At 59.1% G+C, this 57,671-nt stretch carries 51 protein-coding genes (1 of these 51 running past the window's edge); 38 read left to right on the top strand and 13 right to left on the bottom strand.

The genetic code is table 11. From position 1 onward, the window contains the following. Positions 1 to 492: 492 nt before the first annotated feature. On the bottom strand, positions 493 to 1,818 hold the full coding sequence (locus ACR0CG_RS18880; RefSeq protein ID WP_480526814.1) for a GH1 family beta-glucosidase: 1,326 nt from the start codon (positions 1,816 to 1,818) through the stop codon (positions 493 to 495). Between the two features lie 2 nt (positions 1,819 to 1,820). Beyond that, the gene (locus tag ACR0CG_RS18885; protein ID WP_480526816.1) at positions 1,821 to 2,852 is read right to left on the bottom strand and encodes a LacI family DNA-binding transcriptional regulator; all 1,032 of its coding nucleotides are present in this window, start codon (positions 2,850 to 2,852) and stop codon (positions 1,821 to 1,823) included. A 209-nt stretch (positions 2,853 to 3,061) separates the two neighbouring features. Here ACR0CG_RS18885 and ACR0CG_RS18890 point away from each other — a divergent pair, with 209 nt between their 5' ends. From ACR0CG_RS18890 to ACR0CG_RS18910, 5 genes are read left to right on the top strand one after another with little or no spacing between them, the layout of a single operon-like run. Continuing rightward, positions 3,062 to 4,420, top strand: coding sequence for an ABC transporter substrate-binding protein (locus tag ACR0CG_RS18890; protein ID WP_480526818.1), 1,359 nt, complete (start codon positions 3,062 to 3,064; stop codon positions 4,418 to 4,420). Positions 4,421 to 4,475: 55 nt separating this feature from the next. Further along, positions 4,476 to 5,483 carry a carbohydrate ABC transporter permease gene (locus ACR0CG_RS18895; protein WP_170613680.1) on the top strand — a complete coding sequence of 336 codons (1,008 nt, stop codon included), beginning with the start codon at positions 4,476 to 4,478 and terminating at the stop codon, positions 5,481 to 5,483. A gap of 3 nt (positions 5,484 to 5,486) precedes the next feature. Continuing rightward, a complete protein-coding gene (locus tag ACR0CG_RS18900; protein WP_480526820.1) occupies positions 5,487 to 6,635 on the top strand; it encodes a carbohydrate ABC transporter permease in 1,149 nt (382 codons plus the stop codon). Between the two features lie 9 nt (positions 6,636 to 6,644). Continuing rightward, positions 6,645 to 8,300: an alpha-amylase family glycosyl hydrolase gene (locus ACR0CG_RS18905; protein WP_480526822.1), complete on the top strand. Its 1,656-nt coding sequence runs from the start codon at positions 6,645 to 6,647 to the stop codon at positions 8,298 to 8,300. Between the two features lie 3 nt (positions 8,301 to 8,303). Beyond that, positions 8,304 to 9,386 (top strand): ABC transporter ATP-binding protein, encoded by a 1,083-nt coding sequence (locus tag ACR0CG_RS18910; RefSeq protein ID WP_480526824.1) that lies wholly within the window; start codon positions 8,304 to 8,306, stop codon positions 9,384 to 9,386. Positions 9,387 to 9,505: 119 nt separating this feature from the next. Here ACR0CG_RS18910 and ACR0CG_RS18915 read toward each other — a convergent pair whose 3' ends face one another. Beyond that, positions 9,506 to 10,084: a TetR/AcrR family transcriptional regulator gene (locus ACR0CG_RS18915; RefSeq protein WP_480526826.1), complete on the bottom strand. Its 579-nt coding sequence runs from the start codon at positions 10,082 to 10,084 to the stop codon at positions 9,506 to 9,508. A gap of 86 nt (positions 10,085 to 10,170) precedes the next feature. Here ACR0CG_RS18915 and ACR0CG_RS18920 point away from each other — a divergent pair, with 86 nt between their 5' ends. Then, positions 10,171 to 10,644, top strand: a complete 474-nt coding sequence (locus ACR0CG_RS18920) for a cupin domain-containing protein (protein WP_480526828.1) — start codon at positions 10,171 to 10,173, stop codon at positions 10,642 to 10,644. Between the two features lie 282 nt (positions 10,645 to 10,926). Here ACR0CG_RS18920 and ACR0CG_RS18925 read toward each other — a convergent pair whose 3' ends face one another. Next, entirely contained in the window at positions 10,927 to 11,568 is a 642-nt protein-coding gene (locus tag ACR0CG_RS18925) for a TetR family transcriptional regulator C-terminal domain-containing protein (protein ID WP_480526830.1), read from the bottom strand. A gap of 190 nt (positions 11,569 to 11,758) precedes the next feature. On the opposite strand from ACR0CG_RS18925, the gene ACR0CG_RS18930 reads away from it, so the two are divergent. From ACR0CG_RS18930 to ACR0CG_RS18970, 9 genes are all read left to right on the top strand, one after another. Beyond that, on the top strand, positions 11,759 to 12,622 hold the full coding sequence (locus ACR0CG_RS18930) for an ABC transporter permease (protein WP_480526831.1): 864 nt from the start codon (positions 11,759 to 11,761) through the stop codon (positions 12,620 to 12,622). Further along, positions 12,619 to 13,413: an ABC transporter permease gene (locus ACR0CG_RS18935; RefSeq protein ID WP_170613663.1), complete on the top strand. Its 795-nt coding sequence runs from the start codon at positions 12,619 to 12,621 to the stop codon at positions 13,411 to 13,413. The genes ACR0CG_RS18930 and ACR0CG_RS18935 overlap by 4 nt, the downstream gene beginning before the upstream one ends. Before the next feature lie 19 nt (positions 13,414 to 13,432). Beyond that, positions 13,433 to 14,533, top strand: a complete 1,101-nt coding sequence (locus ACR0CG_RS18940; RefSeq protein ID WP_480526833.1) for an ABC transporter ATP-binding protein — start codon at positions 13,433 to 13,435, stop codon at positions 14,531 to 14,533. Between the two features lie 17 nt (positions 14,534 to 14,550). After that, positions 14,551 to 15,606 carry an extracellular solute-binding protein gene (locus ACR0CG_RS18945; RefSeq protein WP_170613660.1) on the top strand — a complete coding sequence of 352 codons (1,056 nt, stop codon included), beginning with the start codon at positions 14,551 to 14,553 and terminating at the stop codon, positions 15,604 to 15,606. 91 nt (positions 15,607 to 15,697) lie between these two features. Then, complete coding sequence (locus ACR0CG_RS18950) at positions 15,698 to 17,764, top strand: oxidoreductase (RefSeq protein WP_480526835.1); 2,067 nt, start codon at positions 15,698 to 15,700, stop codon at positions 17,762 to 17,764. Positions 17,765 to 17,772: 8 nt separating this feature from the next. Beyond that, positions 17,773 to 18,972: an aromatic ring-hydroxylating oxygenase subunit alpha gene (locus ACR0CG_RS18955; RefSeq protein ID WP_480526836.1), complete on the top strand. Its 1,200-nt coding sequence runs from the start codon at positions 17,773 to 17,775 to the stop codon at positions 18,970 to 18,972. A gap of 25 nt (positions 18,973 to 18,997) precedes the next feature. Next, positions 18,998 to 20,566: a trimethylamine methyltransferase family protein gene (locus ACR0CG_RS18960; RefSeq protein WP_480526837.1), complete on the top strand. Its 1,569-nt coding sequence runs from the start codon at positions 18,998 to 19,000 to the stop codon at positions 20,564 to 20,566. Between the two features lie 527 nt (positions 20,567 to 21,093). Then, positions 21,094 to 22,230, top strand: a complete 1,137-nt coding sequence (locus tag ACR0CG_RS18965) for a WD40 repeat domain-containing protein (RefSeq protein ID WP_480526839.1) — start codon at positions 21,094 to 21,096, stop codon at positions 22,228 to 22,230. A 77-nt stretch (positions 22,231 to 22,307) separates the two neighbouring features. Beyond that, positions 22,308 to 23,954, top strand: a complete 1,647-nt coding sequence (locus tag ACR0CG_RS18970; protein ID WP_480526841.1) for a hypothetical protein — start codon at positions 22,308 to 22,310, stop codon at positions 23,952 to 23,954. A gap of 52 nt (positions 23,955 to 24,006) precedes the next feature. On the opposite strand, the gene ACR0CG_RS18975 is transcribed toward ACR0CG_RS18970, so the two are convergent. The 5 genes from ACR0CG_RS18975 to ACR0CG_RS18995 form a co-directional block, all read right to left on the bottom strand. Next, the gene (locus tag ACR0CG_RS18975; RefSeq protein ID WP_170613638.1) at positions 24,007 to 24,390 is read right to left on the bottom strand and encodes a carboxymuconolactone decarboxylase family protein; all 384 of its coding nucleotides are present in this window, start codon (positions 24,388 to 24,390) and stop codon (positions 24,007 to 24,009) included. 34 nt (positions 24,391 to 24,424) lie between these two features. After that, positions 24,425 to 25,159 carry a sulfotransferase-like domain-containing protein gene (locus ACR0CG_RS18980; protein WP_480526843.1) on the bottom strand — a complete coding sequence of 245 codons (735 nt, stop codon included), beginning with the start codon at positions 25,157 to 25,159 and terminating at the stop codon, positions 24,425 to 24,427. Positions 25,160 to 25,211: 52 nt separating this feature from the next. Further along, positions 25,212 to 26,030: a hypothetical protein gene (locus ACR0CG_RS18985; protein WP_480526845.1), complete on the bottom strand. Its 819-nt coding sequence runs from the start codon at positions 26,028 to 26,030 to the stop codon at positions 25,212 to 25,214. Positions 26,031 to 26,094: 64 nt separating this feature from the next. Beyond that, entirely contained in the window at positions 26,095 to 27,183 is a 1,089-nt protein-coding gene (locus ACR0CG_RS18990) for an aromatic ring-hydroxylating oxygenase subunit alpha (protein ID WP_480526847.1), read from the bottom strand. Continuing rightward, complete coding sequence (locus ACR0CG_RS18995; protein WP_480526848.1) at positions 27,180 to 28,067, bottom strand: MurR/RpiR family transcriptional regulator; 888 nt, start codon at positions 28,065 to 28,067, stop codon at positions 27,180 to 27,182. The genes ACR0CG_RS18990 and ACR0CG_RS18995 overlap by 4 nt, the downstream gene beginning before the upstream one ends. A 68-nt stretch (positions 28,068 to 28,135) precedes the next feature. Between ACR0CG_RS18995 and ACR0CG_RS19000 the strand changes: the two genes are divergently transcribed. From ACR0CG_RS19000 to ACR0CG_RS19040, 9 genes are all read left to right on the top strand, one after another. After that, positions 28,136 to 30,589 (top strand): FAD-dependent oxidoreductase, encoded by a 2,454-nt coding sequence (locus ACR0CG_RS19000; protein WP_480526850.1) that lies wholly within the window; start codon positions 28,136 to 28,138, stop codon positions 30,587 to 30,589. Further along, entirely contained in the window at positions 30,589 to 31,671 is a 1,083-nt protein-coding gene (locus ACR0CG_RS19005) for an alcohol dehydrogenase family protein (RefSeq protein ID WP_480526851.1), read from the top strand. Before ACR0CG_RS19000 ends, ACR0CG_RS19005 begins: the two co-directional genes overlap by 1 nt. After that, the gene (locus ACR0CG_RS19010; protein ID WP_480526852.1) at positions 31,668 to 32,246 is read left to right on the top strand and encodes a dimethylsulfonioproprionate lyase family protein; all 579 of its coding nucleotides are present in this window, start codon (positions 31,668 to 31,670) and stop codon (positions 32,244 to 32,246) included. Before ACR0CG_RS19005 ends, ACR0CG_RS19010 begins: the two co-directional genes overlap by 4 nt. Next, on the top strand, positions 32,243 to 33,349 hold the full coding sequence (locus tag ACR0CG_RS19015; RefSeq protein WP_480526854.1) for a mandelate racemase/muconate lactonizing enzyme family protein: 1,107 nt from the start codon (positions 32,243 to 32,245) through the stop codon (positions 33,347 to 33,349). The genes ACR0CG_RS19010 and ACR0CG_RS19015 overlap by 4 nt, the downstream gene beginning before the upstream one ends. After that, on the top strand, positions 33,346 to 33,630 hold the full coding sequence (locus tag ACR0CG_RS19020) for a cupin domain-containing protein (protein WP_170806027.1): 285 nt from the start codon (positions 33,346 to 33,348) through the stop codon (positions 33,628 to 33,630). The genes ACR0CG_RS19015 and ACR0CG_RS19020 overlap by 4 nt, the downstream gene beginning before the upstream one ends. Further along, entirely contained in the window at positions 33,627 to 34,733 is a 1,107-nt protein-coding gene (locus ACR0CG_RS19025; RefSeq protein ID WP_480526857.1) for a mandelate racemase/muconate lactonizing enzyme family protein, read from the top strand. The genes ACR0CG_RS19020 and ACR0CG_RS19025 overlap by 4 nt, the downstream gene beginning before the upstream one ends. Beyond that, positions 34,730 to 35,833, top strand: a complete 1,104-nt coding sequence (locus ACR0CG_RS19030; protein WP_480526859.1) for a mandelate racemase/muconate lactonizing enzyme family protein — start codon at positions 34,730 to 34,732, stop codon at positions 35,831 to 35,833. Before ACR0CG_RS19025 ends, ACR0CG_RS19030 begins: the two co-directional genes overlap by 4 nt. A 1-nt stretch (position 35,834) precedes the next feature. Then, positions 35,835 to 37,106 (top strand): aspartate aminotransferase family protein, encoded by a 1,272-nt coding sequence (locus ACR0CG_RS19035; protein WP_480526861.1) that lies wholly within the window; start codon positions 35,835 to 35,837, stop codon positions 37,104 to 37,106. 147 nt (positions 37,107 to 37,253) lie between these two features. After that, entirely contained in the window at positions 37,254 to 37,604 is a 351-nt protein-coding gene (locus ACR0CG_RS19040) for a phosphotransferase-like protein (RefSeq protein ID WP_480526887.1), read from the top strand. Here ACR0CG_RS19040 and ACR0CG_RS19045 read toward each other — a convergent pair. After that, positions 37,549 to 38,382 carry a prephenate dehydratase gene (locus ACR0CG_RS19045; RefSeq protein ID WP_170613612.1) on the bottom strand — a complete coding sequence of 278 codons (834 nt, stop codon included), beginning with the start codon at positions 38,380 to 38,382 and terminating at the stop codon, positions 37,549 to 37,551. The two genes, ACR0CG_RS19040 and ACR0CG_RS19045, sit on opposite strands and share 56 nt — an antisense overlap. 119 nt (positions 38,383 to 38,501) lie before the next feature. Between ACR0CG_RS19045 and ACR0CG_RS19050 the strand changes: the two genes are divergently transcribed. From ACR0CG_RS19050 to ACR0CG_RS19070, 5 genes are all read left to right on the top strand, one after another. Further along, the gene (locus ACR0CG_RS19050; RefSeq protein WP_170613798.1) at positions 38,502 to 39,011 is read left to right on the top strand and encodes a c-type cytochrome; all 510 of its coding nucleotides are present in this window, start codon (positions 38,502 to 38,504) and stop codon (positions 39,009 to 39,011) included. A gap of 174 nt (positions 39,012 to 39,185) precedes the next feature. After that, positions 39,186 to 41,096, top strand: coding sequence for an extracellular solute-binding protein (locus ACR0CG_RS19055; RefSeq protein WP_480526863.1), 1,911 nt, complete (start codon positions 39,186 to 39,188; stop codon positions 41,094 to 41,096). 1 nt (position 41,097) lies between these two features. Then, positions 41,098 to 42,192 carry a microcin C ABC transporter permease YejB gene (locus ACR0CG_RS19060; RefSeq protein ID WP_480526865.1) on the top strand — a complete coding sequence of 365 codons (1,095 nt, stop codon included), beginning with the start codon at positions 41,098 to 41,100 and terminating at the stop codon, positions 42,190 to 42,192. Next, positions 42,193 to 43,299, top strand: coding sequence for an ABC transporter permease (locus ACR0CG_RS19065; protein WP_170613606.1), 1,107 nt, complete (start codon positions 42,193 to 42,195; stop codon positions 43,297 to 43,299). Next, positions 43,296 to 44,873, top strand: coding sequence for an ABC transporter ATP-binding protein (locus tag ACR0CG_RS19070; RefSeq protein WP_321251197.1), 1,578 nt, complete (start codon positions 43,296 to 43,298; stop codon positions 44,871 to 44,873). The genes ACR0CG_RS19065 and ACR0CG_RS19070 overlap by 4 nt, the downstream gene beginning before the upstream one ends. Before the next feature lie 20 nt (positions 44,874 to 44,893). Here ACR0CG_RS19070 and ACR0CG_RS19075 read toward each other — a convergent pair whose 3' ends face one another. Then, positions 44,894 to 46,822 carry an elongation factor G gene (locus ACR0CG_RS19075; RefSeq protein WP_480526866.1) on the bottom strand — a complete coding sequence of 643 codons (1,929 nt, stop codon included), beginning with the start codon at positions 46,820 to 46,822 and terminating at the stop codon, positions 44,894 to 44,896. Positions 46,823 to 47,003: 181 nt separating this feature from the next. Then, positions 47,004 to 48,359 (bottom strand): oxygen-independent coproporphyrinogen III oxidase, encoded by a 1,356-nt coding sequence (gene hemN, locus ACR0CG_RS19080; RefSeq protein ID WP_480526867.1) that lies wholly within the window; start codon positions 48,357 to 48,359, stop codon positions 47,004 to 47,006. A gap of 61 nt (positions 48,360 to 48,420) precedes the next feature. Here hemN and fnrL point away from each other — a divergent pair, with 61 nt between their 5' ends. Then, positions 48,421 to 49,164 carry a transcriptional regulator FnrL gene (gene fnrL, locus ACR0CG_RS19085; protein ID WP_170613598.1) on the top strand — a complete coding sequence of 248 codons (744 nt, stop codon included), beginning with the start codon at positions 48,421 to 48,423 and terminating at the stop codon, positions 49,162 to 49,164. Between the two features lie 26 nt (positions 49,165 to 49,190). Beyond that, on the top strand, positions 49,191 to 49,445 hold the full coding sequence (locus ACR0CG_RS19090; RefSeq protein WP_170613596.1) for a GlsB/YeaQ/YmgE family stress response membrane protein: 255 nt from the start codon (positions 49,191 to 49,193) through the stop codon (positions 49,443 to 49,445). Positions 49,446 to 49,502: 57 nt separating this feature from the next. Here ACR0CG_RS19090 and ACR0CG_RS19095 read toward each other — a convergent pair whose 3' ends face one another. Next, on the bottom strand, positions 49,503 to 50,342 hold the full coding sequence (locus ACR0CG_RS19095) for a universal stress protein (protein ID WP_170613594.1): 840 nt from the start codon (positions 50,340 to 50,342) through the stop codon (positions 49,503 to 49,505). Positions 50,343 to 50,539: 197 nt separating this feature from the next. Here ACR0CG_RS19095 and ccoN point away from each other — a divergent pair, with 197 nt between their 5' ends. From ccoN to ACR0CG_RS19130, 7 genes are all read left to right on the top strand, one after another. Further along, entirely contained in the window at positions 50,540 to 52,147 is a 1,608-nt protein-coding gene (gene ccoN / locus ACR0CG_RS19100; protein ID WP_170619174.1) for a cytochrome-c oxidase, cbb3-type subunit I, read from the top strand. A gap of 14 nt (positions 52,148 to 52,161) precedes the next feature. After that, complete coding sequence (gene ccoO, locus ACR0CG_RS19105) at positions 52,162 to 52,890, top strand: cytochrome-c oxidase, cbb3-type subunit II (RefSeq protein ID WP_170613590.1); 729 nt, start codon at positions 52,162 to 52,164, stop codon at positions 52,888 to 52,890. 12 nt (positions 52,891 to 52,902) lie between these two features. Next, a complete protein-coding gene (locus ACR0CG_RS19110) occupies positions 52,903 to 53,088 on the top strand; it encodes a cbb3-type cytochrome c oxidase subunit 3 (protein ID WP_170613588.1) in 186 nt (61 codons plus the stop codon). Continuing rightward, positions 53,085 to 53,948: a cytochrome-c oxidase, cbb3-type subunit III gene (ccoP, locus tag ACR0CG_RS19115; RefSeq protein WP_321251211.1), complete on the top strand. Its 864-nt coding sequence runs from the start codon at positions 53,085 to 53,087 to the stop codon at positions 53,946 to 53,948. The genes ACR0CG_RS19110 and ccoP overlap by 4 nt, the downstream gene beginning before the upstream one ends. Before the next feature lie 339 nt (positions 53,949 to 54,287). Beyond that, entirely contained in the window at positions 54,288 to 55,715 is a 1,428-nt protein-coding gene (ccoG, locus tag ACR0CG_RS19120) for a cytochrome c oxidase accessory protein CcoG (protein WP_170678426.1), read from the top strand. Between the two features lie 2 nt (positions 55,716 to 55,717). Further along, positions 55,718 to 56,176 carry a FixH family protein gene (locus ACR0CG_RS19125; RefSeq protein ID WP_480526870.1) on the top strand — a complete coding sequence of 153 codons (459 nt, stop codon included), beginning with the start codon at positions 55,718 to 55,720 and terminating at the stop codon, positions 56,174 to 56,176. A gap of 4 nt (positions 56,177 to 56,180) precedes the next feature. Then, positions 56,181 to 57,671, top strand: the 5' portion of a protein-coding gene (locus tag ACR0CG_RS19130) for a heavy metal translocating P-type ATPase (RefSeq protein WP_480526872.1). The gene runs 687 nt beyond the window's last position; 1,491 of the gene's 2,178 nt are visible here — the first part of the coding sequence; its start codon is at positions 56,181 to 56,183; its stop codon lies off the right edge, out of view.

Here is a 57,671-nt window from a genome sequence, read left to right on the forward strand (position 1 = left end):
GCAACCCGCTACGACAGGTGCCCGAAGGTCTTCCTGTCAGCAATCGCCCTTGCAGCACTCGTTATCTATTGGCTATGAGTCCTGACCCTAGTTCTCATACACGGTGTGGTGTATTTATTGGTGTACACTATAGTAAAAAATTTTGGTTAATTAATATGTGGTTACAGAAAATATAGAGTTGCTCCTCGGTCCGCCACTTGGTATTCTGTCAGGCGCACAAAGTTCGGGCGCCAGCGACAAAGCCTTGCCGTTTTCACCTCACTTCCTTCGTCCAGCGTCCAAACCGTTTCCATTGATTCTAACTTCCTATTAGCAAAATCAGGACCGACACGCAGATCAGGCTGGCACCGATTCATCCTAAAAAAGAAATCCAGAACTTGGCTCGTCAGAAGTGCTCGGCGGCAATCAGTGCACGGCAAGTTGACCTGTGCGACCGTCGCATTTGGTGGAGAGCTACCATCAACAAACTAGCCCCAAAGCACCAGAACACAGTCATCTGGCAGCGGTATTGTAAGTGGACAGAATCTTCTTCAAGGCGAAGTATGAGGCTTTCGGAGTACGTTTCATCGTATCGAAATCCACATCAACCAGACCGAAGCGTTTTTCGTACCCCAAGGCCCATTCGTAATTGTCCAGCAGAGACCAAACAAAGTACCCCTTGACCGGAACATCCTGATTTAGGGCCTCCTGAACGGCGGCAAAGTGCTGATCCAGATAGCTGATACGATCATCGTCTTGTTGGCGCTCGGGGCTGGCCATGCCGTTTTCGGTCACATAGATCGGAAGGTCGCCAGTGTATTCTTGCGCTGTTCGGATCAGGAACCGGCTCAGCGCGGCTGGGTCGATTTCCCATCCCATTTGGGTCTTGGGCAAGGGCCCGGGGATTTCGGTCAGACCGGGCCAGGCGGTGTCCGCAGGGGCGATCAGTTTGCGGGTGTAGTAGTTCAATCCACACCAGTCGACAGGAGCGCCGATGATGTCGAAATCATCCTGCCAGCCGGGCGGAAGGTGGGGTTCCAACCCTTCCAGCACATTCTGAGGATAGGCCTTGTTGAACACGCCCCCCAGGAAGAAATGGTTATAGATCCCATCATAGAGATCAGCGGCCTGTCGCGCTTGCGGGCTGTCATCGGCGGGTTCGGCCCATTCAAGATTGAACACACCGCCCAGATTGGACATGCCCAGACTGCGCATTGCCTGAATGGCGTGGCCATGGGCCAGCAGGACGTGATGCATGGCTCGAGCTGTGGCCCGAATGTCCCGCAATCCCGGGGCGTGATGTCCTTCGAAATGACTCAGCCAGCTAACGCACCAAGGTTCATTGATGGGGGCAACGCTGTACATTCGGTCGCCGATCCGGCCCATGATGACCTCGGTGAAATCGGCAAACCAACTGGCGATATCTCGGTTGCGCCAACCGCCTAGGTCAGCCAGAGCCGACGGCAGTTCCCAGTGATAAAGCGTCGCGCACGGGCGGATGCCACGCTCCAGCAGCGCATCAGCCAGCCGGTCGTAATAGTCCAAACCTTCCTGATTGATCGGTCCGCGCCCCTCGGGCATCACGCGTGCCCAGCTGGTCGAGAAGCGATAGCAATCAAAACCTGCGTTGCGCACAAGATCGAAATCCTGTTCAAACCGGTTCAGGTGATCGCAGGCCCGATCCCCATTTTCCCCCCGCACGACGTTGCCGGGCGTCGCTGCAAAGGTATCCCAATGGGTGGACCCTGCTCCGCCTTGGGCGTGACCTTCGATTTGATAGGCCGACGTGGCGACCCCAAACAGGAAATCAGACGGAAAATCGTTTCGCGAAAAATTCATCGTCAGAACCTGTCGGGTGCAGGGCCGGTTGACTTGCCGACAACCAACTCGGCCTCAAGCAATCTGGTTTTGACCGGGTCCTCAGGCGATTTGATCCGCTCGATAAGCATCTCGGCGGCCAGTTCTCCTGCGTGTCGCACTGAAGAGCGCGTGGCTGTGAAAATGGGGACGTCCTGCCCGTTCTTTAGGTAAGAAAGGTCATCGTCATGAGCGATGACCGAGACATCCCGACCGATCCGGAGGCCCGCCTCGTCCAGCGCCCGCCGTACTCCGATCGCTGAAATCATCGAGGACGCCAGAATGGCAGTAGGCGGTTCATCCAATTGAAGCATGTCGTGGGTTTCGCGGTGGCCGTAGACTTCGGTCATCTCGGCGCTTCGCATCAGTTGCGGGTCCGAGGTCAAGCCTGCCTGTTCCAAGGCCTGCTGGTACCCTGTACGGCGTCGTTGCGCGAAATCCATGTCTTCAAGCCCGTTGATCAGGGCGATCCGGCGATGCCCTAAATCGATCAGGAACTGTGTGGCGCGCAGGAACGAGCTTTTGTTGTTTACGTCAATCCAGTCATATTCCACATCCGCCCCCGTCGAACGCCCATGCACGATGAACGGCACCGCCATCCGCGACAGCAGATCAATTCGGTGTTCGTTGACTTTGGGGCCCTGCAAAACGACGCCATCCACCGCGCCGCGCTGAAACAAACTGCGATAGGCCCCTTCGATCGACGTATCATCGGCGGTGGTAAACATCATGTCATAGCCATGCGCCGCGTATGTCCGAGCGGCACCAGCAACAAAGTCACCGAAGATCGGGTTCACCATCTCGTGCTGGGACGAACTGGGGATGACATGCCCGATCACCATGGATTTGCCGGTCGCCAGCCCCTTGGCGCGGATGTTCGGGCGATAGCCATGTTTGGCAGCAGCAGCCTGAACGCGCATCCGGGTTTCCTCGCTCACTTCGGGGTAGCCGTTCAGCGCGCGGCTGACCGTCGTTTGCGAAAGGGCAAGAATTTCCGAGAGCTGCTTCAGGTTCATGATTGCTTCAAAGCGCCTTCAAGTTTTGGCTGTTACCTGTTGTGTGGTCAAATGCTCGTTCCGTCAACCCGTTTCAATCAGCCTTTTGATTATTGGCGTTTTGCAACGCGAATATTGACAGGCGGGAAATGTTAGCGGATAAACTGCATATCCAAAGCGCTTTGGATGCTGAGTCTCTGTGGCGCAAGGAACTGTTGGGAGGAAAATTCATGAGAAACGCGCTTTATACAGGTGTGGCCACATTTGCTTTGCTGTCCGGAGGCGTCCAGGCGCAGGGCGAGATGATCCACGCCGTGGGCGAGGGCGGCTTTGACTGGGACGGCTTTCAGGCCTTTGCGGACGCCCATGACCTGGCCGGCCAGGACCTTACCATTTTCGGGCCGTGGCTTGCGGGCGAAGGGAAGTCATTCGAAAATCTGGTCGCCTATTTTGATGAGGCCACCGGCGCGAATTCCAGCTATGTCGGATCGGACTCGCTGGAGCAGCAGATCCTGATTGATGCGGCCGCTGGCTCCGCTCCGAACTTGACGGTTTTCCCGCAGCCGGGTCTCGCCGCGAACATGGCCAAGAACGGATACCTGACGCCGCTTGCCGAAGGGTCGGCGGACTGGATCAAGGACAATTTCGCTGCCGGCCAGTCCTGGGTCGATTTGGGAACCTTTGAAAACCCCGATGGCGCCAAAGATTTCTACGGCTTTTTCTTCAACGTCAACGTAAAGTCGCTGGTCTGGTACATCCCGGAAAACTTCGAAGACTTCGGTTACGACGTCCCGCAGACCATGGAAGAGTTCAAGGCGCTGATGGATCAGATGGTCGAGGATGGCGAGACGCCGCTTTGCGTGGGGCTTGCATCCGGCGGTGCGACCGGGTGGCCCGCGACCGACTGGGTCGAGGACCTGATGTTGCGTACACAACCGCCCGAAGTCTACGACCAGTGGGTCTCGAATGAGATGAAGTTCGATGATCCGCGCGTGATCGCGGCGATTGAGGAATACGGCAGCTTTACCCGCAACGACGACTATGTCGTGGGCAACGCCGACGACACCGCCGCGATTGACTTCCGCGACAGCCCTAAGGGTCTGTTCGACAGCCCGCCTGCCTGCATGATGCACCGTCAGGCGTCGTTCATTCCCGCCTATTTCCCGGAAGGGACCGAATTGGGTGTAGATGCCGATTTCTTCTACTTCCCGGCCTATGCCGAGAAAGATCTGGGAACTCCGGTTCTGGGTGCGGGCACGTTGTTCACGATCACGAACCCGAACCCGGCGGCCGAGGTGTTCATGGAGTTCCTCAAAACGCCCTTCGCGCATGAAATCATGATGTCTCAGGACGGATTCCTGACGCCGCATCTGGGGGCAAATCCCGAGAATTACGCCAATGACACCCAGCGGGGACAGGGTGAAATCCTGATCAACGCAACCACGTTCCGCTTTGACGGGTCGGACCTGATGCCGGGCGCGGTCGGCGCGGGTACGTTCTGGACGGGTATGGTCGACTATTCCTCGGGTGCGAAGGACGCAGCCACAATTGCCGGAGAAATCCAGTCTTCGTGGGATGCTGCGAAGTAAGTGACGGCTGGGGCGGCCCTGACGCCGCCCCAATTTCCAAACCGACGAGGGCATCATGACACCGGCACTTCAGGGCCTGCTGACCATCGCCATCGGTGTGTCGGGTTGCGTGGGCTACTTCTACCTCTCGAACCAGTTTCTGGACAAAGTCCTGTTCCCGCCGCGCGGGCCCAACGCAGGGCGCAACATCAACCGGGCGAACATGATCCGGCCCTGGTTGTTCCTGTTCCCGGCACTTGCTGCTCTGGGCTTGTACCTGGCATACCCGGTGGTCGAGACGCTGCGCCTGTCGCTCACTGAACGCGTGCCCGGCGGTGGGTACAGATGGGTAGGCCTTGATAATTACACCCAGATGGCCAAAGAGCCGAAATTCTGGGAGGCCATGCGCAACAACATGTTCTGGTTGATCGTTGTGCCGGCCATGTCCACCGCTTTCGGCCTGCTGGTTGCACAACTGACCGACCGCATCCGATGGGGTAATTTTGCCAAATCGCTGATCTTTATGCCAATGGCGATTTCATTCGTGGGCGCTTCGGTGATCTGGAAACTCGTCTATGACGCGCGCCCGGCGGAACAGGACCAGATCGGCATCCTGAACGCGCTTTATATCTTCTTTGGCGGCACCGAACCGCAGACATGGCTGACGGTTCCGTTCTGGAACAGTTTCTTCCTGATGATTGTTCTGGTTTGGATTCAGACCGGTTTTGCCATGGTGATCCTGTCGGCCGCCCTTCGCGGCATCCCCGAAGAAACTGTCGAGGCCGCCATCCTGGATGGCGCGAACCCGTTTCAGATTTTTTTCAAGATCAAGGTGCCGCAGATCAAAACCACGATTCTGGTCGTCTGGACGACGATCACCATTACCGTGCTGAAAGTCTTCGACATCGTCTTTGCCATGACCAACGGCCAGTGGGAGACACAGGTTCTGGCCAACTACATGTATGACAAGCTGTTTCGCGCCAACGACTGGGGGGTGGGCTCAGCCTCGGCCATGGTGATCATGTTGCTGGTCACACCGATCCTGATCTGGAACGTGCGCAATGCGCGCAAGGAGATGGAGTAGGCCATGAACGATATTGCGGGAACCAGACCGGCGCTGCGCTGGGTCGTTCATGCCTCGGTCGTCTTTCTGGTGGTCCTGTGGATCATTCCGACGCTTGGTCTGCTGATCTCATCCTTCCGGACGGCGGACCAGATTTCCAGCAGCGGCTGGTGGCGATCTCTCTTTCCGTCCGAGCAGAATCTGACCCTGCGCAGCGCGGCACCCGAAACGCAGGTGTTTGAGAATGAGCTTTACGTAATCCAAGGGCAGCTGTTTGGCGATGAAGAGCAAATCAGGATTTCCAGTTGGGGCATCAGCGCACGCGAAATTGACGCTTTTGTCCCCAGTGAAACCGCCAAGCTGCGCGGAGGCGGCACAATCACAGTCGATGCAGACGGCAACTATCGGATGGAAAATGCCGAAGAATTCAGCGGCAAGCGCGGCGCGCGTGTATTTGTGACGGCTGAATTGCCGCCTGAGTTTACATTGGACAACTACAAAAAAGTTCTGTTGGACCAAAGCAGTACGGACAGTATGGCAAAGGCGTTCTTCAACACGCTGACAGTCACAATTCCCGCGACGATCATTCCAATCCTTGTTGCAGCCTTTGCAGCTTATGCCCTGGCGTGGATGGAGTTTCCGGGCCGGGCCTTGCTGATCGCCGCGGTGGTTGGCCTGTTGGTGGTTCCGTTGCAACTGGCGTTGATTCCGCTGTTGAAATTCCACCTGAGTATCGGGGTTGGGAAAGGTTATCTGGGCGTTTGGTTGGCGCATACGGGCTTTGGCATGCCGCTGGCGATCTACCTTCTGCGCAACTACATGGCTGGATTGCCACGTGATCTGATCGAGAATGCGCGGGTCGACGGGGCGACCGAGTTCCAGATCTTCACCAAGCTGATCCTGCCGCTCAGCTTCCCGGCGCTCGCGTCCTTCGCAATCTTCCAGTTCCTGTGGACGTGGAACGATCTTCTGGTGGCCAAGGTCTTCCTGATCGACGCAACCGGCCAGACCACGGTGATGACCAACCGCATTGTCGAGCTTTTGGGCACCCGTGGCGGCAACTGGGAAATTCTGGCGACCGCAGCCTTTGTGTCGATCTTTGTGCCATTGGTCGTTTTCTTCGCAATGCAAAAATACCTGGTCCGGGGCCTGCTGGCCGGGTCCGTTAAATAGAGGCGTCTGATGAACGTGCAGAACACTGTGGAACTTTCCAAATCAACAAAGGCCTCGTCAGACTGGTGGCGCGGCGGGGTGATCTATCAGATCTATCCGCGCAGTTTTCAGGACAGCAATGGCGACGGCATCGGAGACCTGAAAGGTATCACCCGGCGTCTGGATTACATCGCTTCGCTAGGTGTTGACGCGATCTGGATTTCGCCCTTCTTCAAATCTCCGATGAAGGATTTCGGCTATGACGTCAGCGATTATCGCGACGTTGATCCGATGTTCGGATCATTGCAGGATTTTCGCGAACTGCTCGATCAGGCCCATGCCAAGGGGCTGAAAGTGATGATCGATCTGGTTCTTTCTCACACATCAGACCAGCACCCGTGGTTCATCGAAAGCCGTGCCAGCCGGGAAAACCCGAAATCCGACTGGTATGTTTGGGCCGATCCGAGGCCGGATGGCACACCGCCCAACAACTGGCTGTCGATCTTTGGCGGATCAGCGTGGCAGTGGGACCCGCGCCGCCTGCAATACTATTTGCACAATTTCCTCACGTCGCAGCCGGACCTGAACTTCCACAATGCACACGTTCAGGACGCCTTGCTGGATGTTGCCCGGTTCTGGCTTGAGATGGGCGTGGACGGGTTTCGTCTGGACACGATCAATTTCTACTTCCACGACAAACAGTTGCGCGACAACCCGGCGCTTCCGATCGAAGAGCGCAACGCGTCAATCGCGCCAGCGGTGAACCCCTATAACCACCAAAACCACCTGTATTCCAAAAGTCGGCCTGAAAACATTGCCTTCCTTGAACGCTTGCGGGCGCTGACAGACGAATATGATGGTCGCGCCTGCCTGGGCGAGGTCGGCGACGCGCAGCGTGGGTTGGAAATCATGGGTGAGTACACGTCCGGCGACAAGCGGATGCACATGTGTTACGCCTTTGAGTTTCTCGAAAAACGCGCACTGTCGGCTGATTATGCGAAACAGGTTTTTGATCAGCTACAGGCCAAAGCCGGGGATGCGTGGCCGTGCTGGGCGTTCTCGAACCACGACGTGCCACGCCACGCCTCGCGCTGGGGCCTGGACGATGCGGCCATTCGACAGCACGCAGTCTTGATGATGTGCCTGCGCGGTTCCGCCTGTCTATATCAGGGTGAGGAACTGGGCCTGCACGAGGCCGATGTTCCGTTTGAAAAACTGCAAGACCCTTACGGCATCGAGTTCTGGCCCGAATTCAAGGGCCGGGATGGCTGCCGTACGCCGATGGTCTGGACGGCGCAAGACGAACAGTCGGGCTTTAGTACGGGTGAGCCGTGGCTACCGGTCAGTACCATGCAATCCGAACGGGCCGTGGACCGGCTGGAGGTGGACGACCAATCGATGCTCCACCATTATCGCCGCGCAATTGCGTTGCGCCATGCTCATCCTGCGCTCGCCTCGGGTACGCAATCCGATATGAAACAGGTCGGTCCGGCCCTGACGTTCTACCGCGAAGACGCTTCTGAAACGGTGTATTGCGCATTCAACCTTGGAACAGAAGCAAGACAGATCGACCTGCCTGAAGGTAACTGGCGGGTCATCGGGCAAGACCTGGGCGGTGTTGATGGCGAACGCGTCGTGACGCTGCAACCTTCGCAATTCTGCCTGATGGTTAAGGACAAGGGGTAAACCATGTCGGAACTCAAGCTTACAGATGTGGCGAAGTCCTATGGTCCCGTCGATGTACTGAAGCATATCGATCTGGACATCGAGAAAGGCGAGTTGATCGTCTTCGTCGGCCCTTCGGGGTGCGGCAAATCTACCTTGTTGCGGATGATTGCCGGGTTGGAAAAGATTACTGGAGGAACGCTGGAAATCGAAGGGCGGGTCATGAACGATGTGCCGCCCGCCCAGCGAGGTATCGCGATGGTGTTTCAGTCCTACGCGCTCTATCCACATTTGACCGTGCGCGAGAACATGGCGTTTGCGCTCAAGATCGCCAAGATGCCCGCCGCCGAGATCGATGCCGCCGTCGAACGCGCCGCACAGACCCTTCAGCTGGACCCGCTTCTGGATCGACTGCCCAAGGCCCTGTCGGGAGGTCAGCGCCAGCGTGTCGCCATCGGGCGGGCCATCGTGCGGGACCCCAAGGTCTATCTGTTCGACGAGCCGCTCTCAAACCTTGACGCTGCGTTGCGCGTCGCAACCCGAATCGAGATCGCGCGGCTGAAAGAGGCAATGCCCGACAGCACCATGATCTACGTGACACATGATCAGGTCGAAGCGATGACCCTGGCCAGTCGGATCGTGGTTCTGGCCAACAAGGGCATTGCGCAAGTGGGCACACCGCTGGAACTGTACGAAACACCGGACAACGAATTCGTGGCGCAGTTTATCGGCTCGCCTTCCATGAACTTGATGCCCGGCAAAATATCCGGCACCGGAGAACAGACATCGGTCAAACTTGACGCGGGCGGCACGGCAGTTTCATCCATTCCAACCAATCCCGATCAAATGGGTCTGCCGGTAAACGTTGGCGTGCGCCCCGAGGACTTTTTCGCCGACGAAGCCTCTGGTTTTCTGGAGGGCAATGTCGATTTCATCGAAGCCTTGGGAGAAGTCACCCTGCTGTATTTCGCCAGCAGAGCAGGGGCCGATGGCATCGTCGCCAAGTTTCCCGGTGTCGAACGAAATCTGCGTGGACAAAATGTCAAACTGAACGCTGATCCGGGCAAGGTGCATCTATTTCACAATGGCCTGTCTTTGCGGAAATAATGATCGGCCACCCAATCAATGTTGTGAGAATGGGAGCGCAATTTTTCTGGGCCTGACGTTACCCACTTGGCTTGGCCAACGCATCCATCATCAAAGCACACAGAAAAGTCGAGAATTTTCTAGTCTGGCAAATATCGTTCAAGCAGAGCATCTACCAGCCCTTCTTGAAGGCGGTAGCCTGTCGCCTGGTCAACACGCAGAATGTCTTCAATGATTATGAATTGCTCCATGCCAGTCGTCATGGACAACCGCATCGCCAAGTCTTTAATTTCTTTGGATTTCATAGAATGTTGCACTGGTTCAAGTGCCTCAGCAAAAGCAGCAACCCGTCTCGCGCCCCGCATTTTGGTCGTACCCTGCTCAAGCGATGCTTTCAGAAACTCTGCAAGAAACTGCCGGAAATAAGCTTCATGTTCGCGTGAGAAATCCAGATAGTAACGCGCGACTGCGTGTACTCGAACCCGGACATCATGAACCCCCTGAAGCAGCTCAGACGTTGGTTTGACTTCAATGTCCAGAGTCGCATCCAAAGCCAATACGCCCGGATCGGAAAAGTATCGGTAGACCGTCGCACGACTGATTTTGGCATGCTCAGCCACTTTTGCCAGCGTCACTTCCTGTCCCTCCGACATCAGTTCACGGGCGGCCGAAAGAAGCGCATCACGAGTTCGTTTGATTTGGTTTGTTCGGCGCGCCAAGTTTGCCCCCTTTATAATGCACTTGTCTCATAAGTAGATTTATGTATCATAGTGGTATTGAATTTCGAGTAAAGGGAGTAGCTGCAATGACTGAACCTCGCCCTCGGGTTTATCATCTTCTTGGAAATCTTCTGACATTCCATGCTTTTCCCAGCGAAACAGGAAATCGATGTACAATTGTCGAGATCAAAACGGCGCCGGGGGCCGGCGCACCGCCCAACCATCATGCCGGTGAAGATGAGAGCTTCTATGTGCTTGATGGGGAATTCGAGTTTCTTGTGAACGGCGAAACCCACAGTGTAGAGAGTGGTGATTTTGTAAAAGTGCCGGACGGTGCCGTTCACGCCTTTACATGTACTGGAGCGAGGCCCGGTCGATTGCTCTGCATTAATGCCCCTGGCTCTATGCATGACACGTTCTTCACTGAAGCTGGTGAAGCCATGCCCGACGGAACAACAGACATTCCTGTCCCGGATGGACCACCGGATATTCCCGCAATCATGGCCGTAGCCGACAGGGTTGGAATGACGATTCTGGTGCCCACCGAAGTCCCCAGCTAACAGAATTTCAGTTTGGACCTGGAAGCAGCTTATCAGATGCTTCCGGGTCCAAACTCGCGCATGCATTGGTCTCTAGTTGCTCGCTCGCCTCACCGTGCGTGAGCTTCTGCTGGGCGTTGCCTTGCGGAGGATCTTTTCTCAAAGGGAAAGGTCGTCGTTAGATGAGCCAAAATTGAATCCAATTTTGCTTAGATTGACCTTCTGCACCCGGTTCACGCTCTGACTTGCCAGTCGGGGACTATTCCTATCGACTGCAAGCTGACACACATTTGGTCGCAACAGTCATTTTGGCGACAATGCGCCGCCAAGGTCGAAGTGGTTTGGAAACATTGAGCTCAAGAAGCGGAAGATGATCCTTATTGCCTCGGTTCGGTCAAAAGAATCCGGGTGCAGCAGGTAGTCGGTCCACATCCCTTCCAGCATTGCAAGCGTGCCATGAGTTGCGTCACGTGCAACCTGATTAGGATGTTCGATTTCAGCTTCCTTTGCAATCCGGGCGAACGCGTTGAAAACAAGGTTCCTTAGCTTCGCGTCCCGCGTGTCGGAGAAGGCGGCTATCGCCGCTCGGTTTCTGGCTTCACCGCGAAACGCGTACCAAATTGAAACGCTTTTCTTGTTGAGGATGGTTTCACCCAAATCACCCCGAACAATCATCTCGATATGCTCCTGGCCAGTTTGCCCGGTCGTTTCCAGCAAGGTATATATGCCATTGTAGTATTGCTCGGACGAATAGCGGGCGGCTTCGTTAACCAGGTTGTCCTTGCCGCCGAAATGAAGGTGAATCATGCCGCGGGACAGCTCGGCGCGCTGGATGATTTCGCTTACGGATGTCTCTGAAATACCCTTCTCTGCGACCGAGTCGAGCACCGCTTCGATCAGGGACAGGCGATTTCGTTCGCGTATTTCTTGTCGTCTTCCGGTCATTTGGTCAGGCGGTTCTGTTTGTTTTCAGCCTATTGCGGTGCCTTCTAGCGGCCATTGTGAATTTGGCTAGCCCTAGTTGTGAAATTATCTGTTGACACAGCTGGCCTGAAAATTCCAGATTTAAATGGACGATTGTCCATTTTGTGATGTATGTCGTCGCACCACCGCAAGCAAAACTCAGCAGGGAAGCATGGCTGGAGTCATAAGAAGCGAAACGGGCAAGGGCCTGGCACTGAGCGCGCCTGCGACGCTCTATGTCGGCCTGCTTGTTGCTGTGCCTCTTTGCATTCTGGTGGCCTACAGCTTTTGGACCCAGACCTATGTCGAGATTGACCGCACCCTGACCTGGGCGAACTACCAAGAGGCGTTAACCGACCCCCTGGTGCGGCACCTGATGATCCGGTCGGTTGCAATAGCGGGGGCGGTGACGCTGGCGACGGTGTGTTTGGCCTATCCCATCGCCTATTTCATCGCGTTTCGGACGCAGAAGAAGACCCTGTGGCTATTGCTGATTACCATCCCCTTTTGGAGCAGTTACCTGCTGCGAGTGTTCAGTTGGAAACTGATCCTTGGATTTAACGGCGTGATGAACTCGGCCTTGATTTCGCTGGGGTTGATAGAGGAACCGCTGACATTCCTGCTCTACAACGAGTTTGCCGTTGTGCTCACGCTTGCGCATGCCTGGGCGCCGTTTGCGATCCTGCCGATTTACGTGTCGCTCCAAAAGATCGACCGTAGCCTGTTGGAGGCCGCAACCGACCTTGGGTGCAGCAAACTTGAAAGGTTTGTTCGCGTGACGCTGCCCCTGACGGTGCCGGGGATCATCGCGGCTTGCCTGATCATTTTCATCCCGACTGTGGGCGACTATGTCACCCCGGCTCTGGTCGGTGGATCGCAGGGCAAAATGGTGGCGAACCTGATTCAGGTACAGTTTGGCGCCGCCAATAACTGGCCATTGGGCGCAACCCTGTCTCTGCTGGCCATGCTTTCGGTCGGCTGCGTCGCGATCCTGTTCGTGGTGGTCGTCACCGCCTTGGGGCGGAGGATTCGATGACCAAGGCATTTCGTATCCCGTGGTTGCTTGTCTATGCCATCGCCTACCTGGTGTTTCTCTACCTGCCGGTTCTGCTTTTGCCGCTGTTTTCGTTCAATGACGGAACCATCGTGGCTTTCCCGCTAAAGGGCTTCACGTTGAAATGGTACGCGCAGTTGGGTCAGCAGGACACGCTGTTGCAGGCGATGGTGAACTCGCTGATCGTGGGCAGCGTGACCGCCCTGCTGGCAACGTCCCTGGGCCTGTTCGCCGCGCGCGCTTATGTCCGGTATCGCTTCACGGGGCGGGAGTTGTCCGAGGGACTGGTCATGCTTCCTTTGGTCATCCCCGGCATCATCGTTGCCAGTTCAATGCTGGTTCTGTTCATCAGCATCGGGCTGAAACCATCGCTGACAACCGTAATTCTTGGCCATGTTTTCGTGGCTCTGCCCTTCGCAGTGTCGATCATGAAGTCCGCCTTTGACGATTTCGACCAGTCTTTGGAGGAGGCCGCCTTCGACCTTGGCGAAAGCGTTGTAGGGACGTTTCGGCGCGTCACTCTGCCGATTGTTGCTCCGGGCATCATCGCCAGCTTGCTGGTTACGTTCACCGTGTCCTTTGACGAATTCGTGCTGGCCTTCTTCCTGTCCGGCAACAGCCCGACACTGCCGGTCTATATCTGGAGCCAGATCCGGTTCCCCGCAAAGCTGCCCAACACGCTGGCCCTGGGATCGCTGCTTTTGCTCTCGTCGGTCCTGCTGCTGCTGATTGCCGAATACTTCCGCCGCCGCTCCACGCAATCTTCGGATTGAAGCCAAAGGAACAAACAAGATGAGCGAACAGAACATCATCGAGATTAAGGGCGTCGAAAAACGCTTTGGGTCCTTTGTGGCGGTGTCCGATCTGAACCTGACTTTGAAAGAGGGTGAGTTCTTTTCGCTGCTGGGGCCATCGGGTTGCGGAAAGACAACGGCTTTACGCATTATTGCGGGCTTTCAGGATCATGAAGAGGGTGAAGTCCGGATCGATGGACGCACCATGGGCGAGGTGCCCGCAAACAAACGCCCGACAAATATGGTGTTCCAAAGCTATGCGATCTTTCCGCATCTGAATGTGGGCGACAATGTCGGGTTCGGTTTGCGCAAGACAAAGCTGTCGCGGAAGGAAATCAAGGAACGCGTTGCCGAAGCGCTTGAGATGGTGGAACTTGGCGGCTTGCAGGACCGCAAGGCCAACGAGTTGTCGGGCGGGCAGCGGCAACGTGTGGCGCTTGCACGGGCGCTGGTCATGCGGCCAAAGGTGTTGTTGCTGGATGAACCACTGTCCGCGCTGGACAAAAACCTGCGCGAAGCGATGCAGTTGGAAATGCGCCGCCTGCAGCAGAAGCTTGGCATTACCTTCGTGATGGTGACGCATGATCAATACGAAGCCATGACCATGTCCGACCGCATCGGTGTGATGTTTGCCGGTCAGCTCAAACAGGTCGACAGGCCCGAGGTTCTGTACTCGCAGCCATGCAACCGGGAAGTGGCCGCTTTCATCGGCGGTATGAACTTTCTGAACGCCGAGGTTACGGCCGAGAACGCTGAAACACTTGAGGTCAATGTTCAGGGGTTCGGAAAATTGACGATTGGGGTAAACCCGAATGTTCAGGTGCATGACAAAGACCTGCTGGTCGGGATTCGGCCAGAACAACTGGAAATCGCAGCCGGTAAACCGGATGGATATGACGCCTGCGCCCAAGGCGAGGTGACGGACGTCGCCTTCTACGGTGAAAGCGTCCACTACTATGTCCGTGTCGATGGTCTGGCTGACAGCATCGCCGTTGCGGTTCCTAACTACTTTCACACTGTCGATCACAGCCGCGGCGATACCGTATGGCTTGGCGTTCAAAGCGCGTCGGTGATCGATCTGGGCAAACGTGACACATGAATCTTTGGGAGGAGAAAATGAGTAAAGCAGCATCAATAGCGGCAGCCGTGGTTGCCACCTTTACCGCCAGCCAAGCGCTGGCCAACGCGGCGGACCTGACCGTCTTCGACTGGTCCGGATACGAGGATCAGGGATTCTACGGCGACTATGTCGAAAAGTACGGCGGCGCGCCCAGCTATACCTATTTCGGCAGCGTGGAAGAAGCGTTCACCAAGCTTCAGTCCGGGTTTGAAGCCGATCTGGCCCATCCCTGCACGGATGCGCTGAGGAAATGGGTCGCGGCGGATATGCTAAAGCCGATCGATACCAGTAAGCTTGAAAATTGGGACAAGCTGATGCCCAAGATCAAGGAAGTCGATGGCATCACGATCGACGGGCAGACCTATATGGTGCCGTTCGAGTGGGGCAACACCGGCCTGATCTATCGCACCGACATGATTTCGGCGGATGATGTGTCGCTGCAACTGCTCGCGGATCCTGCCTATCAGGGCAAGGTTGCCATTCCGGATGCTGCCTCCAGCGCATTTGCCATGGCCGCATTGGCGACAGGGGCCTCCAGCTATACCGATATGAGCGACGAGGAATTCCAGAAGGCGGCGGATTACCTGCGCGCGATTCATCCCAATGTGCGCTTCTACTGGTCCGATGCGGGACAATTGGACCAGGCGATTGCCAGCGGCGAGGTGACACTGGGTTGGGGCTGGAACCAGTCGGAACTGAACCTGATCTGGAACGAAACCCCGGCCGTCATGATGCGTGATGTGGACAAGGGTATCGCCACCTGGGTCTGCGGCTATGTGCATCTGAAATCCGCCAAGCAGTCGGATGAGCAGGTCTATGACATGCTGAACGCGCTCAGCTCTGCCGCCAGCGGCAAGTACATCATCGAAAGCTGGGGGTATGCCCATGCCAACGAAGACGCGTTTGCACAAGCAGACCCGGAGCTGATCGAAACCTATGGTTTCTCGGACGTGGACAGCTTCTTTGAGGGCAGCCTGTTCTTCGACGCGGTCAACCCCGAGCTGGAAGCCAAGATGCTGAAAGAGTTCGAGCGCATCAAAGCAGGCTTCTAAGCAGACCTTAACAACACAACCGGGAATGGCGGGACAGACGGTCCCTCCATTCCCACGACAACATTTCCAATTTTCTGGAGGAAGCGCGGCAATGTCAGGCGCTGACGGATATTCTGTTCTTTTCGAACCGGTTCGGATCGGGCCAGTGACGGCCCGAAACCGGTTCTACCAGGTGCCCCACTGCAACGGTATGGGGCATCTCAGACCTCAGGCCGAGGCTGCCATGCGGGAGATGAAGGCCGAGGGTGGTTGGGCTGTCGTGTCCAATCAAGAGACGGAAATCCATCCGACGTCCGACCTGTCGCCTTTCGCCGAAAACCGGCTCTGGGATGAGCGGGATATTCCCGCCCTGCGCCTGATGACCGAGGCGGTGCACGAGAAGGGCTCGCTGGCGGCCATCGAACTGGCGCACAACGGCCACCATGCGCAAAACCACCTGAGCCGCGCGCCCTTGCTGGCCCCATCAGAGCTCGCCCTGCAAACCGCGTATCCCAAGCAGGCCCGCGCGATGGACAAGTCTGACATTCGCGAGTTTCGCAAGTGGCACCGTGCGGCGGCGCGACGCTCGCGTGAGGCGGGTTTCGATATTGTTTATATCTATGCCGGTCATCACATGACCCTGCCGCATCACTTTCTGTTGCCGCAGTTCAACGACCGGACCGATGAATATGGCGGTTCGTTGGAAAACCGGGTGCGCCTGACCCGGGAGCTTCTGGAAGAAACCAAAGAAGAGGTCGGCGATGATTGTGCCATCGCCCTTCGGTTCGCGGTCGACGAAATGCTGGGGCCCGACGGGATGCAGGCGCAGGAAGAAGGCCGTGCCGTTGTTGAACTGCTGGCAGAGCTGCCGGATCTCTGGGACGTCAACGTCGCGAATTGGAGCAATGATTCTGCGACAACCCGTTTTGAACCCCGCGACGGTTTTCAAACTTCGTATATCGAATTCGTCAAACAGGTCACGTCCAAGCCCGTTGTTGGTGTCGGGCGCTTTACGTCTCCGGACCTGATGGTGTCGCTGGTCAGGAAAGGTATCCTTGATTTCATCGGCGCGGCACGACCGTCCATTGCCGATCCTTTTCTGCCCAACAAAATCAAGGAAGGTCGCATCGAAGAAATCCGCGAGTGCATTGGATGCAATATCTGCGTTTCAGCGGATTCCTTGGGAGTGCCTATCCGGTGTACTCAGAACCCGACTATGGGCGAAGAGTGGCGGCGTGGTTGGCATCCTGAAATCATAGAGCGCCGGGGAAAAGAGGAAGCCGCGCTTGTTGTTGGCAGCGGGCCAGCTGGGCTGGAATGCGCTATGCAACTGGCGCGGCGTGGCTACGACGTAACTCTGGCCGAAGCAAAGCAAGAGCTTGGCGGCCGCGTGTTGCAGGAGTCCGGCCTGACCGGCCTGTCTGCCTGGAAACGCGTGGCAGATCACAGGATTTACGACCTGCAACAGCGCGGGAACGTTCAACTGTTCACGGACAGCCGCTTGTCGGCGAATGAGGTTGTTGAACTGGGCATTCCCAACGTCTTTCTGGCAACCGGTTCAACTTGGCGGCGGGATGGTCGCGGGAAATCCGCATTTCGCGGCATAGCAATAGAGGCTGGCACCCGGGTTTTCACTCCGGATGACATCATGTCAGGGCAGGTGCCGCAGGGCGGTCCTGTTCTGATCTATGACGATGATCAGGCATATCTTGGTGGCGTGCTGGCGGATCATCTGGCTCAGGCCAGGCATGAGGTTGTTTTTGTGACCCCGGCCTCGATGGTTTCGCCATTTACCGAATTGACGTTGGAACAGATCAAAGTTCAGCGCAGTCTGTTGGAAAAGGGCGTTCGATTGGTTCTGTCCAAGACCCTGGCCAGCATCGCGCCCGGTCAGGCAAAAGTACAATGCGCCTATACCGGCCGAGAACAATCCATCGAATGCAGTTCTGTGGTTTTGATCACGCAGCGAACGCGAGAAACCGGCCTCTATGATGAACTTCGTGGTTTGACCGACAGCCCGCTGACAAAGCTAGAACTGATCGGCGACGCGGCAAACCCCGGTTTGATCGCGGACGCTGTATTCTCGGGTCACATGGCTGCCAGGAATTTCGAACGCGACGCGGGCGACATCGACCGCGAGTATTTCCGCCGGGAAATCGTTTCCCTTGAAGCTGAATGAGGTGCGCCATGCCAAAAGATGACTTGCAAGTAATGCGCGAACTGATGGAGGCGCAGCGGGAAGGGTTCGCCTTGCCGCGCCATTTCTATACCTCTCAGGCGGTTTATGACAACGACATCAGTACGTTCTGGAACCGCAACTGGATCTGGGTCGGGCATGTCACCCAGATCGCTGAACCGGGTGACTATTTCCTGTTCGATTACGGCCCCGAGTCCGTGATCATCGTTCGGGATCGCGAGGGTGAGGTGCGCGCGCATCTGAATGTCTGTCGTCACCGGGGATCGCGGGTTTGCATTGAACAGAAAGGCAAGGCGCGCAGTTTCATTTGCCCCTATCACGCGTGGACCTTCGACCTGAACGGCAAGCTGCGAAACGGGCGATCAATGGGCCCGGACTTTGATCCCGGCCAGTACGGGTTGTTCCCGGTTCAGGTGAAGATTTTCCAAGGCCTGATTTTTGTCTGTGTCGCTGAAGACGCCCCGCCTTTGGATGCTGCGCTGGAAAGGCTGGCCCCGCTTTCAAAGCCATTCGATCTAGAGAACCTGAAGGTCGCGCATGAAGCCTCATATCCGGTTCCGGCAAATTGGAAGCTGGCCTTGGAGAACTATCTGGAATGCTACCACTGCGCACCATCCCATCAGGATTATTCCCGCAGTCATTCCCTGAAAGACCCGGCGCAAGTTCTGGAATTCAGCGGGGCACTTCACGAGCGGATGGAAGAAGCCGGAATTCCTGCTGAACAACTGGACCTCACCGGGGAAAATGCAGTCGCGCCGGGTGCAGATGTCTACTGGCGGCGCTACCCGCTGTTCCCCGGCTATTTGACGGGAAGCAAGGATGGCGCGCCTCTGGCGCCACCCTTGGGTGATCTGAAAACGCACGATGGCGGCGCCACCGATCTGGGAATCGGGATGCTCAACTACTTCCTCGTCTACGCAGATCATGTAGTTGGTTATCGGTTCGTCCCACGCGCCCTTCAGGAAACGGACATTCAGATCGTCTGGTACGTGCGCGGCGACGCTGAAGAAGGTCGCGACTATGACAAGGATGCGCTGACATGGCTTTGGCATGTCACGTCGCTCGATGACGAACGGATCATCCGCCACAATCAGGAAGGCGTGAATTCACACCATTTCGTCCCGGGGCCGCTGTCCGAGATGGAATGGAGCATTCCCGGCTTCTATCGCAACTACTTCAGCATGATCTGAGACGCGCAAAATTCGGAGAAGAACGATGACAGAAATTACGCAGCGCAGATCGAGACGGCGCGGGGGCGGGCGTGAAGCACGCGCGGCCGTGCGGACCAGCAATACCGCCTCGCAGGCAATCTGGCCCGGCATCCCCGGTGGTCGGTACAAGCCGCTGTCAGACGCCGATATGGCACGCATCCACGAAGCCGCGCTCGGCATTCTGGAACGCACAGGCGTCGGCGATCCCACGCAGGAAGTCCTTGATCTTGTGCTGCCCAAGGGGGCGAAGGTAAACGAGCATGGCAGGCTGTGCTTTCCGCGCGCATTGATGGAAGACCTGTTGGCCAAGGCGGCCAGTGAATTCTATGTTCATGCACGCGGAACGCGGGCCGGCAAGGACGACATGCATTGCACCAAGGACAAGGTGTATTACGCAAACTCCGGCACCGCTGTGACAACGTTCGACGCCGAAACACGCAGCTACCGGCCATCAACCCTCAAGGACATCTACGACTTCACCCGTCTGGTGGATCGGCTCGACAATATTCACATGACCGGCGACACGGTTCTGGCAACGGATGTTCCGCAGGATTACGAGCATGACATGAGCATGCTCTATGCCATTCTGGCAGGTAGCGAAAAACCGTCCTGCCTGACCTTCCGCACGCGCGAGCATATTCAGGACGCGATCCATCTGTTCGATCTGGCTTCGGGTGGGGAGGGCAAGTTCCTTGAAAAGCCCTCGGTCATCTTTGGTGGCTGCCCAATCGTTTCTCCCCTTCGCTTTGGGCGTGAAAATCTGGAAATCCTGATCGATACCGCGAAAATGGGCCTCGTCTGCGATCTTGCAGTTCCGCCGCAAGCTGGGGCGACATCACCTGCGCCGCTGGCGGGGACCTTGGCGCAGGCGGTGGCCGAGACCCTGTCATGCGTCGCCATTGCCAACCTAATCAACCCGGGCACACCGGTCGTCTTCGCGGCCTGGCCTTTCATCACCGATCTGCGCACCGGGTCGTTCACGGGCGGCAGCGGTGAACAGGCGCTGATTTCGGCCGCAGCCATTCAGATGGGCAATTTTTACAACCTGCCGACCAGCGTCGGATGTGGCATGACGGATTCCAAGATCCCCGACGCGCAATATGGTCTGGAAAAGGCGTTGACCTTCGCCTTGGCGGCCCATGCGGGGGCCAACCGGCTCTGCGAATTTGGCGGGATGGTCGGCAGTCTGATGGGGTGCAGCTTCGAGTCCATGGTCATCGACAATGAGGCCGCCGGAATGATCTCGCGAACGCTCCGTGGTATCGAGGTGAGTGACGAGACGCTTTCCGTCGACGTCATCCATGAATGTGCGATTGACCCCGGCCACTTCCTCGGCAACGCGCAGACCTTGCAATACATGGAGACCGAATATGTCTATCCGACCCTGTTAGACCGGGAACTGACCGACACATGGGAAAAAGCCGGGCGTCAGGACATGTTTGAACGCAGCCGCTCGGTGGTGGATGACATTCTGTCCAATCACTACCCGAACTACTTTGGCAGCAAGGCCGATGCGGAAGTGCGTTCGAGGTTCCCGATCAAACTGCCGCCCGAGGCGATGCGGGCGGGGTGAACTCTGCGGTTAACAGCAAAGGCATCGCAACGTGCAGGATTGCGATGCCGCGCTGTGGTAGTGCCTAAGTCCAAAACGCGCCCTTGTGCGTCAAGTCTTCGATTGCCAGACGGCCTCCAATTTCAAGAAGGCCGACCGTCTGGTTCAACTCGCCTACTGACTTGCCAAATCCAACCACCCTTTTCCGCGCCCTTTTTTGGGTTCTGAATCCACAAGGCAAGGCAATCACGAACCCGCCGGCCCCTCCGGTTGCGTCTCGTGGTTCAAGCGGCGCAAGTCGTTTATCATTGCTTTGGCCAGCGAGGTGCACATGAGCAGCAACACTACGCTGAACGGATCATCTGTCCTTTGACAGTACCGGAAGTTCCTTCGCCGTATCCCACGCCAACGGCAAGGTTTCGACGATCGGGTTTCCGCAAGGCGCGCCGATCATCGAACGGTTCCCGGATGCGGGACCCATTGTTGCAGCCACTTTCTCGGGTCCTGAAAACGTTTTGATAGGTGCCGGTGCCGATGGAACACTGCGCATGGAAAGTGCAGCCCTGTCGCCATTGGGTGACGTGGTGCAGGCGCACAGTCAGAGCATCGTGGATATCGGAGTTGCGCGCGAAACGCCGGTGTTGGCGACATTAGGCCGGGATCAGCAGGTTCGTCTGTGGCGGGTCAACCCGGAACCGGGCGATGGCGATATGCTGGCCTTGCCGGACGGGACGAAAGCGCTGGGGGTAGCGTACAGCCCGAATGGCACGTCGATTGCCGTGGGCGACGACAATGGCAAAGTCTGGATCTGGCATGTCGGGTCGGCGATGAAACCCATGTTGCTAAGGGGGCACGGCAATCAGGTCTGGGCCGCGGCGTTTTCAGCTGATGGCCAAATGCTTGTGACAGGTGACAGAGACGGCGACATTCGTGTCTGGGACACTGCGACCATGCAGTCAAAGCAGCGTTTTAACCTGGGCAAAACGCCGGTCTGGTCGGTAGCGGCTGCGGGACCTTCTGCGTTCTTCGCGGCAACTGGGTCCGGACTGTTTCGCTTGGATGTGTCTGAGAGCATCGCCGTCAACCCGGTTGAACCGGGCGAAATCGCCCTGAACCGCGTCGCGGTTTCGCCCGACGAAACCCGCGTTGCTGCCGCGTCACCGGACGGAAAACTCTACATCTGGACGACGGCCAATAATCAGTTGGAACGGGTTATCGAAGCGGACGATAATACCGTGTGGAGCGTTGCTTTCAGTGCCGACAGCGCGCGGATCGCATCCGCCTCGAGCGACGAGGTGGTCAAGATCTGGGATGTGCAAACCGGTGCTGAAATGGCCTCATATGGTGGCCATAAGGGCGGCGCGACCGATCTTGCCTTTCTGGCGGATGGCGCAACATTGGTTGCCATCGACAGATCCGGTGAGCTTCATTGGTGGGATACGGTTGCCAATTGGCGGCTCATGCCTGTCCAAAGGGTACATAAGGGACCAAGCTGGCGTATCGCTCTGGCGCCCGGCGGCCAGACCTTTGCGACATCGGGTGAAGAGGGAACCGTCCGTATCTGGGACAGGCTGAGCCTGGAGATTGCCTGTGCGCTGGGCGGCCCGACTTTCGACAAGAGGCGCAGGGGACAGTATCTGGTCAGCGCGGAACCGTCGACAAGTTGCGATCGACCGGAGCGTTAGCGCGCGTCTGGCGGCTCACTTTCTTCAAAACGCCCGATGTAGTAGTCTGCGCCAATGGGAAGAAGGAGGCCGCTGCAATGGACTACTACGACCTTGGAAACTACTCCCGGCCGGTTTCGACCACGTCAAACGAGGCGCAACTTTGGTTCGACCGGGGCCTGGCCTGGACGTATGCCTACAATCACGAAGAAGCAATCGCGTGTTTTCGTAAAGCCGTGGGCGCTGATCCCGGTTGCGCCATGGCCCATTGGGGCATCGCCTATTGCATCGGCCCCAACTACAACAAACCCTGGGAGGCTTTCGAGGAAGAGGAAAAGCCTGACTGCATCGATGTGGCCGGTGCCTCGGTCAAGACCGCCTTGGCGTTGCTGGATGATGTTACTCCGGCCGAACGAGCCCTGATCGAAGCGTTGTCGGCGCGCTATCCCGAGACGGCAGAGATTGCGGACTTTGCGCCTTGGAATGACGCCTTTGCCAATGCCATGCGCGAGGTCCATGCAAAACACCCAAACGATCCGGATATCTGCGCGATTTTTGCCGAGGCGATCATGAACCGCACACCCTGGCAGCTTTGGGATTTGCCGACAGGACAACCGGCCGAGGGTGCAGACACCGAAGAGGCCATCGCCGTTCTCGACAAGGTATTCGAAACGCTTCCGGGTGCCTGGGCACATGCCGGGCTGTTGCACATGTATATTCACCTTATGGAGATGTCCCCGCACCCCGAGCGGGCATTGCGCCATGGCGATGCGCTGAGCACTTTGGTGCCTGATGCGGGCCATCTGTTGCATATGCCGACCCACGTGGACGTGCTTTGCGGGGATTACATGAATGTGGTGCTGCGCAACGAAGCGGCAATTGTGGCGGACCGGAAGTTTCTGAAACGCGAGGGAGCGGACAATTTCTATTCGGTCTACCGGTGTCACAACTACCATTTTAAAATCTACGGCGCGATGTTTCTGGGTCAGCCCACTGCCGCGCTGGAAGCGGCCGATGAACTGATCGCGACCCTGCCGTCAGAAACGCTGCGCCCAATGGCAGACTGGTTCGAGGGTTTCATCCCGATGAAACAGCACGTGTTGATCCGGTTCGGGCGATGGCAGGATATTCTGGATCAGTCCTTGCCCGACGATGAAGAGCTGTACAGCGTTACGCGCGCTATGATGCGCTACGCGCGAACAGTGGCGTTGGCCAATACTCAGCGTCTGGAGGAGGCGGAAACGGAACGAGACCTGTTCTATCAGGCGCTGGATCGGGTGCCGGACAGCCGGATGCTGTTCAATAACACCTGCCGCGATATCCTGAAGGTGGCCGAACAGATGATGCTGGGCGAGCTGGCCTATCATCAGGGGCAGTTTGAAAAGGCCTTTGAACACCTGCGCAAATCGGTCGAAATCGACGATAACCTGCCATATGACGAGCCGTGGGGCTGGATGCAGCCGACCCGCCATGCGCTGGGCGCGCTGTTACTTGAACAGGGGCAGGTCGAAGAAGCCGAGGCGGTTTATCGTGCCGATCTGGGGCTTGATGCAACGCTCAGCCGAGCCTGTCAGCATCCGGGCAATGTCTGGAGCCTGCATGGTTTGCATGAATGTCTGAGGCGGCGTGGCGAAACGGTGGAGGCAGCGCACATCAAGCTCCAGCTCGACAAGGCGGTCGCGCGTGCGGACGTTCCGATCCGCGCGTCCTGCTATTGTCGTCAGAAAAACCTGGCCGCAGCGTAAGAACCTCGGTGTCGAAGGCGCGGGGCAAACCGGCCCCACACCGTTGACGGACTTAGCCTTGTTCAATGACCTTGCGCGCCACCCGGAAACACTCCAGCGCCTGCGGTACGCCGCAATAGATGCCGATCACGTGAATGATTGCCCTAATCTCTTCGGTGGTGACACCGTTGTTGATGGCACCCCGGCAGTGGATTTCCCATTCATGCATCTTGCCGAGCGCGCCGATCATTGACAGGTTCATCATCGAACGCGTCTTTGCGTCGATGACGTCATCACCCCAACCGAACCCCCAGCACCACGCGGTCATGGCTTCCTGAAAAGGGCGGGTGAAATCGTCGGCGGCTGCCAGATTTTTCTCGACATATTCAGCGCCCAGCGTTGCTTTTCGCTGTTCCAGTCCTATCAGAAAAAGGTCTTCGTCAAAGATGTTCGCCATTCGGAACCTCCGGTTGGTTTGGGTGAATTCAGGGCTACAGGCGATGCCTGTACAGGTGATCATAATGCGGCTTCATCCGGCGATGAACCTGCCGGACCCTTTCGGGTGCATCTTCGATCGAGATGTGCTTGCGTGGCTGTGGCGCAAGGCCGGTGGAGTTGGCCAGATTGGCGTGAAACGATCCGCCATCCCACCAGCTATGGGCAGACGGATCGCAGCCAGCCTCCCAGGTCAGAGCGTCTTCAATGAATGGTATTCCTATGGAATCGCAAAACTTTTGCGTCATGCTGTGCGGATCTTCCAGCAAGTCGTCGCTGTCGATCACGGGCGGCGGGGTGCCGTTCAGCGCTGTCAGCAGATCAAAAAGGGCGCGTTGCTCGGGGAAGCCGACTTCGCCTTCGGCAAAGTCCGGCCATTGCCGGTACATGGAAGTGATCGTCTTGGCAGGATCGCGGATTAGGAAAGCGTGAGTGAAATGAGACAGCAGCTCAGCATCCCACATGTGATTGATATAATGCGGAAAATCCTTGAGGAACACCGGCCCCTTGCGCGCGCGCGCCTGGACGTCTTCCCAAACACTTTCAAGGGTCAGGCCCGGCGTGGTCTTTTCGCCCGGCCGAAAGCGATGCCAAAGCGGTTCTTCGCCCTGATACCACGCTTCACCAAAGGGTTCGTGCAGGCAATCGAGATCGCCACGCTGGCGCATCATCCACTCGAAGGCCGTCGAGGTTGACCGGGGTACAGCCCAGAGCGCGAAGATTTGGTGCATTTGTACGACCTTTCAACTGCCATTCTTGTCTTTGTACAAGGCAAAATCCTGGCTACAGACGCCGCAGAAGCTGCCCGTGAGGTGTCTGGGGTGCGATGCCAAGCGATTTGAAGATGCGCCAGTACAGCGCGATGTCGTGGCCGATCACGGGCTTGCTGATTGCGGCCTCGAGATCATCGGCCAGATGCAAGGGACGTTGCGGAAGACCGCCTGGACCGGTTCGGAAATTGCACATGCCGTTGATCAGGATCGCGTCGGCCTTCGGGGCTTTGTCGGCAACATATTCGAAACTGTGGCGGGCCAGATCGCCGTCGAACACCCAGCGATGGCTGTTGACCTCTTCCTGGCTGGAAAACCAACCCTGATCGTGAAAATTGCCGGCCCAGACCACGTCAAACCCGGCCTCGCGCAGGAAGCCGACGGTGCCCTGCCACCATTCGGGCCAGTGATAGGCCGCGTTAAGGGCGACCTTCTCGATGTTCATGTCCCGAAGCGCTTCGACCATGGCATAGCCTGCCATGTGAAACTCCGTGCCGTGTTTGTCGGACAAATCAGCACAGTGCTGCCGCACCCCGTCGACGCCCAGCCCGCAGGCATGGACCCAGTTCGACCCGACCTGACCGCAGACATCCACGCCATTGCGTGACATGCAATGCACGAAATCTTCGAGCATGTCGAAGCTCTTTTTCCGCTGATCCAGCCCGTGGACGTAATCCGGGACATGCAGCATCCAGCCATGAACGCCGACGGTTTCGGGGCACATGCGCAGGAAGTCCGATGGCCCGGCATCGAAATCGAACGGCGGAGAGGTAAAGCCGACCTGATAAGGAAAAAGCTTGTGTTCAGGCCGCCATTCTCCGGGCATCAGCATAATCGGCCTGTCCTTTCGAAGACTGATAAAATTCGACGCATTCCCTGGGACAAAGGCATCGGCGTCATTCGACGGCCTCGCGCATCCATTGTTGCAATTTGGCGATCGAATGTTCCGACATCACGCCGCAACCCGGGTCCAGCACCAGCGGGCCGGGACGATAGCCGCGCGACTTGAGCCCGCGGTGCACGGATTCGACAAGGCGGATGTCTTCCTCGACCGTGGTTTCCCGGTCCTGTACGGCCAGTTGTCGGATCACTGCGCTTTCCGAACCGCCCTCGGTATACCAGCCCCGCCAGACGGTGCAGTGATCGGCATCGTTGGCGCGCCAGTGATAGGTGTTCAGCACGTTGCCCGGGTAGCACTGGAACGAGAACATCGGCCACAGAAACCATGACTGGTAATCGCCCGCATGCGGTACTGACAGGTCAATAGGGTAGGTCATCTTTTCCAGGCTCTGACATTCGGTCGTGTGACGCAGCACATAGCCGCCGCTTGCGTCGGGTTGAATGTCATAGGTCTCGGGCTTGACCACGCCTTCGGCAAAGGTCGGGTGATTGGTCGGGCAGTGGTAGCATTCCGAGTAATTCTCGATACTGACCTTCCAGTTGCAGTTTTCCGGAATTTCCACCCATTCCAGCGGTTCCAGATTGTCGATGTTCGGAACAAAGGCGCGGATTTCTTCGCGCACACCGGGATACCATTCATCCATCGGTGCGGCGTCATCGTCGAGATTGACGAAGATAAAGCCGTTGAAGACCTCGGTGCGGACAGGGGTCAGGCAGATGGCGCTGCGGTCAAAGCCAGGGACGGATTTGATGTTGGGACCGGCGCGCAGTTGGCCGGACAACTCGTAGGTCCAGGCGTGATAGGGGCAGACGACGACGCGCGTGTTGCCCGCGCCGGTGACCATCTCGTGCGCACGATGCTGGCAGACGTTGTAGAAGGTGCGGATTTCGCCATCGCGGCCGCGGATGCAGAACAGGCTTTGCCCGGCGATCTCAAAGGCGAAGTAATCCCCGGTCTCGCGGACCTGCGCGATGTGGCCCGCGAACTGCCACGTACGGGCCAGCAGACCCTGCAACTCCTGCCCGAATATGGCGGGATCGGTATAGTATCGGGCGTCAAGGGAATGGGTCAGGGGGGCGTTCATTCGGGCTCCTCCGCGTAGAGGCCAAGTTGGTGTCTGCGTTGGTGAAACCGTTCCACCCGCTCGACGATCTCATCGCTGGACACCGCGATCACGAAAGACAGCAGTGTTTCCAGCAAAGCGATGGTCGAAACGGAGGACGGGAAGAACTGTGGTGTGTCGGCGGCGACGACAAAACCGTGATGTGCGTTCAGGATCACCGGGCTGGCCGGGCTGTCCGAAATGCCGACGACGGTCAGGCCTTGCTGGCGGGCCAGCTTGATCGCTTCGATCACCTCGGTCCGGTAGGGGCGGCAGGTGATCGCGATCAAAACGTCCTGTTCATCGGCCCAGGCCAGATCATCCACCGGGGTCGAGCCGGGTCGCGGGATGGCGTGGAACTGTTTCATTCCGGTCGAGGCCAGATAGGTGAAATTGCGCGCGTTCGAGTTGTTGACGCCGACCCCCAGCGTGAAGATCTGGCGGCTGCTCCAGATGTCTTCTGCGGCAGCTTTCAGCTTTGTGGCGTCGATACCGGCAAAGGTTTCTTCGATGTTGCGAATCGCGGCGCCGACCATATCGGCGTAAAGCCCGCCCAGTTCGCCCGACTTGCCAATGTCCTGCAACCAGCGGGCACGGTCGGGAAACGACACGCTGCCCTTGCGAATCGCTTCGCGGAAGGGCGCGCGGAAATCCTCGTACCCATCGAAGCCGACCTGACGCGCCATGCGGACAAAGGTGTTGGGCTTCACTTTTGCCGCTTCGGCGATCTCGCGCACGGTCGAGACCCCAACGTCGCTTGGGTTTTCCAGCACATAACGCGCGGCTTTCTGCGCCTCGGGGGTGAGGGCGTCCCATTCCTGACTCAGGCGGTTCAGAACGATTGATGATACATTTGTGTCATTCATGATTGACGATGGTACATTTGTGGAATTAGCCTGTCGAGCAGAAACGCGACTCGGGAAGAGGAAAAATCATGTCCGGGAACGAATTGCCGTCACAGGCCCGTGTGGTCATCGTCGGAGGCGGTGTTATGGGGGTCGGTCTGGCCTATCATCTGGCGCATGAAGGGTGGGGCGGTGATATCGTCCTGCTGGAGAAGGCTGAACTGACCAGCGGCAGCACCTGGCATGCGGCGGGCCAGATCACGCATTCGACCTCGAGCTTTGGGCTGGGCAAATGCGTGGACTACAACATCGGCCTGTATTCCGGCCAGCTGGAGGCTGAGACCGGCCAACCCGTCACATGGCATGGCTGCGGCTCGTTCCGGCTGGCCTATACCGAGGACGAGATGGACTGGTTGCGCCACACGTTGTCGGTGGGCCGGTCGCTGGGGTTCAACATCGAGCTGGTCGGCCCCGAGAAGGTCGCCGAGCTGCATCCGTTCTATAATCTCGAGGGCGTTCTGGGTGCGCTCTATACGCCAGATGACGGGCATGTGGATCCGACCAATGTAACAATGGCGATGGCGACCGGCGCGCGTCAGAAAGGCGTGCGAATCTTCCGCAATTGCCGCGCCACCAACATCACGCAGGCCGAAAATGGCGAGTGGGTGGTCGAAACCGAGTTGGGCACCATCACCTGCGAGCATGTGGTGAACGCGGGCGGCACCTATGCCCGGCAGATGGGTGAATGGTCCGGTTTGCAACTGCCGATGACTTCGATGACCCACCATTACTTCGTGACCGAGCCGGTGCCGGAGTTCCAGAACCTGGATAAGGAGCTGCCGGTGATCCGCGATGACCGCAAAGTCTCAGGCTATATCCGGATGGAGCAGCAGCGCGGGCTGATCGGGATTTATGAGAAGGAAAACCCGAACTCGGTCTGGCACGATCATTGCCCGTGGGAATACGAGAACTGGCTGTTCGACGCGGATTACGACCGGGTGATGCCGTGGCTTGAGGAAAGCCTGAACCGGATGCCGATTTTTGCCGATCTGGGTATTCAGCGCGATGTGCATGGGGCGATCTCGCATCCGCCGGATGGCAATCCGCTGATTGGGCCCGCGCCCGGTGTGCGGAACTACTGGTGCTGCTGCGGGACGCAGATCGGCATTGGCTGGGGCCCCGGCCTGACCCGTGAACTGGCGCGCTGGATGGTTCACGGGGCAGCGGATATCTCGATGCGCGAATTCGATCCGCGACGGTTTGGCAGCTATGCCAACAAGGATTGGCAGGTGATCAAGGCGGAAGAGGATTACTGCCTGCGCCACGAAATCCCCTTTCCGCATTTCAACCGTCTGGCGGGGCGCCCGATCAAGCCGTCCACTCTGTATGAGTTACTGAAATCCAAAGGCGCGGTGCACGAGGAGGTCTATGGTTTCGAACGCCCCCGCTGGTTCGCGCGGGACGGCGTGGAGCAGCGCGATCACTATTCCTTCCGCCGTACATCTGCCGATGACATGGTCGCGGCTGAAGTCAAAGCGGTGCGCGAACGCGTGGGTATCATGGATGTCACCGCCTTCACCAAGGTCGAGGTCTCGGGGCCGGATGCTTATGCCCTGCTGGACCGGCTGACCGCCAACCGGATGCCGCAGAAGGTCGGCTCGATCACGCTGACCCATATGCTGAACCGGCGTGGCCGGATCGAATTGGAGACGACCATTGTCCGCATGGCCGAGGATCGGTTCTATCTGGTCTGTGCGGCATTCTTCGAACAGCGCCTGCTGGATCATCTGGCGCAACAGCGCGCAGGTGAGGATGTTCAGATCACCGCATTGTCCGCAGACTGGTCGGCCCTGTCGCTGAACGGTCCCCGCTCGCGAGACGTGTTGGCGCGGTGCACCGACGCCGATCTGACCAATGCCGGGTTCCGCTGGCTTTCAGCGCAGGAGATCGCCATCGCGGGCCACAAGGTCTGGGCCTTCCGCATGTCCTATGCCGGAGAGCTGGGTTGGGAACTGCACATGCCCAACGCGGCCTGCCGGGATGTCTACAACGCGTTGTGGGTGGCAGGCGAGGCCCATGGCATCACCGATTATGGCAGCTTTGCCATGAACGTGATGCGGATGGAGAAGGCCTTCAAGGGCGCGGGTGAACTGACCAACGAGGTCACGTTGGCCGAGGCAGACGTGCTGCGCTTTGCCCAGACGGACAAGGACTACCTGGGTAAGGACAAGACCCTGAACACTGACCTGCCCTGGGTGTGTGCATATCTCGAAATCGAGCCGGATGGTGTTGCGGATGGCCATGGTGGAGAAGCCGTGATGCTGGACGGGCGTGTCGTGGGGTCGACCGCTTCGGTGGTCTATGGTCACACGGTCGGCAAGATCCTGGCCTTTGCCTATGTCAAACCCGACGCGGCCGCGCCCGGAACCGCAGTAGAGGTCGTGATCCACGGCAAGCCCCGCGCGGGCCGTATTCTTGGTCAGCCGGCCTATGACCCCGAAAGCCTGCTGCCCCGCACAGACGCAATAATGGAGACCGCGTGATGAGCCTGCCCGATACGATGAAAGCCATGGTCACGATGGGTCACGGCGGGCTGGAGCAGATGGTGCTGCACACGGACTGGCCGCGTCCCAATCCCGCCGCCGGAGAAGTTCTGATCAAAGTCGCCGCCTGCGGTCTGAACAACACTGACGTGAACACGCGATCCGGCTGGTATTCCAAGACCGTGACTGATGCGACAACCGGCGGCGCGTTCGAAGAGGTTGGCGAAGAGGACCCCACATGGGGTGGCAATCCCATCACTTTCCCCCGCATTCAGGGCGCGGATATCTGCGGACACATCGTGGCCGTGGGCGAAGGTGTCGACCCCAGGTTGATCGGCGATCGTGTCATTACCGATGGATGGCTGCGCGATCCGGCGGACCCGGGTAATATGGACAAGACCGGGTATTTCGGATCCGAGCGGGATGGCGGCTTTGCGGAATATGCTACGACACTGGCCGTGAATGCGGCGCCGATCACTTCGGATCTTTCGGATGCAGAACTGGCAACGTTTTCATGCTCTTACTCGACAGCCGAAGGGATGCTGACCCGAGCCAACGTGACCGAAAAAGACACGGTGCTGGTGCCCGGCGCGTCCGGCGGTGTTGGGGGCGCTCTGGTTCAGTTGGCCAAGCGCCGCGGTGCGCGCGTGATCGCGCTGGCGTCCGAGGCGAAGCATGCCGATGTGGCGGAACTTGGCCCTGACGTGATCCTGCCCCGCGGACCGGAAAACCTGCGGGCGGCGCTGGGCGACGAGAAGATCACCGTGGTTGCCGATGTGGTAGGTGGCCCCTACTGGCCGACCCTGATCGACATTCTGGAACGAAGTGGTCGGTATACCTGTTCCGGCGCTATTGCGGGCCCGATGGTCGAGTTTGACCTGCGGACTTTCTATCTGCGCGACCTGACCTTTACCGGCTCGACCGTGATCGACCCGCAGGTAATGCGGAACCTCGTGAAGTATATCGAAGCCGGTGAGATTAAGCCCGCGCTCGCCGCGACCTTTCCGCTGGAGGATTTGCGCGAGGCGCAGGCAGCCTTCATCGCCAAACAACACACCGGCAATATTGTGGTGATCCCATGACACTTGATGACGTACTGGAAGCGGCCCGGCTGGTGCATCAGGCACATCCTGATCTTGCCGCTTTCGGGGCCTGGCCCGATGATCTGGCCCCTACAGGTCTGCAGCCTGGCCCCATACCGGCGACCGATCTGGTGCGTGACTTTGCCGAGGACGGCGGGGAGCCGACCCGCGATCTGGTCGCGGCGATCAAGGCGACGGCGCATCTGGCGCAGTGGAAGCTGACCTATACCGAAGAGGAGGTCGGCGCGGATTTTCTGAACCGGTTTGGTTATTACGAACTGTTTGGTCCGACAGGGCATTTCCACTCGACTCAGCTGCGGGGCTACGTCGCGTACTGGGGCGCCGGTCTGAACTATGATTGGCACAGCCATCAGGCTGAGGAGCTGTATCTGACTCTGGCGGGCGGGGCGGTGTTCCGGGTCGACGGAAACGAGGCCTTCGTCGGCCCTAACGAAACGCGGCATCACGAAAGCTGGCAAAGCCACGCCATGACCACGACAGAACAGCCGATCCTGACCTTTGTCCTGTGGCGCGGCGACGGGATGGGCGATCTGCCCAGAATGGAAGCTGCATGAAGATCAACCGTATCCGCGTCTTCCAGACCGGGCTGCCCTATGTAGGCGGTGCGTATGTCTGGGGCGCGGGCAACGCGATCGAAACGGCCACCGCCTCGGTTGTTGTGATCGACACCGACGCCGGATTGCAGGGCTGTGGCGAGTTCACACCCTGCGGCGAGAACTACATGGTGGCGCATTCCGAAGGTGTTCCTGCACTCGCACGTCTGGTGGCACCAAAGCTGTTGGGGGAAGACCCGCGTCAGGTCGGGCGGATCGAACGGCTTCTGGATCATCTGGTGCAGGGGCACGGCTATGCCAAGGCCCCGTTCGATGCCGCATGCTGGGATATTCTGGGGCAGGCCTGTGATCAACCGGTGTGGATGCTGCTGGGCGGAAAGCTGACCGACGGTGCGCCGATGTACCGGGTGGCCCCACAAAAGGCGGTGGACGAGACCGTGGCCGAGATGGATCGCTACCGGGATCAGGGCTATCGCCAGTTTCAGGTCAAAGTCGGCGGCGATTGGGTCACCGATATTGATCGTATCCGCACCACAGTGCCGCTGTTGGAGCCGGGTGAAAAGGCGATGGCCGATGCCAATCAGGGCTGGGGCGTGGACAATGCGATCCGGGTGGCGCGTGCCACGCGTGATCTGGATTTCATTCTGGAACAGCCCTGCCGCACCTATGAAGAATGCCAGCAGGTGCGCCGTGTCGCCGAACAGCCGATGAAGCTGGACGAATGTCTGACCGGCATCCACATGGCGCAGCGGATCGTGGCGGATCGCGGGGCCGAGATCTGCTGTCTGAAGATCTCGAACCTCGGGGGGCTCAGTAAGGCGCGGCGGGTGCGGGATTATCTGGTCGATAACCGAATTCCGGTGGTCAGTGAGGATACCTGGGGTGGTGAGATCACATCCTCGGTCGTGGCACATTTCGCGGCCTCGACCCCTGCAGAGTATCTGCAGAACACCACCGATCTGATGAACTACAACACGCGGTCGACCGGAATCGGCGGTCCGGTGTCGCGTGATGGCAAGCTTTACGCCTCTGATGCGCCAGGGCTGGGCGTAACCCCTGATTTCGAAAGCCTCGGCGCGCCGATAGAGGAGTTCCGCCTATGAGACCACAAGCAACGGCAACTCAAATGATTGACGACGCCCGTGTTCGGGTGACGCGATTTGACTTTGCGCCCGGTGGGGAAACCGGGTGGCATCGGCACGAGATGGACTATGTCATCACCGCCATCTCCGATTGCCATATGCGGCTGGAATTGCCCGATGGCTCGGTCAATGACGTGACGGTCCCGGCCGGATCCGCGTATCGGCGCGATGAAGGGGTCGAGCATAACGTTATCAATAACGGGGACAGCCCCATGTCCTTTGTCGAAGTGGAACTGAAATGAAGATCACCCGGATATCGGTCTATCACGTCGATCTGCCGTTGGAGCATCCCTATTGGTTGTCCGGCGGGCGGCTCAAGTTCGAGGTGCTGGATGCAACGCTGGTCAAAGTCGAAACGGATGAGGGCCTGACCGGCTGGGGCGAGGGCACGCCCTGGAGTCACACGTACGTGCCCGCACACGGGCCAGGTATTCGCGCCGGGATCGAGACGATGGCGCCGTTCGTCCTGGGCCTGGATCCGCGCAAAGTGTTGGATGTGGAACGTGCCATGGATCTTGCCTTACCCGGACATCTCTATGCAAAAAGCCCGATCGACATGGCCTGCTGGGACATCGCCGGTCAGGCGGCGGGCCTGCCCATTGCCGACCTTATGGGCGGCGGGTCACGGACACCGCGTCCGATTGCTTCGTCCGTGGGTGCAAAGACCGTGGAAGAAACCCGCGCGGTGATCGAGCGCTATCGCAGCCGTGGCTACATCGCCCATTCGGTGAAAATTGGTGGAGATGTCGAACGCGACATTGCCCGTGTCCGCGATGTCGAAAGCATCCGGCGACCGGGTGAGATCATCCTTTATGACGTCAACCGGGGCTGGACCCGGCAACAGGCGCTGCGGGTGATGAGTGCCTGCGAGGACCTGAACGTCACGTTCGAACAACCCGGTGAGACGCTGGACGACATTGCGGCGATTTCGGGCAGACATGCCTCGCCCGTTTCGGTGGATGAAAGCCTGGTCACCCTGCAGGATGCGACGCGCCTCGCACGGGATGGGCTTGCCGAGGTTTTCGGGATCAAACTGAACCGCGTCGGCGGCCTGACCAAGGCGGCGCGGATCCGTGATATCGCGCTGGCCCATGGTATTGACATGTTCGTGATGGCCACGGGCGGGTCGGTTCTAGCGGACACCGAAGCGCTGCATCTGGCCGCGACCATCCCGGATGACAACTGCCACGCGGTCTGGGCCTGTCAGGATATGATCACCCTCGATATCGCTGGCGGGCGCGGTCCGCGCAACATTGATGGCCACCTGCATCTGCCCGAAACGCCCGGCCTTGGTGTTTCGCCGGACGAGGATGCGCTGGGCGATCCGGTCGGAGCCTACCAATGAGGATCACCAAGATAACGCTCTGGTCCGTCGACCTGACAAGTCACGAAACCTATCACATGGCCGAGGGCAAGACCTGCGCGACAGTCAAAAGTCATATCCTGTGTCTGGACACGGATACCGGCTTGAAAGGCTGGGGCGAGGTCTGCCCGATCCCGCATTACCTTCCTGCCTATGCCGATGGGGTTCCCTCATCTGTGGCCGAGATGGGGTCGGAAATTCTTGGCATGTCTCCCTTCGGGGTCGATGCGCCCATGCGCAAGCTGGATGGGTTTCTGCAGGGGCATCTCTATGCCAAATCCATCGTGGATCTCGCGCTGTGGGACCTGTTTGGCAAGGCCTCGGGTCAGCCGGTCTATGCGCTGCTGGGCGGGCGGACACAGACGGATATGCCGCTGTACCACTCGATTACCTGCATCGCGCCAGATGACATGGCTCGGATCGCTAAGACCGCCTATCAGACAGGTATCCGCCAGTTTCAGGTCAAGCTGGGCGTCGAAGGCGACTGGCAGGCTGACGCCGAGCGGCTGATCAAGGTACGCGAGGCCGTGGGCCCGGGACCGCTGGTTTATGGCGACTGGAATTGCGGGGCATCGCGGCTGCAGGCGACGCGCACGGGCCGGGCGGTGGCGCATCTGGATGTGATGCTGGAACAGCCCTGCAAAACGCTAGAGGACTGCGCAGCAGTGCGTCAGGCGACCGGCCTGCCGATGAAGATCGACGAAAACGCTCATGATCTGGCGTCGCTGTTGAAGGCGCATGCGCTGGGCTGCATGGATGCTGTCGCTTTGAAAATCTCGAAATTCGGTGGGCTGTCGGCCATGCGCCGGGCGCGGGATCTGACCGTGCATCTGGGGGCCGAGATTTGCGCCGAATGCACCTGGGGGTCGGATATCGTGACGGCCGCGGCGCTGCATTTCGCAGCGTCGACACCGGCTGCGTCGCTGATGAATACCTGCGACCTGTCTTCCTATGTCTCCCCGCGCGTCTGCCCGGACGCACCAAACCGTGAAAATGGCCGGATTGCCCCGCCTGAGGGTCCGGGGTTAGGTGTTACCCCGGACCCGGAGGTTCTTGGCTCCCCAATATTGGAGATCGTTTGAGATGCTGAAAATCAATACTCAATCCGAATGGATCGCCCGCGCGAACGAGGTTCTGCCCGCCGGCGGGTTTGGCAATTTCGATCCGGGTATCATCATCGCCCGCGGCGAAGGCAGCCGCGTCTGGGATGAGGACGGCAAGGAGTATATCGATTACCTGATCGGCTCAGGGCCGATGCTGCTGGGCCATGGCCACCCCGAGGTGATGGAGGCGGTGCTGGAGCAATTGCCCAAGGGTATGACCTTTTTTGCCAACAATGCAAAGGGTGTCGAGCTGGCCGAAGCGATTGTCGATGCGGTGCCGTGTTGCGAGCAGATCCGCTTTGTCGCCTCGGGCGGTGAGGCGGATATGTATGCGATCCGGCTGGCCCGCGCCTATACCGGTCGCGACAAGATCCTGAAATTCGAAGGCGGTTATCACGGGATGAGCGCTGAGGCGCAGATGAGCCTGGCCCCCAGCCGCGAGGTCAACTTCCCGCAGGCCGTGCCCGACAGCGCAGGTATCCCGCAGGGCGTGGCCGACCAGATGCTGATCGCGCCTTTCAACGATCTCGAGGCGGTGTCGAACCTGTTGAATGAACATGACGACATTGCGGCCATCATGGTCGAGCCGCTGCAGCGGATCATCCCGCCCGAGCCAGGTTATCTGCAGGGGTTGCGCGATCTGTGCGACAAGCACAGTGTTCTGCTGATCTTCGATGAGATCGTGACCGGGTTTCGTCTGGCCTATGGCGGTGCGCAGGAGAAATACGGCGTGACGCCCGATATCTGCACGCTGGGCAAGATCACCGGTGGCGGTTTTCCCCTGGCGGCTCTTGGTGCCAGCGCCGAGATCATGAAGCATTTCGACAAGGTGAAGGTGGGCGAAGAGGGCTGGCTCATGCAGTTGGGCACGCTGTCCGGCAATCCGATCGCGTCCGTGGCCGGTTTGAAAACCATGGAGGTTCTGCGCCGCGACGGTGTCTATGACAAGCTGCGCGCAACCGGAAAGGCGCTGCAGACCATGCAGTCCGAAGCGTTGAGCGCCGCCGGTATCCCACACCGGATTTGCGGCGATGAGACACTGTTCGACATCTATTTCACCGCCAACACTTGCCGGGACTACCGCAGCGCGAAACATGACGACCCCCAGCGCAACGTCGTCTACAACGCCGCCTTGCGCGAGGCGGGTATCTTCAAGGCACCGGGTAAGCTGTACCCGTCGCTGGCCGTGACCGAAGCCGATCTGGAGCATACGCGCGCGGCGGTGGCAAAGGCGGTTGCGGCCATCGCCTAGGGGTTTTGACGCCCTGCGATCAGGTTTGCCCGGGCTTGCGCAATGGCCGATGGTCTGCGCAAGTCGCACCTGAGCAGTGTTCCGGGACACAGATCATCGTGAACGAACCCAACAAGCCCTGGCTCCGGGAATTTCGCAGATCATATTCTGCACAGGCCGGGCTGGGCCGAAGCCATGAAACAGGGGCTGAGACACCATGACATGTTGTTTGTCGGCGTGCATTGCCCGGTGCCTGAGCTGATCCGCAGAGAGGCCGCCCGCGGTGACCGTCCGCCCGGCAGTGTGGAACGGGACCAGCGGACAATTCACCGAGGCCGCCAATACGATCTGGAGGTTGATGCGATGGACGGGGTGGATGCCAACGTGGACGCGATCCTTGCGGCGTGGCGCAGTGGCACGCGCAAATCAGAGTTTGCGATCTTGCGTTGGGCGGCCCTGATCCTTAGCCGCGCGGCTGCGCCGCCGGGTAGACGCCCAGAATTTCAACGTTGGTCGTGAAGTGTTCCAGCTCGTCCATGGCCAATTGCACGTTGCGGTCCTCGGGGTGTCCAACGATGTCGGCGTAGAACTGGGTCGCGGTGAACGAGCCGTCGATCATGTAGCTTTCCAGCTTGGTCATGTTGATGCCGTTTGTCGCAAAACCGCCCATCGCCTTGTAAAGGGCGGCCGGGATGTTGCGCACCTGAAACACGAAGCTGGTGATCATGCCGTGATCCCCGCGTGGCGTCAGGTCGGACTGCCGGGACATGACCAGAAACCGGGTGGTGTTGTTGTCGCGGTCCTCGATATGGCGGGCCAGCACGTTCAGGCCGTAGATTTCTGCCGCAAGCTCGCTGGCAAGGGCCGCCGAATGCAGCTCGGCCTGTTCTGAAACCTCGCGCGCGGCGCGGGCGTTGTCGGGGCTGACACGGCCGCGAATGCCATGTTCCTTCAGAAATCCCGCGCATTGCGGCAGCAGCACCAGATGGGAATGCGCCTCGGTGATGTCTTCAAGCTTTGCGCCCGGAACGCCCAAAAGGTTGATGTGGACGCGCACGAAGGCCTCATCGATGATGTGCAGCCCGCTGTGCGGCAGCAGCCGGTGAATGTCGGCCACCCGGCCATAGGTCGTGTTCTCGACCGGCAACATCGCCAGATCCGCGTCACCGGCGCGAACCGATTCGATCACATCTTCGAAAGTGCGGCAGGGCAGGGCCTCCATATCGGGGCGCGCGTTGCGGCAAGCTTCGTGGCTGTAGGCGCCGGGCTCACCCTGAAATGCGATGCGATTGGTCATTTGGTCGATTCCGTGCAACAAGTTCTTGATTTGGGCGTTTAGTCGCGGTGTCTATACCTTGCCTCTTGCAAGGGGAAGCCTTAGACACCCCGCAGACAGCTGAAATGGACTCGCGATCAATGTTCGACACGATGACAGTTACCAAGGCCGCCGCAGGCCTGTTCGGCACCTTCCTGGTGCTTCTTCTGGCCAAATGGGGGGCAGATGTTCTCTATAGTGTAGATGCCCATGGCGCCGAAGCCGCCTATGTCATCGAAACCGAAAGCTCGGGCGAAAGCGCCGACGGCGAAGAAGTGGTATTCGAGGACATGCTGGCAGCCGCCGATCCTGAAAAGGGTGCGAAGGTATTCCGCAAGTGCACCGCCTGCCACAAGCTGGAAGACGGCGCCAACGGCACTGGCCCATATCTGTACGCGATTGTGGATCGTCCGGTTGCGTCCGCCAAGGGCTTTACCGGCTATTCCGCATCCATGCAGGCCCATGGCGGCAACTGGACGCCAGAGGCGCTGGATGCCTTCCTGACAAGACCCAGCAGCTACATTTCAGGCACCTCGATGAGCTTTGCCGGCCTGAAGAAGCCGCAGGAACGTGCCGACCTGATTGCCTATCTGCAGACCATCGGCAACTGATCGGCCCATCGGATGAACCGATTTCAAAGCCGCTGCCCCGTGCAGCGGCTTTATTTTTTGTCTAAGGACAACTTCACAATCCGTTCACGCGTTCTAAACTTGCAACTTACAGTTCTGGCCTTTTAGCTGTCGGTCACAACAATGAAGACGGAAACGACCAAGAGGATGAGCACCATGAAATCCCTTCTGTCCAGTAATCGCAAATTGCACGTCCGGTCCTGGGCTGCTGTTCTGGGGGTTTCTGCCGCTCTGGTCGTGGGCGCCGCGAATCTGGCCGGGGCCGTTGAGGAGGGCGTGACGCGCAGCCACGGGTATTCCTATTTTGGCAATCTCGACTACCCGCCCGATTATCCGCATCTGAACTATGTCAATCCCGAAGCCCCCAAGGGGGGCGAGCTGTCGCTGGCAGGGTCCGGCACCTTCGACTCGCTAAATCCTTATTCGCGCAAGGGCCGCGCCGGGGCGCTGACATCGATCCAGTATGATGCGCTGATCGACAGCGCGTCAGACAGTGTGGGGCAGTATTACGGTCTGCTTGCACACAGCATGGAGTATGATGAAGGGCGCAATTACGTGATTTTCCACATGCGACCGGAGGCGACGTTTTGGGATGGAACACCGGTGACGGCCGAGGATGTGGTCTACAGCCATCGCCTGTTCATCGAGCAGGGGTTGCCATCTTATGCGCAGGCCGTCGGTCGCATGGTGACAGGGGCCGAAGCGCTGGACGATCATACGGTGAAATTTTCCTTCAGCCCGGAAGTGACGCGCCGCGGGCTGATCGAAACGGTCGGGTCGACGCCGGTATTCTCGAAAGCCTGGTTCGAGGCTGACGAATCCCGCCGTCTGGACGAGCCCCGGCTTGAGGTTGCCGTGGGGTCCGGGCCTTACAAGCTGGACAGTTTCGACATCAACCGGCGCATCGTCTACAAACGCCGGGACGATTACTGGGGCAAGGATCTGCCGATCAACGTTGGCCGCAACAACTACGACACCATTCGTATCGAGTATTTCGCCGATCAGACTGCCGCTTTCGAGGGGTTCAAGGCCGGTGAATACACCATGCGGATCGAAAGTGACCCCAAGCTTTGGGCCTCGAGCTATGATTTTCCGAAGCTGACCCAAGGCACGGTTGTCCGCGATGAGATTGCGGATGGCAGCCCGCCGACGCCTTCCGGGTTTGTGTTTAATCTGGGCAAACCGCAATTCGAAGACAAAAAGGTGCGGCAGGCGCTGGCGCTGGCCTTCAACTTTGAATGGGCCAATGAATCGCTGATGTTCGGCTTGAACGCACCGCGCAATTCCTTTGTTCAGGACACCCATATTGAGGCCAAGGGGCCGCCGGAGGGGGCTGAACTGGCCTTTCTGGAAAGCCTTGGCGATATCGTGCCGGATGAGGTCCTGCGCGAACCGGCCCTGGTGATGCACGAATCCAGTTCGGCGCGCCTGAACGATCGGCGAAACATGCGGGCGGCTTCGAAGCTGCTGGATGAGGCTGGCTGGCCGGTTGGAGATGGCAATCTGCGCCGGAACGAACAGGGTCAGACTCTGAAGGTGAACATTCCCTATTCTTCCAGCATTCCGACCTCGACCGCGACGATGATCGAGACTTTTGTTCAGAACCTGCAGGCCACTGGTGTGGATGCAACGGCGGAAAAGGTGGATCCGTCGCAATACACGCTGCGCCGGCGCGAGCGGGACTATGACATGATCCATTCCACCCAGTACGGGGCATTCCTGTCCACGGGTGGCGGGCTCAGCCAGATGTACGGCTCGAAAGAGGCTGCGTTCAGCCTTTTCAATCCGGCCGGTCTGGCCAGCCCATTGGTGGATGCGGTGATCGAAGCCTCGTTCGATACCACGAATCAGGCAGAACAGGACGCCGCGTTGATGGCGCTTGACCGCGTGTTGCGTTATGAGTTCTTCGTGATCCCGGATGGATACGTTGCGGACTATTGGACGGCTTACTACGACATGTATGAATACCCGGAAAACCTGCCTCCATTCAGCCTTGGTTATCTGGATTTGTGGTGGATCAATCCGGAAAAAGAGGCGGCTCTGAAAGCGAAAGGCGCGCTGCGATAACATGGGCGCGTATATTCTAAGACGCCTGTTGCTGGTCATTCCGACCCTTCTGGGCATCATGATCGTCAACTTCACGCTGGTGCAGTTCGTGCCGGGCGGGCCGGTTGAACAGATCATCGCCCAGATCGAAGGGCAGGGCGATGTGTTTGCCGGATTTGCAGGCGGTGGCGATGCTGGGGCGGCCTCGGAACCTGCCGGGGGCGCCTTTGACGACAAATATGTCGGCGCGCGGGGGCTGCCGCCCGAATTCATTGCTGAACTGGAGAAAGAGTTCGGCTTCGACAAGCCTCCGCTCCAGCGCTTTCTGAGCATGATGGGCAACTACCTGACGCTGGATTTCGGCGAGAGCTATTTCCGGTCCATCAGCGTCATCGATCTGGTGCTGGAAAAGATGCCGGTTTCGATCTCGCTGGGTCTTTGGTCGACCCTGATCGCCTATCTGGTGTCGATCCCGCTGGGCATCCGCAAAGCCATCAAGGACGGATCGACCTTTGATACCTGGACCAGCGGAACCATCATTGTGGCCTACGCCATTCCCGGTTTCCTGTTCGCCATCCTGCTGCTGGTGTTGTTTGCGGGCGGATCCTACTGGCAGATATTCCCGCTGCGGGGGCTGACATCGGATAATTGGGACAGCCTCAGCCTGATTGGCAAGATTGCGGACTATTTCTGGCACATTGCCCTGCCGATCATTGCGCTGACGATTTCGGCGTTTGCAACGCTGACGCTGCTGACCAAGAACTCGTTCCTGGATGAAATCAAGAAGCAATATGTGATGACCGCCCGCGCCAAGGGCCTGAGCGAGCGCAAGGTTCTGTACGGTCATGTGTTCCGCAATGCGATGCTGATCGTGATTGCGGGCTTTCCGGCGGTGTTCATCGGGGTGTTCTTTGGCGGCTCGATCATTATCGAGACCATATTCTCGCTGGACGGGCTGGGCCGCTTGGGGTTCGAGGCCGCGGTGGCGCGTGATTACCCGGTGATATTCGGCACGCTGTTCATCTTTGGTCTGATGGGGCTGGTGGTCGGCATCATCAGCGATTTGATGTACGTGGTGGTCGACCCGCGCATCGATTTCGAAAAGCGGGAGGGGTAAATGGCGCTGTCCCCTCTCAACCAGCGCCGCTGGCGCAACTTCCGGCGCAACGGTCGCGCGTTCTGGTCGCTGATCATCTTCTCGGTACTGTTCGGCCTGTCGCTGTTCGCCGAGTTCATCGCCAACGACAAACCGATTCTGGTGAAATACCGGGGCGAGTTCTTCACGCCGGTGTTCAATTTCTACGCCGAAACCGAATTTGGCGGGGATTTTCAGACCGAAGCCATCTATCGCGATCCCGAAGTGCGATGCCTGATCGACAGCGGCGGGCTTGATCAGTGTTTTGACGATCCCGAGCGGATCATCGAAGAGATCGATGCTGGCACTTTTCAGGCGGACGGGTTCGAGCGGGGCTGGGCGATCTGGCCGCCGATTCCGTACTCCTACAACACCAGCGTTGACCGGCCGGGTGCGGCACCCCTGCCGCCGAACGGGCAGAATCTGCTGGGCACCGACGACACCAAACGTGATGTTCTGGCGCGCGTAATCTACGGGTTCCGACTGTCGATCCTGTTCACGCTGGTCGTCACCGGCGCGGCCAGCCTGATCGGGGTGTTTGCAGGGGCCATCCAGGGCTATTTCGGCGGCTGGCTGGATTTGATCTTTCAGCGGATCATCGAGATCTGGTCCGCGACACCGTCGCTCTATGTCATCATCATCATGTTTGCGGTTCTGGGACGAAGTTTCTGGTTGCTGGTCATCCTGATGATCCTGTTCAGCTGGACCGGTTTGGTGGGCGTGGTTCGGGCGGAATTTCTGCGTGCGCGCAACCTTGAATATGTCCGCGCTGCCAAGGCGCTTGGCGTCGGCAACATGACGATCATGTTCCGGCACATGTTGCCCAACGCGATGGTGGCCATGCTGACCTTCATGCCATTTATCGTGACGGGCACCATCGCGGGGCTGGCCAGCCTTGATTTTCTGGGTTTCGGCCTGCCGTCCTCTGCCCCGTCACTGGGCGAACTGACCTTGCAGGCAAAACAGAACCTGCAGGCGCCGTGGCTGGCCTTCACCGCGTTTTTCACCTTTGCCATCATGCTGTCGCTGCTGGTCTTCATCTTTGAAGGCGTGCGGGATGCGTTTGACCCCAGAAAGACGTTTTCATGAGCTTGTTGGATGTGAATAACCTCAGGGTCTCGTTCCGGCAGGACGGGCAGGTTTCCGCGGCGGTCAGGGGTGTGTCCTTCACTGTCGACCGGGGCGAAACGGTCGCGCTGGTTGGGGAATCGGGCTCGGGCAAGTCTGTCACGGCGCTGAGCACGGTTTCGCTTTTGGGTGACAGCGCGATTGTCGAAGGCTCGGTCACGTATGAAGGTCAGGAAATGATCGGCGCGTCCGAGGACCGGCTGATGGATGTGCGCGGCAACGATATCAGTTTCATCTTTCAGGAGCCGATGACCTCGCTCAATCCGCTGCACACGATCCAGAAGCAGATGGCCGAGTCGCTGGCCCTGCATCAGGGCGTGACCGGTGACGAAGCGCGCGAGCGGATTGTGGAACTGCTGATCAAGGTTGGCATCCGCGACCCGAGGGATCGGCTGGACAGTTATCCGCACCAGTTGTCCGGCGGACAGCGCCAGCGGGTGATGATCGCGATGGCGCTGGCCAACAAGCCGGACATCCTGATCGCGGATGAGCCGACAACCGCGCTGGATGTCACAATTCAGGCGCAGATCCTGGAGTTGCTGGCTGACCTGCAGAAATCGGAAAACATGGGGATGCTGTTCATCACCCACGATCTGGGTATCGTGCGGCGGATTGCCGACCGGGTGTGCGTGATGAAGGACGGTGAGATTGTTGAAACCGGCGAAACCGCCGAAATCTTCGACAACCCGCAGCATCCCTACACGCGCAAGCTGCTGGCGGCGGAACCGTCGGGCGAACCCGATCCGGTGGCCGCCGATGCCGAGGAAGTGGCGCGGACGAACCACCTGAAAGTGTGGTTTCCGATTCAGCGCGGTTTCTTCAAGCGGACAGTGGGCCATGTAAAGGCCGTCAACGACGCGACGCTGTCGGTGCGCGCGGGTGAGACGCTGGGGATCGTGGGCGAAAGCGGGTCGGGCAAGACGACGCTGGCGCTGGCGATCATGCGGCTGATTGCCTCTGAAGGCGGGATTACATTCCGCGATCAGGACGTGCGCCGCTGGTCCACGCGTGAATTGCGCCGCCTGCGCAAGGATATGCAGATCGTGTTTCAGGACCCGTTCGGCAGCCTCAGCCCCCGCATGACCTGCCAGCAGATCATTGCCGAGGGCTTGGCGATCCACAACGTTGATCCGCATCGCGCACCGCGCGAACTGGTGGCCGAGGTGATGGCCGAAGTCGGTCTGGACCCGGCGGCGATGGACCGGTATCCGCATGAGTTTTCCGGCGGTCAGCGCCAGCGCATCGCCATCGCGCGGGCCATGGTGCTGCGGCCCAAACTGCTGGTGCTGGATGAGCCGACCAGCGCGCTGGACATGACGGTGCAGGTGCAGATCGTCGATCTGCTGCGCGATCTGCAAAAGAAATACGGGCTGGCCTATCTGTTCATCAGTCACGACCTGAAGGTGGTGCGCGCCATGTCCCACAACGTCATCGTCATGCGAAATGGCGACGTGGTCGAGATGGGCCGGGCCGAGGACCTGTTCGAGAATGCCCAGACCGATTACACCCGAGAACTGATCGCGGCGGCGGGCTGAAAGCAGCCCGCCACGTTGCGTCAGGCGTTGGCCGTTTCACGCGATGCCGATTTCGGCACCGGTCCGCGCAGTTCTTGATAGTGATCGAAGCTCAACTTGACCCAGCCAGTACCGCGCGTGGCACTGGCAAGGGTGCGGTGTAGCTCATCTTCGGCCACGGCGGGAAGCTGGGCGTTGAAGATCTCCCAGCCCGAGGCGTTGGGGTTGCCTTCGAAACCCAGAACCTGCCCCTGTAGCGAGCTGATCGTCGGCACCAGGTCGCCCACAAAATCCGACGGCAGGTGGATCTCGGCATTCAGGATCGGTTGCAGGACAACGGGTTTGCCCTGCGGCAGTGCCTCGCGCACGGCATTCTTACCGGCTGTGCGGAAGGCATAGTCCGAACTGTCCACGTTGTGGTGCTTGCCATCGCTCAGCGTGACTTTGACATCGACAACGGGAAAGCCTTCGGGGCCTTCAACCAGCGCGTCTTTCGCGCCGTGTTCAACCGACGGAATGTAGTTCTTTGGGACCGCGCCGCCTTTGACAACCTCTTCGAACTGAAAGCCCGATCCGCGCGGCATGGGCGCGACAGTGATTACGACATCAGCGAACTGACCGGCACCGCCGGACTGCTTGCGGTGTCTGTGACGATGTTCAACCGGTGTCCGAATGGTTTCGCGATAGGCAGTTTCGACCTGATCCGCCTCGATTTCGATCCCGAAGTCTTCTGCCAGCTTGGCGGTGACGCGCCGCATATGCTGAGGGCCCTGCGAGCCCAGAATCGCGTGACCGCTCAGTTCGTCCTGTTCGAGGGTCAGGCCGGGATCGATTTCGACCAGGCGGCTCAGCGCGTTGGACAGGCGTACGTCATCCCGTTCATGCGCCGGTGAGACGATCTGCCGATGCGCCGCGGGACGCGAGGTGGCCCAGTCTGGCAGAGGCGTGGCGGAGGAACTGTCGTAAATGTTGCCCGGATTGAGGTGATCGGACTTGACGGCGAGACCGATCTGACCGGCCTCAAGCGCGCCGATCTGGGTCTTGGCGTCCAGCGTGGTCAGGTTGCCGACGGTTTCGCCGCCCAACGCTTCATGCGCGGTGACGCCTTCGCCAAGGCCGCGCAGCACGATGATCTTGCCAATGTGTTTTTTCACGTCGGCGAACCCGGCAATGGCGCGGGCATTGTCTGCGGCCTCATCCCGCCCGGCGGCGATGTCGAACTCGGGCGCTTCGTGGCGCAGGGCTTTCATCAGGCGGGTCAGGCCGTTGCCGTGGCTGGCGGCGCCCAGGCAAGCGGGGATCAGCTGGTGGTTCTGCAGAACCTGTGCAGCCAGTTCAAAAACCTCTTCGTTGGGAGGCTGCTTGTCTTCAATCAGCTGTTCCAGCAGCTTGTCGTCGAAGTCGGACAGGGTTTCGAGCAATTCCGTGCGCGCTTCCTGTTCGCGGTGCTCGACCGATTGAGGCAGTTCGATCAGGGCCGAGGGCTGGCCTTCCTGATATTTCCACGCCCGCTCGGATATCAGATCAACTGCGCCGATAATGGCCTCGCCGTCGCGAATGGGCACCTGCCGTAGCGCGATATGATGGGTGCAATAGGTTTGCAGGGCCGCGATGATATCGCGGATGCGGCCGTTGGGGTTGTCCATCCGGTTGATGAACAGGAAGCAGGGAATCCCGGCTTCTTCGACCAGTCTGAGATAGGGGGCGCACAGCACTGCGGCGTCCGGGTCGGGCGGAACCACCACAACCGCCGCGTCCGAGATTGCCATTGCAGGACCGACATAGGCCAGGGAATCCCCGCCGCCATCCACGTCGATGGCGCACCATGGCTCGTCCAAATAAGAAAAACCGTGCAGATGCACGGTTCCGGATACGTCGAATGTTGTTGGCCGACCATCAAGGCGGCTGATGGCCTCGACCAGGGTGGATTTGCCCGATTGACTGGGGCCGAGGACGGTGAAAACGCGCATGAGTGCTGTCCCTCTTTCAGGTTTAAGAACGACTGCGCGATATCGGCTGCCTTGCGCTGACGCGCAGGGGTCAATTGCCTGAAAACGGATCTGCCTCGGGGTTGGGGCGGCTTGCCGCCCGCGTTCTTAAGTTTGCGGAATACCCCCTGTCTGCGTCAACCCCCCCTCTGTCCGAAGTCAATCAGATGGCCGAACTGTGGCCTGCCTTGCTGAGGTCATAGGCGTCAAAGCTGCGGGCGATCATCCGGGTCAAGGCACGGGCCTCGGGCGGTATGAAAAGACCGTCCCCGGTCACCTGCAGCAACCCGTCGAACGCATGGTTGGCCGTGTTGAACATGCCCTGCAATTCCCCGACCGAGATGTCGTGGTCACGCAGGATTTCAGCCGAATCGATCCGGAAATCACACATCAGCGCCTCGATCAGGCGGGCGCGCAGGATGTCCTGCCCCTTGAACAGGTGCCCGCGCGAGGTCGAGAACTGCCCGTTCCGGATGGCCTTGGTATGCGCTGACGTTGCTGGCGCGTTCTGGGCGTACCCTTGCGGAAACTTTGAGATCGAGCTGGCACCAACGCCGATCAGAACCTCGGCCTGATCGTCGGTATAGCCTTGAAAGTTCCGTTTGAGCTTTCCGGTCTGCAGTGCACGGGTCAGCCCGTCATCCTGCGTCGCGAAATGGTCGATACCAATCTCGGCGTAATCGTCCCACATGAACAGGCGGCGCGCGGTGTCGAACAGGTCAAGCCGCTGTTCCGGCGTCGGCAGCGCGTCCGAGGGGATAAGTTGCTGGCGTTTGGCCATCCAAGGCACATGGGCATAGCCATAGAGCGCAACGCGGTCCGGGCTGAGCGACAGCAGCTTTTGTACGCTTTCGGTCATCCGGGTCTTGGTCTGATGCGGCAGCCCATACAGGATATCGGCGTTCAGGCTGGTGATGCCGCGCGCGCGGATCATGTCGATTGCTTTGCGCGTGGTGTCATAGCTTTGGATGCGGCCGATGGTTTTCTGGATTTCGTCGTCGAAATCCTGCACCCCGATCGAGGCGCGATTCATGCCGGCCTCGGCCAGGGCGTCCAGCCGTGCTTCGTCGATTTCGTTCGGGTCGATCTCGACCGAGAACTCGGCGTCCGGGCCCAGCGGCACGATGTCCAGAATCCGCGCTGCCAGATCGCGCATCAAATCGGCGTTCAGCAGGGTTGGCGTGCCGCCGCCCCAGTGCAGCCGCGACAGGGTGACGCCCTCGGGCAGGCGCGCGGCCAGCAGATCAAGCTCGGCCTTCAGAACGTCAACATAAGCGATGACGGGGTTGTCGGTCTGTGTCCCCTGGGTCCGGCAAGCGCAGAACCAGCACAGTCTGCGGCAAAAGGGGACATGGATGTAAAGGGACACGGCGCTTCCGGGCTGAATGCCCGAAATCCAGTCGCCAAACATGCCTGATCCCACATCGTTGCTGAAGTGGGGCGCTGTCGGGTAGCTTGTGTAACGCGGAACTTTAGCGTCAAATAGTCCAAGCTGTGCTAATTGTGGTTTCACTATCATGGCGATACCGTTAAGGGACGGCCTTCAACAAGACCTTGACTGAGATCAAGTGGAAACGCGAATGAACTTGAATTCCCAATTTGACCACTCGAATTGTGCGGACTGCCCGATCCGGCACCGTGCCGTGTGTGCCCATTGCGAACCCGATGAGCTTGTGGAACTGGAAGAGATCAAGTTCTACCGCAGTTTCGAGGCCGGGCAAACAATCATCTGGTCGGGCGATCAGATGAATTTTGTCGGCTCCGTGGTTTCGGGCATCGCCTCGCTGACGCAGACAATGGAGGATGGCCGGACCCAGATGGTGGGCCTGTTGCTGCCCAGCGACTTTGTGGGCCGTCCGGGACGCGAAACTGCGCCCTATGACGTTCAGGCCACAACTGATCTGGTGATGTGCTGTTTCCGCAAGAAACCGTTCGAAGAATTGATGAGCACCACCCCGCATATCGCGCACCGGCTGCTGCAGATGACGCTGGATGAGCTGGACGCGGCCCGCGAGTGGATGCTTGTCCTTGGGCGCAAAACCGCGCGCGAGAAAATTGCCAGCCTGTTGTCGATCATCGCGCGGCGCGATGCTTCGGTGGCCCAGAAAAGCAACTCCGGTCCAATGGTGTTTGATCTGCCGCTCACGCGTGAGGCGATGGCGGATTATCTGGGGCTTACACTGGAAACGGTCAGCCGCCAGATGTCGGCGCTGAAAAAGGACGGCGTCATTACACTGGACGGAAAACGCCACGTGACCATTCCGGACATGGCGCGCCTCATGGATGAGGCCGGCGATGATGCGGACGGCGGTTTTCTGGTCTGACACCCGATACGCAAAAGGAGATTCGGATGGAGTTCACCAGCCTGCTTGCAATGTTGTTCATCGGCGCAATCGCCGGATGGCTTTCAGGCAAGATCATGGAAGGCCGGGGTTTTGGCCTGTTCGGCAATATCATCATCGGGATCGTCGGCGCGTTTCTTGCGGGCGCGATTTTCCCGGCCTTGGGCTTTTCGGTTGGCGGTGGGCTATTCTCGTCGATCTTTTTCGCAACCATCGGTGCGGTGATCCTGCTGTTCGTGATCGGCCTGATCCGGCGCAACTAGTCTAGAATACTGCCCCGATGAAAGGGGCAGTATCTGCAAGCCGCACGTCTTTTCGGATCAATGGGCCAAAAAGACCGGCACAACGGATTGTTCCAGCATGTTCCGGGTGGCACCGCCCAAAATGGCCTCGCGGAACCGCGAATGGCCATAAGCGCCCATGACGATCAGGTCAGCCTCGGTATCGCCGGCATGGCGGTTGAGGATGTCCGAAACGCGGGTCATGGTTTTGCTCAGCACGTCAATTTCACATTTCACCCCGTGCCGGGCCAGCATTTGTGACAACAATCCGCCCGGGTCCGAGCGGTCTGGCCCGTGGCGCGGCGGATCGATGACGACGATGCGCACCAGGTCCGCCTGTTTCAGGAAGGGCAGGGCGCGGCGGATGGCCCGCATGGCCTCGACGCTTTCATTCCATCCGATCAGAACGGTTTTTGGTTTCTCGAACGGCGTCACATCATCGGGCACAACCAGAACCGGGGCGTGGCCTTCGAACATGGCGGCTTCAATGATGGGCTCGGCCTCGGCCGCGCGATCCTCGCCATAAGGCTGCGGCAGCACAACCAGATCGGAAAACCGTGCGCGATGGGCCACGTGGCGGCCGATATCGGCAATCTGGGCCACGCCGTTTTCCGCGGACCAGCGGATCCCGGTTTTGCCCAGGTAGTTCTTTGCATACTCCAGAACAGCGTCAGAATCGGCATTGGCGCGGCTGAGCGTCTCCTGAAGGATCAAGGCGTTTGCGCCAGCGTAATAGTAGCCGGTTTGGCTGCGATCAACGCCGAGACACAGCGCTTCGACATGTGCGTCCTGCGCGTTTGCCAGAGCTACAAGCTGGGCCAGCGCCGCGTTCGCCTGCTTTGTCTCTGTCATGACTGTTAGAAGGGATTTGTAAGCCATTTTGACCTCACTCGATGTGCGCGGGGGGCAAGCTGCGACCAGTTAACCCACTCAATTGTTTATCACTGCCACGGAAAACAGGCTATTGTCTTGACACAGATCAAAGCAGCTATGGCCCTTGTCAGACAGAACAGCGGCCAGTCAAATGGGTTTCGTGCGGCGTCAAGAATCGCACGGGGCATGCAAAGGGACGCAATATGTCAAATTACATCAAGCTGATCGTGCTTGGTCTGATCGTGATTTTTGCCGCGATCGGGTCCAACTATGCACGGGATTTGGCGTATCAGGTGCACGCGATTCTGGTGATGCTGATCGCCGTTGGATTGTTCATCTGGACGCTTAGAAACACAGATGAGCCAGATATTCTCGTAGACCGCTCGGCCGAGTACATGGATGACGTGATCCGCTATGGCGTGATCGCAACTGCCTTCTGGGGCGTGGTCGGGTTTATTGCAGGAACTTTCATTGCGTTTCAGCTGGCCTTTCCGGCACTGAATTTCGAATGGGCGCAAGGATATCTGAACTTTGGCCGTTTGCGTCCGCTGCACACCTCGGCGGTGATTTTTGCCTTTGGCGGCAACGCCTTGATCGCAACCTCGTTCTATGTTGTGCAGCGCACCAGCGCCGCGCGCCTGTGGGGTGGCAATCTGGCGTGGTTCGTCTTCTGGGGCTATCAGCTGTTCATCGTGCTGGCGGCAACCGGCTATGTCCTTGGCGGTACGCAATCCAAGGAATACGCCGAACCCGAGTGGTATGTTGACCTGTGGCTGACAATTGTCTGGGTCGCCTATCTGGCCGTTTATCTGGGCACGATCATCAAGCGGAAAGAGCCCCATATCTACGTGGCCAACTGGTTCTATCTGGCGTTCATCGTCACCGTCGCCATGCTGCACCTGGTCAACAACATGACCATCCCTGTCAGCATCTGGGGTTCGAAATCGGTCATAGTCTGGTCGGGCGTTCAGGACGCCATGATCCAGTGGTGGTATGGCCACAACGCCGTGGGCTTCTTCCTGACTGCGGGCTTCCTGGGCATGATGTACTACTTCATCCCGAAACAGGCCGAGCGCCCCGTGTTCTCGTACAAGCTGTCGATCATCCACTTCTGGGCGCTGATCTTCCTGTATATCTGGGCCGGTCCGCACCACCTGCACTATACCGCGCTGCCTGACTGGGCGTCGACGCTGGGTATGGTGTTCTCGGTGATCCTGTGGATGCCGTCCTGGGGTGGCATGATCAACGGTCTGATGACCCTGTCGGGTGCATGGGACAAGTTGCGTACAGACCCGGTGATCCGCATGATGGTGATCTCGGTCGGTTTCTACGGCATGTCCACCTTTGAAGGCCCGATGATGTCGATCCGCGCGGTCAATAGCCTGTCTCACTACACCGACTGGACCATTGGTCACGTGCATTCGGGCGCGCTGGGTTGGAACGGCATGATCACCTTTGGTGCGCTGTACTTCCTGGTGCCTGTCCTGTGGAAGCGGGAACGCCTTTATTCGCTGCAGATGGTCAGCTGGCACTTCTGGCTCGCGACTATAGGCATCGTGCTCTACGCCGCGTCGATGTGGGTGACCGGTATCATGGAAGGCCTGATGTGGCGTGAAGTGGATGCCAACGGCTTCCTGGTGAACTCGTTCGCCGACACCGTGGCCGCCAAGTTCCCGATGTATGTGGTGCGTGCTCTGGGTGGCGTTCTGTTCGTCGCTGGCGCTGTGATCATGTGCTACAACCTGTGGATGACTGTGCGGAAAGCGCCGGCCAAAGAGGCCAGCCTGACCGTTGCGGTCCCGGCTGAATAAGGAGGGCCGGAGCAATGGCAATTCTCGACAAACACAAGATCCTCGAGACCAACGCGACCCTCCTGCTGATCTTCAGCTTTCTGGTCGTGACCATCGGCGGCATCGTGCAGATCGCGCCCCTGTTCTACCTTGAGAACACCATCGAGAAGGTGGAGGGCATGCGTCCTTACACCCCCCTCGAGATGGCGGGGCGTGAGATCTACATCCGCGAAGGCTGCTATACCTGCCACAGCCAGATGATCCGTCCGATGCGGGACGAGGTCGAACGCTATGGCCACTACTCGCTGGCGGCTGAATCGATGTATGACCATCCCTTCCAGTGGGGGTCGAAGCGTACCGGGCCCGATCTGGCCCGCGTCGGCGGCCGCTATTCGGACCAGTGGCAGGTGGACCACCTGCGTGATCCGCAGTCGGTGGTGCCGGAATCGGTGATGCCGAAATACGGCTTCCTTGAGCATCGCAAGATCGATGGCAAATACATTGGCGACATCATGAAAGCGAATGCGATGGTCGGCACGCCCTACACCGACGAGATGTTGGAAAACGCGGTGGCGGACTTCCGCGCTCAGGCCGATCCGGACAGCGACTATGACGGGTTGCTGGAACGCTATGGTGACAAGGTCAACGTGCGCAACTTCGACGGTCAGCCCGAACTGACCGAAGCCGATGCGCTGGTTGCTTATCTGCAGATGCTGGGAACGCTGGTCGATTTCTCGACCTTCACCCCGGACGCAAGCCGCTAAGGGAGGATCGTGATGGAAGAGTACACCCTTCTCAGGCAGTTCGCGGACAGCTGGATGCTGCTTGTGCTGTTTGTCTTCTTTGTGGGCATCATCATCTGGGTTTTCCGCCCCGGTGCCAGCAAGGAATACAATGACACCGCCAACATCCCCTTCCGGCATCAAGACAAACCCGCCACATCCAAGGAGGCGCGGCAATGAGCAAGACACCTGAAAAACAGCCGGGTGATCCGAACACCACCGGCCACAGCTGGGACGGGATCGAGGAATTCGACAACCCGATGCCGCGCTGGTGGCTGTGGACCTTCTACGCGACCATCGTCTGGGGTGTGATCTACACGATCATGTATCCGGCATGGCCTCTGGTACAGTCAGCAACCGCCGGTGTCATGGGCTGGTCTTCTCGGGCGCTGGTTCAGCAGGAGATGGTTGCGTTCGAAGAAGCCAATGCGCCCTGGAACGCCAAGCTGGTGGAAACGCCGCTGGAAGACATCGCCAAGGATGCCGAATTGCAGCAATACGCCGTCAACTCGGGTGGCGCCGTGTTCCGCACGTGGTGCGCGCAGTGCCACGGCTCGGGTGCGCAGGGCGCGCCGGGCTTCCCGAACCTGCTGGATGACGCCTGGTTGTGGGGCGGTTCGCTTGAGGATATCGAGTACACTGTGGCCTATGGCATTCGAAACGAAGAAAGCGACGATGCCCGCTATTCCGAGATGCCTGCCTTTGGTGAAATCCTCGAAGCGGAAGAGATCACGCAGGTGGTTCAGTATGTCATGTCCCTGACCAACGCCCAGACCGACGATGCAGCGGCACAGGCTGGCAAGGTCGTGTTCGAGGACAACTGCGCGTCCTGCCATGGCGAGGACGGGACCGGCGACGTCACGCAAGGTGCACCGAACCTGACCGACGCGATCTGGCTGTTCGGCGGCTCGGAAGAGGCGCTGACAGAGACGGTTACCTACAGCCGCTTCGGAGTCATGCCCGCGTGGGAAAACCGCCTGACCGAGGCACAGATCCGCGCCGTGTCGGCTTACGTCCACCAGCTGGGTGGCGGTCAATAAAGATAAGTGAACACCTTCGGGCGGTTCGCCGCCCGAAGGCTTAGGCACCGGCTGTTCCATCTGTTCGCGCGTTTCCTGAACAGCCGGTGCCGACATTCCCGAGAATAGAACCAGGACCTGCCCGGGTCCAGTTTCCGGTGTGGCCATCTTCGTCGGATGTCACCGATTAACCTGCCGGTTTTCCGCTTTGCGGCCTATCCTTTCTTCGCTGAAACCGACCGAAAATGTGTTAGGTGTGACAAAAGGTGTCTGCCCGATGCGCATTTGACACATGTCAAAGTTGGTCAGCGCATGATCTGGGAAAAGACGCCTGATCAAAGCCAGACGTGGAGCCAGCCCGTGAGCGATTCCGACCCTGCCCCCAGCCTTTATGCAGCACGTGAGCCGATTTTCCCGCGGCGTGTGTCGGGTCCATTCCGTAACCTGAAATGGATCATCATGGCTGTGACCCTGGGGATTTACTACATCACCCCATGGTTCAGATGGGACCGGGGTCCCAGCCTGCCGGATCAGGCCGTGTTGCTGGATCTTGCGAACCGGCGATTCTATTTCTTCTGGATCGAAATCTGGCCGCACGAGTTCTATTTTGTCGCCGGCTTGCTGATCATGGCAGGGCTTGGACTGTTCCTGTTCACCTCGGCCCTGGGCCGGGTCTGGTGCGGATATGCCTGTCCGCAGACGGTTTGGACCGACCTGTTCATTCTGGTCGAGCGTTGGATCGAGGGCGATCGGAACGCACGTTTGCGGCTGCATCGGCAGAAGAAACTGGATTTCCGCAAGGCCCGCCTGCGGGCGACGAAATGGGGGGCGTGGTTTCTGATCGGACTGGCCACCGGCGGAGCCTGGATCTTTTATTTCGCGGATGCACCGACACTGGCGCGCGATCTGGTGACGGGCAACGCGCATCCGATCGCCTACACAACCATGTTGATCCTGACCGGCACGACTTTTCTGTTCGGCGGGTTTGCCCGTGAACAGATCTGCATTTACGCCTGTCCCTGGCCCCGTATTCAGGCGGCAATGATGGATGAAGACACGCTGGTCGTCGGCTACCGCGAATGGCGGGGCGAGCCGCGCGGCAAGGGCAAGCGGACCGCTGACACGGAATTGGGCGATTGTATCGACTGCATGGCTTGCGTGAATGTCTGCCCGGTTGGCATCGACATCCGCGACGGTCAGCAATTGGAGTGCATCACCTGTGCCCTGTGCATCGATGCCTGTGATGACATGATGGCCAAAATCGGCAAGCCGCGCGGCCTGATCGATTATATGGCGCTGAGCGACGAGGCGCATGAACGCTCGGGCCAGCCGGCCAAGAATGTTTGGAAGCACATCCTGCGCCCGCGCACGATCATGTACACCGCGCTGTGGGCGCTGGTTGGGTTCGGCCTGTTGTTTGCCCTGTTCATCCGTTCCGACATCGACCTGACCGTGGCGCCGGTACGCAATCCGACCTTTGTCACCCTGTCAGACGGCACGATCCGCAATACCTATGACGTGCGTCTGCGCAACAAACATGGCGAGGATCGGTTGTTTAAACTGTCCCTTACCGGAGACCCGGCCATGCGGCTGGAGATTGAAGGCACGATCATAGACACTGTGAATGTCAGCGCGGATACGGCACAATTGAGCCGCGTTTACATCACCGCCCTGAAGGACACCGACCCAGCCAACACCGACGCGACGCCGGTTCGTATCTGGGTCGAGGATCTGATCAGCGGTGAACGCGCGTACAAGGACACCACGTTCAACGGACGAGGGAACTGAGAATGGCAGAACGACAGTTTACCGGAAAGCACGCGCTGGCCGTGTTTGTCGCCGCCTTCGGCGTGATCATCGGTGTTAATCTTGTACTGGCCTACAGTGCGGTCAAAACCTTTCCCGGGCTCGAGGTCAAAAACTCGTATGTCGCCAGCCAGGAGTTCAACGAGCGTCTGCAGGAACAGCAGGCGCTGGGTTGGGACGTGCGGGCCGAGACCAAGGGCGGCTTGTTGATCCTGCACATCAACGACGCGCAAGGCGCGCCGGTCAGGGTCGATCAATTGCAGGCCGTTGTGGGGCGGGCGACCCATGTGCGCGAGGATTTCACCCCCGACTTTGTGTTTGACGGAACCGCATATTCCACCCCGGCGACCCTTGGCGAGGGCAACTGGAACATCCGGCTTGTCGCCAAGGATGGCGAAGGGGCGACCTTCTCGCAGCGTATTCCGCTTTACGTCAAAGGCTAGGCTGATGACGGCGCAACCCTCACCCGGAACCATGGCCTGTCCCGGCTGCGTCGCGGCCCCGGCCGAGCCTGCCCGTCCGTTTCCCGAGGATATCCAGATCGCCCTGTCCTTGCCGGGCATTCACTGTTCGGCCTGCATCTCGACGGTCGAGCGGGAACTGAACGCGCATCCGGGCGTCGAGGATGCGCGGGTCAACCTGACCCTGAAACGGGCGATGATTAAGGCCGCGCCTGACATCCGCGCCGCCGATCTGATCCCGGTGCTGGAACAGGCAGGTTTTGAGGCGCATGAGCTGGACACTGGTGCGCTGTCGCCCACGCAGACGGACAAGGCGGGCCGGGATTTGCTGATGCGGCTGGCGGTGGCCGGGTTTGCGTCGATGAACGTGATGCTGCTGTCGGTTTCCGTCTGGTCCGGGGCCACGGACGCGACGCGCGACATGTTCCACTGGATTTCGGCGGCCATTGCGTTGCCTGCCATCGCCTTTTCGGCGCAGCCGTTCTTCGCCAATGCCTGGAGCGCCCTGCGCGTGCGCCGTCTGAACATGGATGTTCCGATCGTGCTGGCCATCCTGCTGGCGCTGATCACCTCGCTTTGGGAAACTGCGCTGAGCGGCAAACATGCCTATTTCGACGCTGCGCTGACGCTGACATTCTTCCTGCTGGCCGGACGGTATCTGGATTATCGCACGCGCGCCGCTGCCCGGTCCGCGGCCGAGGAACTGACGGCGCTTGAGGTGCCGCGCGCCATCCGGCTGGTCGACGGCACGGAAGAGGAAGTGGCCGTCGCGACGCTGGCCGTCGGTGACCTGATCCTCGTTCGGCCCGGTGGCCGTATGCCCGTGGACGGAGAGATCGTTTCGGGCCGGTCGGAACTTGACCGCTCGTTGCTGACCGGGGAAACCCTGCCGGTTTTTGCCGAAGCCGGGCTGACTGTCAGCGCGGGCGAGGTCAATCTGACCGGTCCGCTGACGATCCGGGCGACAGCGGTGGGCGAGGACACCTCGCTGCACCGGATGGCCGATCTGGTGGCCATCGCTGAATCGGGGCGCTTACGATACACGTCGCTGGCGGACAAGGCGGCCAAGCTGTATGCGCCGGGGGTTCACATCCTGTCGGCGCTCAGTTTTCTGGGCTGGTACATCTATTCCGGCGATATCCGCACCGCACTGAACATCGCGGCGGCGGTTCTGATCATCACCTGCCCCTGTGCGCTGGGGCTGGCGGTGCCTGCGGTGACGACGGCGGCATCGGGGCGGCTGTTCCGCAAGGGAATGCTGATCAAGCACGCCACAGCGCTGGAGCGTCTGGCCGAGGTGGACACTGTTGTCTTCGACAAGACCGGCACGCTGACATCGGGTGCGCCTGAACTGACCAATCTGGCGGATCATACCCGTTCCGATCTGGAAGTTGCGCTGGCGCTGGCCGAGGCGTCGGCGCATCCGCTTTCCGTCGCGCTGGCCAAAGCGGCGCGTGACGCGGGTATCAGGCCGGCC

This window comes from Ruegeria sp. AB8, assembly GCF_056542605.1.

Bases quoted from the DNA above. Each gene is read 5' to 3' on its own strand.
- ACR0CG_RS19065 (WP_170613606.1), top strand. From the start codon at position 42,193: ATGGCGCTGTCCCCTCTCAACCAGCGCCGCTGGCGCAACTTCCGGCGC.
- ACR0CG_RS18880 (WP_480526814.1), bottom strand. From the start codon at position 1,818: ATGAATTTTTCGCGAAACGATTTTCCGTCTGATTTCCTGTTTGGGGTC.
- ACR0CG_RS18975 (WP_170613638.1), bottom strand. From the start codon at position 24,390: ATGGCGAACATCTTTGACGAAGACCTTTTTCTGATAGGACTGGAACAG.
- ACR0CG_RS19125 (WP_480526870.1), top strand. From the start codon at position 55,718: ATGGCAGAACGACAGTTTACCGGAAAGCACGCGCTGGCCGTGTTTGTC.
- ACR0CG_RS19050 (WP_170613798.1), top strand. From the start codon at position 38,502: ATGTTCGACACGATGACAGTTACCAAGGCCGCCGCAGGCCTGTTCGGC.
- ACR0CG_RS18885 (WP_480526816.1), bottom strand. From the start codon at position 2,852: ATGAACCTGAAGCAGCTCTCGGAAATTCTTGCCCTTTCGCAAACGACG.
- ACR0CG_RS19035 (WP_480526861.1), top strand. From the start codon at position 35,835: ATGCTGAAAATCAATACTCAATCCGAATGGATCGCCCGCGCGAACGAG.
- ACR0CG_RS18890 (WP_480526818.1), top strand. From the start codon at position 3,062: ATGAGAAACGCGCTTTATACAGGTGTGGCCACATTTGCTTTGCTGTCC.
- ACR0CG_RS19005 (WP_480526851.1), top strand. From the start codon at position 30,589: ATGAGCCTGCCCGATACGATGAAAGCCATGGTCACGATGGGTCACGGC.
- ccoO (WP_170613590.1), top strand. From the start codon at position 52,162: ATGGCAATTCTCGACAAACACAAGATCCTCGAGACCAACGCGACCCTC.
- ACR0CG_RS18925 (WP_480526830.1), bottom strand. From the start codon at position 11,568: ATGACCGGAAGACGACAAGAAATACGCGAACGAAATCGCCTGTCCCTG.
- ACR0CG_RS18970 (WP_480526841.1), top strand. From the start codon at position 22,308: ATGGACTACTACGACCTTGGAAACTACTCCCGGCCGGTTTCGACCACG.
- ACR0CG_RS18940 (WP_480526833.1), top strand. From the start codon at position 13,433: ATGAGCGAACAGAACATCATCGAGATTAAGGGCGTCGAAAAACGCTTT.
- ccoN (WP_170619174.1), top strand. From the start codon at position 50,540: ATGTCAAATTACATCAAGCTGATCGTGCTTGGTCTGATCGTGATTTTT.
- ACR0CG_RS18955 (WP_480526836.1), top strand. From the start codon at position 17,773: ATGCCAAAAGATGACTTGCAAGTAATGCGCGAACTGATGGAGGCGCAG.
- ACR0CG_RS18920 (WP_480526828.1), top strand. From the start codon at position 10,171: ATGACTGAACCTCGCCCTCGGGTTTATCATCTTCTTGGAAATCTTCTG.
- hemN (WP_480526867.1), bottom strand. From the start codon at position 48,359: ATGATAGTGAAACCACAATTAGCACAGCTTGGACTATTTGACGCTAAA.
- ACR0CG_RS18960 (WP_480526837.1), top strand. From the start codon at position 18,998: ATGACAGAAATTACGCAGCGCAGATCGAGACGGCGCGGGGGCGGGCGT.
- fnrL (WP_170613598.1), top strand. From the start codon at position 48,421: ATGAACTTGAATTCCCAATTTGACCACTCGAATTGTGCGGACTGCCCG.
- ACR0CG_RS19095 (WP_170613594.1), bottom strand. From the start codon at position 50,342: ATGGCTTACAAATCCCTTCTAACAGTCATGACAGAGACAAAGCAGGCG.
- ACR0CG_RS19010 (WP_480526852.1), top strand. From the start codon at position 31,668: ATGACACTTGATGACGTACTGGAAGCGGCCCGGCTGGTGCATCAGGCA.
- ACR0CG_RS18950 (WP_480526835.1), top strand. From the start codon at position 15,698: ATGTCAGGCGCTGACGGATATTCTGTTCTTTTCGAACCGGTTCGGATC.
- ACR0CG_RS18905 (WP_480526822.1), top strand. From the start codon at position 6,645: ATGAACGTGCAGAACACTGTGGAACTTTCCAAATCAACAAAGGCCTCG.
- ACR0CG_RS18935 (WP_170613663.1), top strand. From the start codon at position 12,619: ATGACCAAGGCATTTCGTATCCCGTGGTTGCTTGTCTATGCCATCGCC.
- ACR0CG_RS19075 (WP_480526866.1), bottom strand. From the start codon at position 46,822: ATGCGCGTTTTCACCGTCCTCGGCCCCAGTCAATCGGGCAAATCCACC.
- ACR0CG_RS18985 (WP_480526845.1), bottom strand. From the start codon at position 26,030: ATGCTGATGCCCGGAGAATGGCGGCCTGAACACAAGCTTTTTCCTTAT.
- ACR0CG_RS19070 (WP_321251197.1), top strand. From the start codon at position 43,296: ATGAGCTTGTTGGATGTGAATAACCTCAGGGTCTCGTTCCGGCAGGAC.
- ACR0CG_RS19045 (WP_170613612.1), bottom strand. From the start codon at position 38,382: ATGACCAATCGCATCGCATTTCAGGGTGAGCCCGGCGCCTACAGCCAC.
- ACR0CG_RS19025 (WP_480526857.1), top strand. From the start codon at position 33,627: ATGAAGATCACCCGGATATCGGTCTATCACGTCGATCTGCCGTTGGAG.
- ACR0CG_RS19060 (WP_480526865.1), top strand. From the start codon at position 41,098: ATGGGCGCGTATATTCTAAGACGCCTGTTGCTGGTCATTCCGACCCTT.
- ACR0CG_RS18965 (WP_480526839.1), top strand. From the start codon at position 21,094: ATGGAAAGTGCAGCCCTGTCGCCATTGGGTGACGTGGTGCAGGCGCAC.
- ACR0CG_RS19090 (WP_170613596.1), top strand. From the start codon at position 49,191: ATGGAGTTCACCAGCCTGCTTGCAATGTTGTTCATCGGCGCAATCGCC.
- ACR0CG_RS19000 (WP_480526850.1), top strand. From the start codon at position 28,136: ATGTCCGGGAACGAATTGCCGTCACAGGCCCGTGTGGTCATCGTCGGA.
- ACR0CG_RS18995 (WP_480526848.1), bottom strand. From the start codon at position 28,067: ATGAATGACACAAATGTATCATCAATCGTTCTGAACCGCCTGAGTCAG.
- ACR0CG_RS19015 (WP_480526854.1), top strand. From the start codon at position 32,243: ATGAAGATCAACCGTATCCGCGTCTTCCAGACCGGGCTGCCCTATGTA.
- ACR0CG_RS18945 (WP_170613660.1), top strand. From the start codon at position 14,551: ATGAGTAAAGCAGCATCAATAGCGGCAGCCGTGGTTGCCACCTTTACC.
- ACR0CG_RS18930 (WP_480526831.1), top strand. From the start codon at position 11,759: ATGGCTGGAGTCATAAGAAGCGAAACGGGCAAGGGCCTGGCACTGAGC.
- ACR0CG_RS18895 (WP_170613680.1), top strand. From the start codon at position 4,476: ATGACACCGGCACTTCAGGGCCTGCTGACCATCGCCATCGGTGTGTCG.
- ACR0CG_RS18910 (WP_480526824.1), top strand. From the start codon at position 8,304: ATGTCGGAACTCAAGCTTACAGATGTGGCGAAGTCCTATGGTCCCGTC.
- ACR0CG_RS19110 (WP_170613588.1), top strand. From the start codon at position 52,903: ATGGAAGAGTACACCCTTCTCAGGCAGTTCGCGGACAGCTGGATGCTG.
- ACR0CG_RS18990 (WP_480526847.1), bottom strand. From the start codon at position 27,183: ATGAACGCCCCCCTGACCCATTCCCTTGACGCCCGATACTATACCGAT.
- ACR0CG_RS19020 (WP_170806027.1), top strand. From the start codon at position 33,346: ATGAGACCACAAGCAACGGCAACTCAAATGATTGACGACGCCCGTGTT.
- ACR0CG_RS18980 (WP_480526843.1), bottom strand. From the start codon at position 25,159: ATGCACCAAATCTTCGCGCTCTGGGCTGTACCCCGGTCAACCTCGACG.
- ACR0CG_RS19030 (WP_480526859.1), top strand. From the start codon at position 34,730: ATGAGGATCACCAAGATAACGCTCTGGTCCGTCGACCTGACAAGTCAC.
- ACR0CG_RS19055 (WP_480526863.1), top strand. From the start codon at position 39,186: ATGAAATCCCTTCTGTCCAGTAATCGCAAATTGCACGTCCGGTCCTGG.
- ACR0CG_RS18900 (WP_480526820.1), top strand. From the start codon at position 5,487: ATGAACGATATTGCGGGAACCAGACCGGCGCTGCGCTGGGTCGTTCAT.
- ccoP (WP_321251211.1), top strand. From the start codon at position 53,085: ATGAGCAAGACACCTGAAAAACAGCCGGGTGATCCGAACACCACCGGC.